Raw genomic sequence first — 55,426 nt, 5'->3', positions numbered from 1 at the left:
CCAATGCTTCGCTGCTCTACCTGCCGGAGCAAGGACTGACCCAGACCTACGTCAAGCGCCATCCGGTGCCGTTCGCGGAGTACATCCCCTACCGTTCGTTCTTCCGGTTCTTCAGCACGCAGGTGGACCTGGTGCGCGCGGATTTCGCGGCCGGCGACCAGGTCGGGCTCTTCCAGGTGCCCACCGCCCGCGGCACGGTTCGCGTCACGCCGATCATCTGTTTCGAGGTGGCCTACGACGATCTGGTGCGTTCCGGGGTCGACGCCGGCGCCCAGCTGATCGCCGTACAGACCAACAACGCCACGTTCGGCTACAGCGCCGAGTCCGCACAACAGCTGGCGATCTCCCGGGTGCGCGCGGTGGAGTTCGGGCGCTCGGTGATCCACGTCTCGACCGTTGGCATCAGCGCCCTGATCACCCCCGACGGCACAGCGCACCAGAGCACGTCGTTGTTCACCGCGGCCGTGCTGGACGGCACGGTGCCGTTGCGCACCGAGCAGACGCCGGCTGACCGCCTCGGAATGGCACCGATCTGGGTCGCGGTGACCGGCACGGTCGTCGCGGCGTTCCTGCGGCTACGGCGCCGTCGCGCGGACCTGCCCGGTATCGTTGAGGACCGACCCCGGACGGCAGACACGCAGTCAGCCCTCGACAAGCTTGATCGGAAGACATGACCCCGCACTCCCCGTCCGCCACTCTCGTTCTCCTGCCGACGTACAACGAGATCGACAACCTCGCCCGGGTGATGGATCGCATCCGTTCCGCCGTCCCGGACGCCGATGTGCTGGTCCTCGACGACGACTCCCCGGACGGCACCGGCAAGCTGGCCGATGAGCTGGCGGCCGAGGATGCGGCGATCAAGGTCCTGCACCGCACCAGCAAGGACGGTCTGGGCGCGGCGTACCTCGCCGGTTTCGAATGGGGCCTCGAGCACGGGTACGAATTCCTGGTCGAGATCGACGCGGACGGGTCCCACCCGCCGGAGGTACTTCCCAGCATGCTGGCGCAGGCGGCCGACGGCGCCGATCTGGTCATCGGCTCCCGGTACGTGCCCGGGGGAGCCGTGGTCAACTGGCCGGTCCACCGTCAGTTGCTCAGCCGGCTCGGCAATCAGTACGTGCGGTTGTTGCTCGGAATGCCGGTGCGCGACGCGACGGCCGGGTACCGGGTCTACCGGGCCGATGCACTGCGGACGCTGGGGCTGGACACCGTGCAGTCGCAGGGCTATTGCTTCCAGACCGATCTAACCTGGCGGGCCGCGCGGGCCGAACTGCAGATCCGCGAACTGCCGATCACCTTCACCGAGCGTGAGTACGGCGACTCGAAGATGAGCGGCGACGTCGTCCGCGAGTCCATGCGCTCCATCACCGGCTGGGGGTCAAACACCGGCTGGCGCAGTTGCGCGCCCTCGCGGGCCGCTGATCACACCGCAGCCCGAACGAAGAAACCCCGATGTGCCGTGGAGGCACATCGGGGATTCCCCGTACAGATGGGCTCAGGCGCTGCGCTGAGCCGATTTCTCGCCGCGCGAGGCGCGTAGCAGCGTGAGGCGCTCCTGCAGGAGTTCCTCCAGCTCGGGGATGGTCCGCCGCTCCAGCAACATGTCCCAGTGGGTGCGCGGGGCCTTGGTGGGCTTGCGGTCCGGCTCGGGACCATCGACCAGTTTGGCCTCGGCGCCGCAACGGCATTCCCAGATCGCCGGGACATCGGCTTCCACCGAGAAGGGCAACTCGCTGACGTGCCCCTCCGGGCAGACGTAACTCACCATCTGGCGCTCACTGAAGGTGATGCCGTCCTCGGTTTCGAAGGACAAGGTGCTCAAGTTGGTGCCGCGCAGGGAACGCTCTGCCATGTCGGTTCCTTCCGACTCGTTCTGATCACAAGGCTGCTCACCGCGATGGGGATCTGGCAGCCAGGCGGGAGGCCGGTCCGGCGCTCCGTGCTGTCAATGGGTGTAACGCCTCACCGGGCTGGGGTGTTCCATCGCGGTCCTGTGATTTTCCTGTGGGTGCGGCGACAGGTGGAATCCGCGGACCGTGTCGTTCGTTCTGCAGAGTATGAACACCGCACCGCCCGCCGGCCCACCGCGCCGTCGACCACGATGGCTGGCCATCGGAGTCGTCTTGTGGTTGGTGATCGAACTGGCCGTGCTGTACGGCGTGGCCCAGCTCATCGGGTGGGGACCGGCACTTCTGGTGCTGCTGGCTCTCAGCTTCGTGGGAATCAGCGTGACCAGGCACCAGTTCGCGCGTGCGCTGCGCACCTGGCGGCAAGGTGGTACGCGCTCGCAGTACGGCGCGGAGACCGTGCTGACCCCCGTGGACCCTGCCAGCGTGGGCGGGTCGGCGGTGGGTATCGGCGCGAGCGTGCTGATGACCGTCCCGGGCTTCCTCAGTGCCGTGATCGGTGCCCTGCTGCTCATCCCCTGGGTACGACGCACCGTGGGGCGCCTGCTGACGACGGTCGTCGCGACCCGGGCGGTATCCGCCGTCGCCGCGGCCCGACAGCCGACGGTTCCCGGCCAGAGCGGGCCAGCGGGCGAGGAATCACGCAACGGACTGCCCATCATCGAGGGCGAGATCGTCAAGGAGTGAGGAGGCGCGTCACCTCAGTGTGACGGGAACCTCATTGCCGACCGCGGCGATGCCGGAGCGCACGTCGACAGTCCGCAGGATCATGGCCCCCGCGGCGAAGAAAATGATCAGCGCCAGGATTGACCAGCGGTAATCGTGCACCCATTGGAAGATGAGGCCGAACAGCAGGGTCCCGAACCAGCTCGTTCCGCGTTCCATGGCTTGGTAGAAGCTGAAGTATTTGGTTTCCTCTCCACGCGGGATCAGGTGACTGAACAAGGACCGGCTCAGGGACTGGCTGCCGCCCAGGACCAGGCCGATACCCGTCGCCAGCAGCAGCCACAGCACGAAGGCCCCCGCGGCAGGAAGAACGCAATCGTGACGACCGCAGTCCACGCCACGAGGCTGTAGAGGATGCTGCGTTGTGAGCCGAACCGGGCCGCCAACCGGGCGAACGTCAGTGCACCCGCGAAGGCCACGATCTGCACCCACAGGATCGTGATCACCAACTGGTTGTCGCTGAAGCCGAGCTGACGATTGCCGTAGAGGCTCGCGGAGCTGATCACCGTCTGGATGCCGTCGTTGTAGAGCAGGAACGCCACCAGGAAGCGGAAGGTCTGCGGGTAGCTGCGGATCTCCCCGAACGTCGCGCGCAGTTGGCTGGCACCGGCCCGCAGGCTCTCGCCGAACGATCCGGCGGGCGCCTCGCCGCGGACACCGTCCAGTCCGATTGCGGAGTACCACGCGAAGGCGGCCCACCACAGACCGGAGATCAGGAAGATGAGACGTACGACGTCCGTGGTGCTCCAGCCGATCGCACCGTGCACGCCGAGCAGGACCAGGGCGACCACCAGCAGCACCGCGCCGCCGATGTAGCCGAAGGACCACCCGACGCTGGAGACCCGGTCCCGGTCCTGGGCAGGAGTGATCCGCACCATGATCGCGTTGTAGACACTGGTGCTCAGGGCGATACAGATCGTCGAGATCATGGCAAGAACGACGCCGAGCCCCCAGCGGGTGCCCGCCACGAGCGACAACCCCATCGCGGCCAGCGACCCGACACTCGCGAAGAATGCGAGGACCCGGGCCGGGCGGCGCGCTCGGTCTGCCACCGCACCACCGAGGATGAGCAAGACCGCGGCGACGATCGTGCCGGCGGTCAGGGTGTAGGGAACCACCGAGCCGGGCGCGATCGGGATCCCCAGCACGTGCAGGTCGGTACGACAGGTCTGGTCCGTCGGCTGATCGGGGCAGGCAGCGGCGTTCGCGACCGTCGTGAGGTAGGGCCCGAGCAGGACGGTGATCGTGACCGTGAGGTAGCCGGTCACCCCTAGATCGTTCCAGTACCAGCGCCGCTGGAGCTGGCGCTGCTGCGCAGTGGAGACGCTCACCGCCGCAGGGTGGTCTGGTGGTCCAGGAACCAGTCGTACGTCGATGCCAGGCCGCTGGCCAGGTCGATCTGTGACTTCCAGCCCATCGACTCCAGGAAACCGACGTCCAGCACCTTCTGGGGTGTGCCGTCGGGTTTGCTGCTGTCCCAATGGGTTTCGCCGGTGAACCCGGTGACGTGGGCGACTCGTTCAGCGATTCCCGCGATCGACTCATCGCGCCCGACGCCGACGTTGACCTGCGTCGGCCCGTCGTAGTTCTCCAGCAGGAAGAGCACCGCGTCGGCGAGGTCATCGACGTGCAGGAACTCGCGTCGAGGGGTTCCCGTGCCCCAGTTCGTCACCGACCCTGCACCGGCCTGCACTGCTTCGTGGTAGCGGCGGATCAGGGCGGGCAGCACGTGCGACCCGGTGGGGGAGAAGTTGTCTCCAGGTCCGTAGAGGTTGGTTGGCATGGCACTGATCCAGGGCAGGCCGTCCTGGCGGCGCACCGCCTGTACGTGCAGGATGCCGGCGATCTTCGCGATCGCGTACGCGTCGTTCGTAGGCTCCAGATGTCCGGTCAGCAGCGACTCCTCCCGGATCGGCTGCGGCGCCAGTTTGGGGTAGATACAGGACGATCCCAGGAAGATCAGCCGTTCGACACCGTAGGTGCGCGCGGCATCCAGGACGTTGACCTGGATCTGCAGGTTCTCCGACAGGAAGTCGACCGGATAGGTGTTGTTGGCCATGATGCCGCCGACTTTCGCCGCAGCCAGGGCGAGGTACGCCGGCCGGTGGGCCTCGAGGTACCGGAAGACCGCGTCGCGATCACGCAGATCCAGCTCGCCGGACGAGGCACCGATGATGTCGGTGAATCCGGCCCGCTGCAAACGACGGACGATTGCCGAGCCCACCAGACCGCGGTGGCCGGCGACGTAGAACCGGCGGGAGCGGTCCAGCGGTCCCGGTGCGAAACCAGTCACGCGACCCAGCTTGGTAGCTCGACGCGGTCGACCCACGGAGTGCCGGCACATTTCAGCGCCGCGATGTCCGCGTCCACCATCAGCCGGGCCAGGGCGTAGCCGTCCACGGACGCCTTCCAACCCAGATCCTGTTCGGCCCGCTTGGGGTTGCCGACCAGGGCGTCGACCTCGGTCGGTCGCAGGTACCGCTCGTCGAATCGCACGTGATCGGCCCAGTTCAGTCCGGCATGCTCGAACGCGGTCTTCAGGAAGTCGCGCACGGTGATCCCCACACCGGTGGCCAGGACGTAGTCATCCGGAGTATCGGTCTGCAGCATCCGCCACATACCCTCCACGTACTCCGGGGCGTAGCCCCAGTCGCGGACCGAATCCAGATTGCCCATGAAGAGTTCCTGTTGTTGGCCCGCTTTGATGGCGGCGACGGCGCGGGTGATCTTGCGCGTCACGAAGGTCTCGCCGCGGCGGGGCGACTCGTGGTTGAACAGGATCCCGTTGACGGCGAACAGGTCGTAGGCCTCGCGGTAGTTCTTCGTGATCCAGTAGCTGTACAGCTTGGCTGCGGCGTACGGCGAGCGCGGGTAGAACGGGGAGGTTTCATCCTGCGGCGGGGGAGTGGCGCCGTACAACTCCGAAGAGGAGGCCTGGTAGAAGCGCGTGCTGATCCCGGCCAACCGGACGGCTTCCAGGAGCCGGACCGCACCGGTTCCGGTGACGTCGGCCGTGTGCTCCGGCTCGTCGAACGACACGCGCACATGCGATTGGGCGGCCAGGTTGTAGACCTCGTCAGGCCGGATCTCGCTGAGCAGCGTGACCAGCCGCGCACCGTCACCCAGGTCGGCGTAGTGCAGGAACAACCGGGCATCGGGGTCGTGCGGGTCCTGGTACAGATGGTCGATGCGTTGGGTGTTGAAGGTCGAGGCACGCCGGATCAGCCCGTGAACCTCATACCCTTTCGTCAACAACAGTTCCGCCAGGTAGGAACCGTCCTGACCGGTGATTCCGGTGATCAGAGCGCGTTTGGGAGCCATCGGGGTGGTCGTCTCAGTTCTCTTGGGCGCGGGGTCGGCGGCGGGTGGGTCGATCGGGTCCGCCCGATCCTATGGTCAGCGCGGGTGGCGGGTGCGCAGCCCGGGCATTCTCATCCGGTTCGCCCGTGAACCGTGCCTCGAGCGTGTGCGGCGCGTAGGACAGCAGACGCACGCACACCCCCGTGAGGAGCATCCACAGGCTGCCGGCACCGTCCCAGGCGTCCAGCGCTACGAACGTGCCGCACCCGGTGAACACGAACAGTGCGACGCCGTAATCCAGTCGCCGGCGCAAGGCCAGCACGGCGATGGCAGCCAGCAGGAAGACGGCCAACACTCCGATCCAACCCAGGCGCATCGCCGAGAGGACCCACTGGGAGTCGACGGTCATCGTGAGGTCCTGGATCTGGTTGGGGGAGCGGATCAACCAGGTGTTCTGCGGCAGGTCGCCCAGTCCGTAGCCGAACGGCTGGGACAGCAGGATCCGCGGCAGCAACGAATAGATGGCAGCGCGGTATTCCATGCTGTTGGCCAGGGTGTCGGTGCTGGTCGTGACCGGCTGCCACACCCGGCTGGCGAAGTACCACAACACGCCCAGCCCCACCATCACCACGAAGATCAGCGTCCCGAAGTGGCGGGCGATGAACCGCGCGAAGCCGGGCACGGCCAGCACCAGCAACACCCCGATGCTCACCCCCAGCGGCCCCCGGCTACCGGTGACGTAGACCCCGGCCACGAGCAGGACGACGCAGGCCCAGCGAAGCCACCAGCGTCGGATCCCCCGGTACGCGAAGGGCACGGCTACGCAGAACAACACCCCGAGGATCAGCGGGTGCTCGGCGCCGACGACAGCCCGGGCTGCATCACCGCGAACGTACGTCTCGAACTCGGCATCGCGCCCCAGCAACGACCGGCCGCTGACGAACTCGACGATCGCGGGCACCGCCGTGAGGGTGCCGACCGCCGCGATGGTGCGCGCCAGGTAGGCCAGACCGGCGCGGGAACACGCCAGAACCCAGCCCGCCGCGATGGCGATCGGAAACGTCACGAGGAAGCGCTGGCTGTTCGCGGACGCAACGGGACTACCGGATACCAGTGAGCTGAGGGCATACCCGCAGGCCACCAGCACCAGCGCGATCAGATAGCCGACGCCCGGAACCGTCACCATCGGCCCGTGCGGGCCCACTCCGGTGATCAGGATCGTGATCAGCAGCGCAGTGATCACCAACCGGGGAGGTAGTCCCGCGATCCGCAGGACGTCGAGGTAGTAGACGCAGATGACCAGGGCCGGAATGACGACGCGCATCGTCCAGGTGAGCCGTTCGGCGCCGCTCGGGTCCGGTGCATTCGCCGTGCTCGAGCGCGTTCGCCCCGCCAGCCCGGTGGCGATGCTCATGCCGCCACCGCCGTACGGTCGGTGACCGCTGCGAGCGCGGCACACAACGAAGCGAGGTCGTCGTACCAGAAGGTGACGGCGGTCCCGTCCGGTGCCAACTGGTGCACCACATCGCGCAACTCCTCGTGGACGATCACCGGACGCCCCGCCGCGATGGCCTCGCACAGCTTGTTCGGCACGCCGCTGCCTGCCCGGTTGGAGATGAAGGCCACGCAGTCACCTGCCAGCAGTTGGTCGGTGGTAGCTGCCCACCCGCGGTAGACGACCTGCTTGGGCAGCTTCCGCGCCGGAGCCGACGGTCCGAAGAGCTCGATCGGTACGCCGATGGGACCCGTGCTCACTGCAGCGCACAAGAGGTCCAGGCCCGCCGCGTTGTGGAACGAGCTGAAGTCGCCACTGCATACGACGCGTCGGGCCGGCCAGCTGAACGCGGGCAGGTTGGTCAGCGCGGCCGGGGCGCTCGCGGGAATCACCTCGACCGGGCGCAACCGGTTCAGAACGCGATCGGCCCGGCGGTCGCGGTCGCTGATGTACGCCGCGGGCAGGAGAGGTGAGCTGACCTGAAGCGCGATCATCCAGGCCCCCACCGCCAGGAGTTTCGGGCTCGCCTCGGCGCGCCGTGCCCGCCACTGCAGCAGGACACTGTCGCACAGGTCCAGCCGCACCGGACGGCCGTGCCGGTGCGCCCGGCGGGCCAGGTGCATCATCGGCGGCGATCCGAGGGCGAGCACGATGATCTCGCCCGTGTCGCCGGGTGGGTCGAAGGTGCGCGCCGCGCGCAACCGCTGCGACAACGAAACACCGGATCGCGGGCCGTCGTGCACCCAACGCACCTGCGCGTCCGGATAGCGTGCCTGCACGTGACGTAGCCGCCCGGCCAGACCGGTGTGGAGGTGTTCGGGTGCGAATTCGCACACGATGGTGACCCTTCGTGGCGCCGCCGCGGGGTTGCCCATCACGCCCCGGCGAGCGGCGTCCACTCCCTGAAGAGCGGCGGCCAGGTCCCACCGAGGGCCCCGTCCGATCACCCGTTTCAACGCGTCGCGCAGGACCATCCGGCGCCAGGGGTAGGGACGCAGCGTCGCCGAGAACTTCTGGGTCAGATAGCGGCTGTTGCGGAACCGGAGGTAGGCCGGGTACCGACCCGGCTCCTGCCGCCCGATCGCGTTCGGGACCAGGAGAACCCGGTACCCGGCGTTGCGGAGGGAAAGCTGGAGGTCGATCTCCTCGACGTACAAGAAGTAGGAGGTGTCGAAGTCGTCGACTTCGGCGGTGGCGTCGAGATCCAACAGCAACACCGCTCCGTCGGCCCAGTCCACCGGGTAGGGCGTGGCGCCGATGTTGCAGGCCGATCGGGGTTGTCCTTGAGCGCGGTGGCGGGTCTGGGCATCACGCGTCAGTTCTCCGCCGGCGGAGAACACGACGCCGGGAGCGGATGCGTATTCCAGGACGGGTGCCGCCACCGCCGCCAGGGGATCGGCGAGCAGCGCTGCACCCAGCAGGCGGGACGCGTCGGCGGCGAGGCGGGCCTCCTGGGTCATGATCAGGGCGTAGCGAATACCCAGCTCACGTAGCCGGGCGATCCCGATGTTCGCCGCGGCGGCGTACCCGGGGTTGTCGGGGGCTGCAACGACCTCGCAGCCCGGTAGCGCATGAGCATCCAGACCAGCTGAGCCGGCGCTGTTGTCGACCACGATGGTGCGCGCCGGCGGACATTCCCAGCCATCGGATTGCTCCACGAGTTCCTGAACCGCGTCCGGTCGGCGGAAGTGAATCGTCACCAGACCGAAGTCCACACATACCTCCCGGACGGAACCGGCGCGTGGATGTCCGGCCGGTGAAGCTACGCAAGCGTAATCCGCATCATTGTATGAACCAAGTCACATCGCGCAGCACGGTGAATCGAAAATTAATGGCTACCGAAAGGTAAGGAACCATTGACCTACGGATTCGTAAGTGCTGGAATGTGACGCGTGTTACACCCTAGCCCTGGCTTTGTGAGCCTTCCGCCCGCGCCGGAGACAGTCTTTGCTTGGGGATACGCCCCGCGTACGGACCAGCACCGCGTCGGAGGAGTTGACTTCACCGTCGCCACGCTCGACTCGGCGGTCGACCGACTGTTGACGGACGCCGTCGACGAACAACGATCCGGCGGCTGGTCGGTTCGACTCGCCAACGCGTACTCCGTCGTCGTCGCCGACCAGGATCCGGACTACGCCCAGGTCCTCAATGGCCCCGGAGCCACCTATGCCGACGGTGCGCCGATCGAATGGATCATGAAGCGCCGGCGGGTGTCCGGAGCCGGCCGGGTACGCGGTCCGTCGTTCTTCAAGGAGACCCTGCGACGCGGTCAGACCCAGGGGTGCGCCACTTCTTCCTCGGAACGACCGAGGAGACTCTCGCCGCGTTGGTCGCCCAGGTGTCCCATGAATTCCCGGCCGCGAAGATCGCGGGTCAGTGGGCGCCCCCTTCGGGCCGGTGGACGACGACTTCGTCGCTGCGGCCCAGGCCCGGATCGGCGACACCGATCCGCACATCATCTGGGTTGCGCTCGGCACGCCGAAGCAGGACTTCGCCGCCCAGCGTCTGGCACAGGCGACCGGCGCGCTCTGCGTGGGCGTGGGTGCCGCATTCGACTTCGTCGCGCAGACCAAGGCGGAGGCGCCGGAGTGGGTCCAGCGGGCGGGCATGGAGTGGCTCTTCCGGCTGGCCAGCGAGCCGCGTCGCCTCGCGCACCGCTACGTGGTCGGCAACACCCAGTTCCTGCGCATCGCCGCGCGAGGCTGACAGATATCGCAAAGGCCCCCGGTCCGCGGACCGGGGGCCTTCTGCTGCCGCGATTACTTCTTGCTGCGCTGGCGGCGTGACGTACCCTCCCGCGAGGGCCGCTGCGGTGCGGGCAGCTCGCGGCCGTAGTACGTGCCGTACCCGCTGCCGTAGTAGGACTGCATGTCGCGCTGGCTGAGTTTGTTCATGACCACACCGAGGATGTCGGCGTGCACTTCGCGCAGGCTGCGAAGGGCGGTCTCCAGTTGGTGATCGAGGGTGGTTCCCGCACTGATGACGACCACGACGCCGTCGACCTGCGTGCCCAGGATGGCTGCGTCCGTCACCGGCAGCAGCGGGGGAGCGTCGATGACGACGAAGTACTCCTGCGACAGGTCCTCCAGCAGCGACTTCATCGCCTTCGAGCCGAGCATCTCGCTGGGATTGGGCGGGGTGAGTCCGGCGGCCAGGACGGACAGATTCGGCGTCTCGGGAGCATCCTGGAGCACATCGGCCAGGTCGACCCGGTGCGCGAGAACCTCCGCCAGTCCGGCACCGTCCAGCAGCCCGAACCCGGCAGCGACCGAGGGACGGCGCAGGTCGGCGTCCACCAACAGCGTCTTCTCGCCGGAGAGCGCGACCGAGGCGGCGATGTTTGCGGCCACCGTGGACTTACCGTCGTCCGGGCTGGGGCTGGACACGACGATGACCCGCAGCGTGCGGTCGACGTTCATGTACTGCAGGCTGGTCCGCATTTTCAGGAAGGCTTCCGCGGTCACCAGGCCCTCGGTGTCGGTGCGCACCCCCTCACCCACCACGATCGGGATGGCTCGTTCGGACTTGCTCAGCTGGGAGTTCTGCGGCACCGAACCCAGGACCGGCACGCCGAACTGCTCGCGGACCTTGTTCGGATCGCGCAACCGGCCGTCCATCTGACTGCGCAGGATCGCCAGGGCGATGCCACCGAGCAGACCGACGATGCCGGCGATGATCAGATCGAGTTTGGTGTTGGGCGATACGGGGGAGGACGGCAGCTGGGCCGGCTCCAGGACGTCGACGCGCAGCGAGTTCGACCCCGACCCTTCCAGCTGCGCCACCTGCGCCGCGAGGGCCTTCACCCAGGCGTTGGCGATCGCCTGGGCCTGCTCGGGGCTGCTGGAGTTGGCGGAAATCCGTAGGAGAACGGTGTCGGTGGGCTGATCCACGCTGATCTGGTTGATCAGAGCGGCCGGGGTGGTGTCCAGGTCCAGATCCTCGATGACGCGTTGGGCGACGGCCCGGCTCTGCGCGACATCGACGTACGACGTGGCGCGCGACTTGGCGAGTTGGTCACCGAACGATGCTTCGGACAGGTTCTGCGATTTGCCGGCGGTCACGAAGCCGGATGACGAAGCCTGGTAGACCTTGGGCTGGAACAGGTCCCAGACGAACATCACAGCGATGGCCGCCAGGGTGGCAGCGACGATGACTTTCCAGTGCCGACGCAGGATCCGGTAGTACTCATCGATGCGCATGGGGAACCTCCCGAGGTCGCGGCGAGCGCGAGGACAGACGACCGGAGACGATACGAGAGCAGCCGACGGAAGCCGGAACAGTCTGCTAACTTACCGAACCGGAAAGTGGCGTCCGTCACTTTACCCCAGGGATCTCGCACAACCTAAGTTCCGTTCGGCGGCCGATGTGCAGCAAGATGCCATGGTGGACATCCGGTTCGTCGGCGAAGTCATCGAATGGCGCGGCCCCGCGCCGTACCTGTTCGTGCCGGTGGCGGACGAGGTCGCCGACGACGTCGCCGAGTGGACCCGGTTCAGTTACGGCTGGGGCTGCATTCCGGTCACGGCGACCCTCGGGGGGACGACGTGGCCCACGTCGCTGATGCCCAAGGACGGCCGCTACCTGGTCCCCGTGCGGGTCAGCGCCCAACGAGCTGAGGGCGTCGGTGTCGGCGACACGGTGCGGATCGGGCTCGACCTACGGATCGACTCATGACGGTGGTGCTCGACGGCGGCCTGTCCAACGCGCTGGCCGATCGCGGTCACGACCTGGCCGACGATTTGTGGACCGCGCGGCTGCTCGCCGATGACCCCGCCGAGATCGTGGCGGTCCATCGGGAGTACTTCGCTGCCGGTGCACAGGTGGCGACGACGGCCAGTTACCAGGCCAGCGTCGCCGGGTTCACCGCCGCCGGCATGTCCGCGCGCACCGCCGAGGAACTGATCCGGCGCAGTGTCCGCCTGGCGAGGAGGCGACCGACGGCGTACCGGACCGGTTGGTCGCGGCGTCCGTCGGCCCGTACGGCGCCGTCCTCGGCGACGGCTCGGAGTATCGCGGCGACTACGGACTGACGGCTGCCCAGCTGCGCGACTTCCACGCTCCCCGCATCGAGTTGCTGCTCTCCGAGGGGCCGGACCTGCTCGCCGTGGAGACGATCCCCGACCTGAGCGAAGCGCACGTGCTGGTCGACCTGATCGCTCGGTTCGACGTACCAGCGTGGCTGTCCTTCACGATCGAGGGCGACCGCACCCGCGCCGGGCAACCGTTGAGCGAGGCGTTCGCACTCGCGACCGGCGCACCCGGCCTGGTGGCGGTCGGGGTGAACTGTTGTGTCCCCGCCGACGTGCTGCCCGCGGTCCAGCTCGCGCGAGCGGTCAGCGGCCTACCGGCGGTCGCCTACCCGAACGCGGGGAGAGTTGGGACGCCGACCACCACCGCTGGGTCGGTGAGCCGACGTACGACGTGCATCTCGTCCCCCACTGGCTGGACGCCGGCGCGGCGTACGTGGGCGGTTGTTGCCGGGTCGGTCCGGCGGGTATCGCGCAGGTGGCTCAGGTGGTGGCTGGGCGATCGGCTTGACTGGGCGACATGGACGATCACTACGAACTGATCGGTAGTCCGCCGCCGTTGGCGGCCTACCTGCGACTGCGCGCCGAGTCCGGTCTGTCACCCAAGCGGCCCGACCAGGCCCGCCCGGCCCTGGAGCACAGCTGGGCGTGGTGCCACGTCGTGGACACCGCAACCGGTGCCGTCGTCGGGATGGGGCGGGTCATCGGGGACGGCGGGTGGTACTTCCACCTGGCCGACATGGCCACCGATCCGCAGCACCAGCGCCGGGGGATCGGCCGGGCGGTCATCGACCACCTGCTGACCAGGATCGAGCAGCAGGCTCCGGAGGCGCCGTACGTCACGCTGATGGCCGACCGGCCGGGGGTGCGGCTGTACGAGTCGGTCGGGTTCGTCCCGTCCGCACCGGCCACGATCGGTATGGTGCGACCCCAGCCCGCGTGCCGGGGCGCCGATCAGCCGACCGAGAACTGAACCCGCGCGATGTCCTCGCACAAGGCACCGACGACGGCGCGGTGGCGGTTGTGCTCCGGGTCGGCGTCGTATCCCCGGTAGGCGGCCTCGTCGACCCAGTCGTTGACGATCGCGAAGCTCCACCCGCCCTCGCGCAAACCCAGGTCGTCGCCCACGCTCATCGACAACTGTCCGGGTAAATCCAGCGCTGCAATCCCGGCCAGCGCCTGGGCCAGTTGCTCGCGGTCGTCGGCCGAGACCGAACCGTCCGACCCGGTGCGCACCCGGCCCATGACGACATTCCTGATCATGGGACCGAACCTATCGCTGGTCGAGGCAGCTTCGGATCCGGGTGACCGCCTCGGTGAGCAATTCCGGGGTGGTCGCCAGGTTGAGCCGGGCGAATCCGGCGCCGGTCGGGCCGAAGTCCGGCCCACGGGCCAGGGCGACGCGACCCGCGGTGAGGAAGTGCTCGCCCGGGTCGTCGCCGAGGCCCAGGTCGCGGCAGTCCAGCCAGGCCAGGTAGGTGCCGACCCCACCGCCCCAACCCACTTGTGGCAGTTCGCGATTCAGCAGTTCACGCAGCAGTAGCCGGTTCTCGGCCAGATCCTCCTGTACCCCGTCGAGCCAGTCGCCACCGTCCCGCAGCGCCGCGGTGTGCGCGATGACGCCCAGGTGGCTGGGCAACGCGCCGACCATGTGCGAGATGTCGGCCAGAGCCGGCAGTGCGTGCGTTCCGGCGACGACCAGTGCAGCTTTGAGCCCGGCCAGGTTGAACGCCTTGGACGCCGACGTCACGGTGAGCGCCTGCTCGGTCCCGAGCACGTCCAGGTACGGCGTGAACCCTTCGGCGACCAGCGGCGCGTGGATCTCATCGGAGACCACTCGCACGCCGTACCGGTCGGCGAGGTCGGCCAGCGCGGCGAGTTCTTCGGCGGTATGGACCACCGACGTCGGGTTGTGCGGGTTGCACAACAGATAGGCCGCGCGGCGCCCATCGCGGGTGCCGGCGGCGAAAGCCGCCTCGAGGGCGGCGAGGTCCAGGCGGCCGTCAGTCGTCAGCGGGGTATCGACCAACGTGCGGCCGGTGCGCTGGATCACCATGAAGAACGGTCCGTAGACCGGTGAGCTCAGCACGACGGTGTCGCCACGGTCGGTGACGGCCTCGATGGCCAACGAGAGACCGGTGACGACGTCGATGATGGGAACGGCTCGCGCGGGATCCCAGCGCCAACCCCACCGCTGCTCGGAGAACGCGCCGAACTGCTCCGCGTAGCTACTGCCGGCGGGATATCCGGTGTCGCCGTCGCGCATCGCCCGGCTCACCGCCTCCACCACTGCCGGAACCGGGTGGGCGTCCATCTCGGCCACGAACGCCGGCAACACATCCGGGGGATAGGCCCGCCACTTGACGCTGGTCCGTCGCTGCAACTGCTCCAGCGTCAGCCCGCGCAGCGGATGCAGGCTCACCGCTGCATACCGCGTATGTACGCGGCCTGACCGAGGTGTTGCAGATCGTCGGCGGCGATGGAGACGAGCCGGGCCGCCAGGGTCACCGGCGGCTCCCAGTTCTCATCGACGATCTCATCGAGGTCGGCATCGGTGATGGTGGCCAGGTAGGTGTTACTTCGGTCCGCGACCGCCTCGAGATAGTCGCGCAGCAACCGCGCGCTCGCGGTGACCTGAGCTGTCTCCTGCAGGCTCTGGCCGTAACCTGTGGCGGAGTCGTCGAACGGCAACGCGAACCGCCGGGCCCACCCGTCCGCGGTCCACAGCTGCTCATGGCCGGCGACGTCGGCGATCTGCGCGTCCTGCACCCGGGCGGTGTGCCACAGCAGCCAGGCCACCGAATTGTTGCCGCCCGGCGCTGCCGCCAACTCGGCCTCGCTGATGCCGTCGAGGACGGTGGCCGCTTCCTGCCGGATTCGGTCGAAGAGATCCTGGAGCAGCTGCGCCGATGTGGTCATGACGCCACCGTACGACGCAGGCCTCACCCTGCGGATGGAGCCAGTTCGAAGTCGGCGAAATCGAAGCCCGGCGTCACCACGCAGGCCACAAGAACCGGTTCATCCCCGGCAGGGCGCGCCGCCTGCCAGTGGCCGCCGGGCACGAGGGACTGGAAGACGTGGCCCACCGACGGGTCGGAGCCGACGACCGTCCGATCGGCGTACTGCGGGCGCTCACCGGATCCGCCCAGGTCCAGCTCCAGCGGGCCGCCCTTCTGATGGATCCACAACTCATCGGATCGAACCCGGTGCCAGGCGGACTCCTCGCCCGGCATCAGCAGGAAGACGATTGCGGTGGCGCTCACCCGGTCACCGATGGGTACCTGCGAGCGGTAGGTCTCGGCGTACCAACCGCCTTCGGGATGCGGCCGCAGACCCAGATCGAGCGCCCAATCGGGAAGGGATGTCATGGCTTCATCGTGGCCTAGTACGTTCGGTGCCGTGGAGCAGATACGGATTCACGCCACCCAGATCGGCGACGACGGCGCCCGGATCGTCTTCCTGCACGGGCTCTTCGGGCAGGGCAAGAACTTCACCCGGATTGCGAAGTCGCTCACCCCGCAGTTCACCTCGCTGCTGGTCGACCTGCCCAACCACGGGCGCTCGGACTGGACCGAGCAGGTGGACTACGTCGACCTGGCCGACCGGGTCGGGCAGTTCCTGCGGGACGGGTTCGCCGCGGACGGCCCGGTGCACGTCGTGGGCCACTCGATGGGGGGCAAGGTGGCCATGGTCCTGGCGTTGCGGCATCCGGACCTGGTCGATCGGTTGGTCGTAGCGGACATCGCGCCTCGTCATTCGGAAAGCGCCGGCCAGTTCGAGCATCTCCTGGACTCGTTGAAGTCGTTGGACCTGAGCCGCATCCGTCGTCGTGGCGAGGCCGACGAGCAGTTGAAGCCGATGGTGCCGGACGACACGGTGCGTGGCTTCCTGCTGCAGAACCTGCGGTCGACGCCCGACGGCTTCCGGTGGCAGGCCAATCTGGAGCTGTTGCGCGACAGCCTGATTCCGATCGCCGGATTCCCTCACATCGACGCAACGTTCGATCACCCGGTCCTGTGGCTGGCGGGGGAGCGCTCGGACTACATCACCGACCAGGACCGACCCGAGATGGAGCGGCTGTTCCCCCGGATGACCTATGTGGTGATCAAGAACGCCGGGCATTGGCTGCACTCGGAGCAGCCCGAGGCGTTCACCTCCGCTCTGCGGGTCTTCTTGTCCACGGACCGGTGGAACTGATGGCTCTCAGCGACGCCGAGGTGGTTCGGTTGCGCGAGCGGTACGCCGCCGGTGCCCGACAGGTCGATCTGGCAACGGAATTCGGCATCGCTCAGACCGCAGTGTCGGCGATCGTCACCGGCCGAACGCGGGTGGCCGCCGGTGGGCCTCTTGCCGCACGGCCCGATCGTCACGCGCCGCGCCCGGCACCCGCCTCGTCGCGAAAGGTGCTGTCGCCCGGCCAGATCGAGCAGGTACGTCGCCGGGTGGCCGCGGGGGAGAAGCGCACCGAGATCGCGGCGGACCTGGGAATCTCGCGATACACGATCGATTCGATCATCAGCGGTCGGCGTGGGTCCGGCGCCCGAAAACCCTTCAGTGGCGACCAGATCCGGCAGATCCGCGCCGCCGCGGCCGCAGGCACGTCGCAGACGCAACTGGCCCGGGACTACGGCACATCACAGCAGGTGATCAGTCAGATCGTCCGCCGGGTGACCTACACCGATGTGACCTGAGGCGCGGTCTCCCTGGCCTGCACCCAGAAGGCGATCGCGACCAGCGCCACGACCCCGGACAGGGCAAAGGCCGGTCCGTATCCGACGCGGTCGGCGATGAACCCCGCGATGACCGGCCCGCACACGCCGCCGATGTCCCCGGCCATCGGGAAGGCCGCCAGTGCGGTCCCACCCGGGGCGCGCGCCGCCACCAGATCGCCCAGTGCCGCCTGGTGGGTCGGGGCGAACAATCCCGAGCCGGCTCCGGCGACGACGCTCAGCGCGCAGACCGCCACCAGTCCGTTGCTGTAGCCGAGCGGCAGCGTGCCGGCAGCCATCAGGGCCAGTCCGCCCAACATCAGAGGCCGACGGCCGATCTGGTCGGACAAGCGGCCGGCCAGGGCGATCGCGACGACGTTGCCACCGGCGTACACCGCCAGCACGACACCGGACCAGCCCGCACTCTTACCCAGTCCGGTCGCGTCGGTGACGAACAACGGCACGAGCGCTACGCGTACCCCCATGGACGCGAAGCCCTGGGTGAAGCTGGAAGTGATGATCGCCCGGTACGTCGGGTCGCGCAGGGTGGCCAGGAACGACAGCGCCGGGGCCAGCGTGCTGCCCGCGGTATCGGTCGTGCCCGGCCGCCCACCGACCCCGCGTAGCTGGGTCGCCACCACCAGTGATGCGACGACCAGCGCGACGGCGTAGACCACGAACGGCATCCGCAGCCCGTACCCGACCAGGGCCGCGCCGATCAGCGGCCCGGTGATGCTGCCGACCAGGAAGCCGGCGCTGAACAGACCGGAGGTCCGCCCGCGCAGGTCCGGCGGCGCCAACCGGAGCAGCAACGCCAGTGCGGACACACTGAACATTGCCGAGCCCAGACCGCCCGCCGCCCGGAGCACCAGTAGTTGCCAGTAGGTCCGGGCGAAAGCGCAGGCGAACGTGGAGACCGACACGATCGCCAACCCGGTCAGGTAGACCCGCCGCTCGCCGAGACGCGTCACCAACCGGCCGCTGATCGGTGCGGACACCAACCGCATGAGTGCGAAGGACGAGACCACAACCGTGGCGGCGGCTCGGGTGACATCGAAGCTGCGTGCGAAACCGGGCAACGCCGGCGCGACCAGCCCATAGCCGAGGGCGATGACCAGGTTGGCCACCAGGAGCACCCAGATCGCCCGGGGGATCGCGGTGACTTTCATCTCCCCTCACCCTACGGGTCACCGGCGGATCGTTACGGTGGTGGCGATGAGTCTCGACACGCGAAACCTCCGACGGGTCGCAGGCGTCTCGGCGCTAGCCGTGACCGCCATCCAAACCGTGACCGCCGCGGTCGGCATCCCGCGGCAACGCCGCGACTACGCCGACGGGGCATGGGGTCCCGGCCTGGCCGCCGTGGCCGTCACCGGCGCGGTCCTGGGCAACGGCGATCCCGTACGCCGATGGACCACTGCCGCTCTCACGACCGCCTGGGCGGCACGCCTGGAGCACCTCATGCTGGGCCGGCTGCGCGGCAAGGACACCGAGGACGAGCGCTACACCGAGTTCCTCGACGGGTCCTCGACCGCAGGTGTCGTGGGCAAAGTCTTTGTCACGCAGGCCGTTTCGCAGCTTCTGGTCTCCGCGCCGACCATGATGGCAGCGGCGTCGACCCTGCCGCGGGGCAAACGCCGGCTGCTGTACCCGCTCGGTGCCGCGATCATGGTCACCGGAGCGGTGGTCGAAGCAGTGGCGGACCGGCAGAAGGACGCCTACTCCACCCGCCCGCGCGACGAGCGACCATCCGTCCTCGACACCGGCCTGTGGGGTTGGTCGCGGCATCCGAACTACTTCGGCGACTCACTCTTCTGGGACGGCGCCTACGTGGCGGCGGCGGCCTCGTCCCCGGCGCAATGGACCTTCCCGTCGCCGATCGCGATGAACTACTTCCTGATCTACGCGACCGGCGCGAAGCGCACCGAGAAGAAGATGCAGGACCGGCCCGGTTATCGCGACTACCAACAGCGTGTCTCGTTCTTCTTCCCCAAGCCGGGCAAACATGTCTGACCCGTTGCGCGTCGTCTTCGTCTGCACGGGGAACATCTGCCGCTCTCCGATGGGGGAGAAGGTGTTGCAGCGGCACCTCGAGGATGCCGGGCTCGGCGATGGGGTGACCGTGACCAGCGCCGGGACCGGGCCGTGGCACGAAGGGGAGCCGGCCGATCCCCGGGCGGTGAACGTCCTTGAGAAGGCTGGCTATTCGACCTCGCACGTCGCACATCAGATCACCGATGATGACCTGTCGGCGGACCTGTTGGTGGCTCTGGACTCCGGGCACGCCCGGGATCTGCGCCGGTTGGGCGCCGATCCCGAGCGGGTGCGGCTGCTGCGTTCCTTCGATCCCGGCGCTGACAGTGACGACGTTCCCGATCCGTACTACGACGGCCCGGACCAGTTCCGCGACGTGCTGGCCATGGTCGAGGCGGCTACCCCCGGAGTGGTGCAGTGGGTGCGCGACCAATCACGCTGAGCGACGGCCGGCGCGGCTTCGCCAAGGACGCGCCCGAGTCGGCGATCGCCGCCGAGGCGGCTTCCCTGGAATGGTTGCGGGTGCCGGACGGTCCGCCCCTACCCGCGGTGCTGTCGCATGACCCGGCCCGGCTTGTCACGGCGTACGTCGAGTCGGCCAGGCCCGATCCTCAGGTCGCCGAGGAGTTCGGTCGGCGCTTGGCGACCATGCACCTGGCCGGCGCCGACGGTTTCGGCGCAGCGCCGCCCGGTGGTCCCCAGGTGGCTTGGTTCGGGGCGACGCGAATGCTGAACAAGCCTGTGCCTGAGGATGATTGGGCCACCTGGTATGCGCGCGACCCGGATCGAACCCTACGTGCGGCAGGCGGTCGATGAGCGCTCGCTGACTGCGGGGGAGTCGGCCGTCTTCGACGAGGTCTGCACCCGGCTGCCGCAGTTGGCCGGTCCGCCGGAACCGCCGGCCCGACTGCACGGCGACTTGTGGTCAGGCAACGTGCTGTGGTCCCGCGACGCGGCCTGGCTGATCGACCCGGCCGCCCACGGCGGTCACCGGGAGAGCGACCTGGCACTGTTGGCGCTCTTCGGGTGCCCGCACCTGGAACGCATCCGATCGGCGTACGACGAGGCGTCGCCGTTGGCGCCCGGGTGGCGCGATCGCATTCCCTTGCACCAGCTCTTCCCGCTGCTGGCCCACGTGGTGATCTTCGGCCGGGGATACGCCGATCAGGCGGTGGCTGCCGCCCACGCGGCCCTGCGGGCCGCCTGATCAGTCGGCGCTGCCGATGGTGCTGACGTCGATCACGGCGCGGTAGCGCACCTTGCCCTCGACGACCTTGTCGTAGTACTCGTCGACCTGGTCAGCGTCGATCAGTTCAATGGTGGCGGTGATGCCGTGCTCCGCGCAGAAGTCGAGCATCTCTTGGGTTTGGGGCAGTCCGCCGACCATGGACCCGACGTACTCGCGACGGTTGGTCAGCAGTGAGAACATCCCGAACTCCTGTGGCTCACCGGGTGCGCCGACGTTGACCATGCGTCCGCCGCGGCCGAGCAACCCCAGGTAGTCATCCAGGCCGACGCTGGCGCCGACGGTGTTGAGGATGAAGTCGAACGAACCGGCCAGCTCCTTGAAGACCGAACCATCCTGTGTCGCATGGTAGTTGGATGCCCCGAAGGACCGGCCGTCGTCCTGCTTGGCGTCGGTGCGGCTCAGCACGGTCACCTCGGCGCCCATGGCGGCGGCGATCTTGACGGCCACGTGGCCCAGCCCGCCCATGCCCACGACAGCAACCTTGGTGCCCGGGCCGATCCCGGCCCGCTGCATGGGCGCGAAGGTGGTGATGCCGGCGCACAACAGCGGCGTGGTGGCTGCCAGATCGACACCGTCGGGAATCTTCAGGACGAAGTGGTCGCGGACGACGATCTGGGTGCTGTAGCCGCCGTTGGTGCGCTCACCGTCCGGTTCGCGGGAGTTGTAGGTCTGCACGACGCCCATGCTGCAGAACTGCTCTTCGCCGTCCTTGCACGCTTCGCACTCCATACATGAGTCGACGAAGCAACCGACGCCGACGATGTCGCCCACCTGGTGCTGGCTGACCTCATCGCCGACCGCCGCGACGGTACCGATGATCTCGTGACCCGGGACCACTGGGTACCGGGTGCCTCCCCACTCGTTGCGGGCGGTGTGGATGTCGGAATGGCAGATGCCGACGTACTGGATGTCGATGCGGACGTCGTCGGGCCGCAGGTCTCGGCGCTCGATGGTGGTGTTTTCGAAGGACGCGTTCTTGTCGGCGACGGACAGGGCGGGGACCGTGGTGGTCACGGAGCGGACTCCTAGGATCGGGGTTTTTGACCTACCGATTGTCCGCCAGCCGCGATGTGCGGCCACCTGCGCGGGTGGCCTCAGACCGTCAGGTGATCCAGGTCGAGGTGGTCGAGGTCGACGACCGCACCGGCCTGCCGCCCCACCCAGACGGCGACGGCGCGCCGGGGGTCGGGCTCCCAGGGAATCCATTCCTCGACCCACGCCGACACGGCTGCCTCCAGTCCGGCGCGGCCCGGATCGACGCGGTGTATCGCAACCCGCGGCGGTGCGGTGAGGCAGTCGGTGGCGCCAGCAGGCGCCTCGATCAAGACCTGCCCGTATGCGTCCGGCGGCAGGAGAGCGAGCGTGATACCCACGTCGTCCAGGTCGTCGGCGCAGCCGACGATGAGCACGTGGTCAAGCGGGTGGCGACGACGATGGGACCTCACGAAGGGTAAGCATAGCCTTACCTTCGTGAGGGTGCCATCGTTGGGCGCAGTTACGCCGCGATGTGCGCCTGGAGCAGCCAACGGTCCTTGGTCAGGCCGCGCTCGATCTCGATAGCGACGTCCTGGCTGGACAGGTCGATGTCGTCCAGTCCGACGATGGCTGCGCGCACCGTGACCAGGGCGGCGTCGATCAGACCGACGACCTCGGCGACGGTGGTCTGCCACGGCTGGAAGCCGTCTGAAAGAGCCGGCAGGGTCGTCTTCGCAGCGACCGTCGCCAGCCGCGAGTCAAGCGGCAGGCCAAGGGCGACCACGCGCTCGGCGGCGGTGTCGGCGTAGTCCTGAGCGTGGGTCACGACGTCATCGAGCAGTTCGTGGATGCCGATGAAGCTGCCACCGCGCACGTGCCAGTGCGCCTGCTTGCCGTTGACGACCAGCGCCTCCATGTCCAGGACGACAGGAGTCAGGAACTGCGCGGCGCCGGCCGCAACCTCGTGCGAGGCAGCCAGCACGGGGGAACTTCGGTGGTGGTTTTCGTAGCCATGTCGATCTCCTGATGTCACTAAACCGAAACTTGAATGATTCCAGGATGGCCCGGATCGGCAGCGATGACAACGAAGAGCAGGCTGGCCTAACGGTGTTCTATCGCTCACACAAATTGTCCGATAATCTACATTATGTCAAGTAACACTCAGAATGACATGTCGGTGGCTCCACTCCCCGCCGGCAACGATCAGTGCGCGAGCTTGAGCCCGATGACGCACGCCACGATGCCCACCAGGCAGACCAGCTTCAGGACCGAGACCGACTCGGCGCCGGTGAGCATCGCGTAGATGACCGTGCCGGCCGCACCGATCGCCGTCCAGACCGCGTACGCCGTGCCGACCGGCAATGACCGCAACGCGTAACCCAGACCGACCATGCTGCCCACGGCCGCGACCGCGAAGATCGTCGACGGCAGCCACCGGGAGAACCCATCGGACTTGCTCAGCGCCGTAGCCCACACGGCTTCCAGCCCGCCGGAAACGATCAGGATCAACCACGCCATGACGGCCACGACCTCTCGCGGCCGTCTTGTCGCTGTCCGGGTACGGCTCCCTCGTCCGGTGCCACGGTCGTGGCGTGCCTATTGTCCAACGCCGGCGGTCGCATGTCGATTCCCTCGACCAAGCTCGGCGCGACGACTATGCGAGCGCGGACTGCAACGCCGCCACGAGGCGCTCGACCTCCTCGCGGCTGGTGTACGCCGCCAACGAGATCCGCAACCCCCGGACTCCCCAATCCCAACGCCAGCGCCGGCTCGTAGGCGTAGAACGTTCCCGACGGTGCGATCAAGCCCTGCGCGGCCAACGTGCCGGCGATGAGCGCCGGATCGGCCGCCGCGAAGGTGAGCAACGTGGTCGGCGTACGCCGCTGTGCCCGTGAGTGATTGACCACCCGACCGTCACCGATCAGGTCGGCCAAGCCGTCGTCGAGTACGCCGAGCAGCTCGGTTTCGTGCGCAGCGAACGCCGTGTGGGCTGACCGTAGGCGCTCGCGCCGCGACGGCCCCTCACCCCAGGAAGCGATGAAGTCGACCGCCGCGGTGGCACCGGCCAGTTGTTCGTAGGGCAGCGTCCCCAACTCGAAGCACTCGGGCGACTCGTTGGTCGACGGCAGCAACTTGTCCGGCGAAAGCTGCTGCAGTACTTGAGGATTCGCAATCAGAACGCCGCAGTGCGGACCGAAGAACTTGTACGGTGAGCACACGTAGAAGTCCGCGCCCAGCGCGGCGAGGTCCACGAAGGAATGCGCCGCGTGGTGCACGCCGTCCACCCAGACCAATGCGCCCACCTGATGTGCCGCGTCGGACAACGCCGCCACGTCCGGACGGGAACCGATCAGGTTGGATGCGCCGGCGAGGGCCAGCAACCGCGTCCGGGACGTGATCGCAGTCTCGACCGACTCCGGCGTGAACTGTCCGGTGGCCGGATCCAGTTCGAGCCAGCGCACGGCGACTCCCGAGCGCTGCGCGGCGATCACCCACGGTCGCACGTTGCAGTCGTGGTCCAGCTGCGACAGCACGATCTCATCGCCGCTCCCCCACGTGCGCGCCAGCGTCCGGGAGAAGTCGAAGGTCAGCGCGGTTGCTGACCGGCCGTGCACGATGCCCTCGGCGGGCACCGCGCCCAGGTCGCCGTACGCCGACCTGAAGTCCTCGACGTACCCCGCAGAGTTCCGCGCGGCCAGGCTGCCCGCCCCGCGGTTCGACAATGGCGCCCGCAGTGCGCCCGCGATCGCCTCGGCCACCGCCGCGGGTGTCTGCGTCCCGCCCGCGCCGTCGAAGTACGCCTCACCGGCCGCCAGGGCCGGGAACTGGGACCGGAACGCTTCGATGTCGAGGGTCATGCTTCGACCCTGCCACACCAGGACATCCAGCAAACACCCAGGTTGCTACGAGGTTGCATTCAGTCCAATATGCGTGTGGCGCAATAGCTTTCGGCTTCCCGATCTACTGCGGCTAATCCACCAAGAGCGGGCCTCTCAGCAGGTAACTTGCCGAAGGCGCGTTATATCGGCGCGCTATCCAACAGATCGAGGACGAACAGTATGGGACTGCGCAACAACCGGCGCCGAGCATCGCAACAGATGGCCGCCGTCACCGTCACCCTCGCCTTGAGCGTCGCCGGCGCGGCTGCCGCGAACGCGTCGGTGACCGCCGATGGGTCCGTCAGGTACTCGGGCTCAGTACCCACATGGGCCGTGAGTGCCCAGGACGCCGGGGCGGCACCGGCGGACGACACCGTCGAGGGCGAGATCTACCTGAACCTGCGGGACAAGCAGGGTGCTGAGGCCCTCGCGACCGCAGTGTCCACGCCGGGCAGTCCGCTCTACCGGCACCCGCTGTCGCCAAGCCAGTGGATCGGCCGCTTCTCCCCCTCGGCCGCCGACTACGCGATCGTGGTCGACAAACTGAAATCCGAGGGCCTGACCATCACCGGCACACCGGCCAGCCGGCTGTACGTGATCTTCCGCGGGACCGCCGACCAGGTCAACGCCGCCTTCTCGACCTCGATGCACCTCTACCACCACGCGGGTACCCGTCTGGCCGCCCCGGCCAAGGCCCCGTCCCTGCCGTCCGATGTCGCGAAACTGGTCAGCGCGGTCAGCCTCGACCAGTCGCGGCTGCAGACCCGGCCCGATCTGGTCTCGCCGGGACACGTGGACAAGGCATCGGGTTCTTCGACGCTGAACCGGGCCACGGCACAGGCTCGCAGCACGCAGCAGACGACCCCCTCGGCCACGGCCGCGTGTTCGCAGTACTGGGGCCAGTACACCGCCTCGGTGCCGGCCGCGTACAACGGGCAGACGTCGTACCCGACCAACATCTGCGGCTACGACGCCAAGCAGCTGCGCTCGGGTTACAACCTGAAGACGTGGAACGCGCTGGGCGTCAACGGTTCTGGCCAGACGGTCGCGATCACGGACGCCTACGCCTCACCCACCATCGTCTCCGACACCAATGCGCTGGCGGCGCAGAGCGGCGAGCCCGCGCTGGGCGCCGGGCAGTACCAGCAGATCGTGCCCGGCACCTTCTACGACGAGAAGGCGTGTGAGGGTCCGAGCGGTTGGCAAGGTGAGCAATCGCTCGACGTGCAGGCCGTTCATTCGATCGCCCCCAAGGCCAAGATCCTCTACGTCGGGGGTTTCAACTGCGGCGGCGGCCTGGATATGGCACTGTCGACGATCATCGACAAGAAGCTGGCCACGGTGGTGAGCAACAGCTGGGGCGATGTCGGTGAGGACGTCCCGGCCGAGGTGCTCGCAGGTGAGCAGAACATCTTCGTGCAGGCGGCCGGCGAAGGGATCGGGCTGTACTTCTCCAGCGGGGACAACGGTGACGAAGCGGCGGCGCTCGGCACCCCCGAGCCTGACTTCCCCGCCTCCGACCCGTTCGTCACCTCGGTGGGCGGCACCTCCATGGGAATCGACAACAAGGGCAAGCTGGCCGTCGAAACCGGTTGGGGCACGGCCTATCAGCGCATCGTGGACAACGCCGACGGCACCTCGACCTACGCCGGTGCGCTACCCGGAGCGTTCGGCGGCGGCGCCGGCGGCGGGGTGAGCACACTGTTCGCCGAGCCGGCGTACCAGAAGGGTGTCGTGCCGAACTCGCTGTCCGCAGGCAAGCGGGTCTCCCCGGACGTCGCTGCCCTGGCCGACCCCTACACCGGCTTCCAGATCGGGATCAGCCCGATCACCGATGACGGCACCCTGGCCACGGCGGACTACGAGAACGAGACGTACGGCGGAACCTCCTTGGCCTCGCCGCTCACCGCGGCGATGGTGGCGCTCTCCCAGCAGGTGACGCACGCCAAAATCGGGTTCGCCAACCCCACGTTGTACGCGCTGGACCGCGTGTTGCCCGGGTCGTTCCGGGACGTCAAGCCGTCGGCCACGCCGGTGGCGGTCGAGTACACCTCCGCCACGAGCGGACACCGGTTCCTCATCACCATGGACAAGGACACCTCGCTGAGCACGACCCCGGGGTACGACGACGTCACCGGTATGGGTGCCATGTCGTTCAGTCTCGCCCAGTTGCTGGGCCGGGGTCACTGACCGGAGCACATCGGAAGCTGTTGCGGGGTCGGGCGATCGCTCGGCCCCGCAACACGATCCGGGCGAATTCTCACCGCGTCACGCACGCAGGCGGCACACTGTTGCCACAGCACGAGCCCCCGCCGGCGTGGGCCCTTCGCCGACCGCGGAAGGAGCATCAGTCATGCCCGAAGGTTACGAACCCCTTGACGACGAAGCCCACCTGGCGAGCCTGGGGTACAAGCAGGAGTTGTCGCGCAACTGGTCGGGGTTCTCCAACTTCGCCATCTCCTTCTCCATCATCTCGATCTTGGCGGGCTGCTTCACCAGCTTCGGCCTCGGCTGGAACAACGGCGGCCCCGCGGCGATCGCGTGGGGCTGGCCGATCGTGGCCGCGTTCATCATGGTCATCGGTTTCTGCATGTCCGAGTTGGTGTCCGCGTATCCCACCTCGGGCGGAATCTACTGGTGGGCAAGTAAACTCGGCGGGCCCAAAGCCGGTTACTACACCGGCTGGCTGAATCTGATCGGCCTGCTGGCCATCGACGCCTCCGTCGCCTACGGCTGCGCGAGCTTCTTCGACACCTTCGTCGGGTACTACAGCGACTCGTGGGCCTCCAGCTACTCACTGACCCGGGTGTTCATCGAATTCATCGTCATCCTGGCCCTTGCTGCAGCGATCAACATCTTCTCCAGTCACCTGCTGGCGGTCCTGAACAACATCTCGGTGTGGTGGCACGTCATCGGCTCGATCGTCGTGGTCGCGATCTTGTGGTTCTTCCTGAAGTCCGGCGCTCACCACGCCTCGCTGTCGGACGTGTTCACCAAGACGATCAACAACACCGGCTTCTTCGGCGGGCACACCAGCGGGTGGGGATTCCTGCTCTACGTCCTACCGCTGTCGGCGATCCTGACGCAGTACACGATCACCGGCTACGACGCCTCGGTGCACTTGTCCGAGGAGACCAAGTCGGCCGCCAACTCCGCCGCGCGAGGCATCTGGCGGTCGATCTTCTACTCGGCCATCGGCGGTTGGATCCTCCTGCTGTCGTTCCTGTTCGCCGTGCAGGATTCGGACAAGGTCAGCGAGGGCGGCGGATCGGTGTTCGCCATCTTCGGCCAGGCGCTGGATCCCAAGGTGGCCGGTCTGGTCGTTCTGATCTCCACCGCCGGACAGTTCTTCTGCACGTGCGCCTGCATGACCTCGACCAGCCGGATGTTCTTCGCGTTCAGTCGTGACCGGGCCGTACCCGGCTCCCAGTACTGGTCGAGGCTGAACGCCAAGAAGGTGCCGGTCTACGCGGTCATCGCGGCGGCCGTGATCGCGCTGCTGCTGACACTGCCGGCGCTGGTCAAGGTGGACGTGAACGGTGCGCCGGTGCCGGTCGCCTTCTTCGCCGTCGTGTCGATCGGCGTCATCGGGCTGTACCTGTCCTTCGGTATCCCGATCTTCCTGCGCTGGAAGGCCGGGTCCGCCTTCAAGGCGGGATCGTGGAACAACGGCAGCAAATATCGCTGGATGAACCTGGTCGCGGCCATCGAGATCGGCGTGATGTCGATCGTCGGCCTCCTACCGACCCTGAACGTCGGCGTGCCCTGGGTCGACGGTTTCTCGATGAAGTACGTCAACTACGCGATCATCGTGGTTCCGGTTGCCCTCCTCCTGCTGTGGATCTACTGGCACGTCTCGGTCAAGCACTGGTTCACTGGACCGATCACGACCATCGATTCGGCCACCACGACGACCGATCCGGAACCGGAGCCGACCACCACGTGAAGTACCGCCAGACGATCAACCAGCGAAGCTACGCATTCGACGGGCTGGTCGACGTCCTCGCCAAGGCGACCCCCTGCGATCGGGTGACGTCCTGGCCGGCTGCGCCGCGCAGTCCGGAGCAGAACGCGCTGCGGCGCAATGGGTTCTGGCAGACCTGCCACTGTCACTCTTCCTCACCGAGTACGTCGTGCCTCCCGAGACCGACGATGTCACCCGGCTGATCCTGGCCGCTCACGATCGGGCCGCGTTCGCACCGGTTGCCGCCCTGACCGTCGGCGGACTGCGAGAGTGGTTGCTCGAAGCAGCAGGCCGCGGCGACCATTCCGCCCTGGCCGACGTCCGTGCGGGACTGACTCCGGAGATGGCGGCGGCGGTCAGCAAGATCATGCGCAACCAGGACCTGATCGCGGTGGCGGAGGCCTGCCAGGTGACGACGGCTTTTCGCGACACCATCGGGCTGCCGGGGCGGTTCTCCACCCGGCTGCAGCCCAACCATCCGACCGACGACCGCACCGGGATAGCGGCCAGTGTGCTCGACGGACTGCTTCTGGGCTCCGGTGACGCGGTCATCGGCATCAATCCCGCCTCGGACAATCCGCGCACCGTGAGCGACCTACTGCGCCTGCTCGATGAGATCATCATCCGCTACGAGATCCCCACCCAGTCGTGCGTGCTCACCCACGTCACCACGACCCTCGACCTGATCGGCGCCGGAGCACCGGTCGACCTGGTCTTCCAGTCCATCGCCGGAACCCAACGGGCCAACGAGGGTTTCGGTGTCGAACTGGCCACCCTCCACGAGGCCCTGGCCGCCGCCCGGTCTCTGGGCCGCGGCACCGTCGGCGACAACGTCATGTACTTCGAGACCGGCCAGGGCGCAGCGCTGTCGGCCGATGCCCATTGGGGCACCGACGGCCGCCCGGTCGACCAGCAGACGCTCGAAGCACGCGCCTACGGTGTCGCCCGGGCGTTCGAACCCCTCCTGGTCAACACCGTCGTGGGTTTCATCGGCCCTGAGTACCTCTACGACGGCAAGCAGATCATCCGGGCCGGGCTGGAGGATCACTTCTGCGGCAAGCTTCTCGGTCTGCCGATGGGCGTGGACGTCTGTTATACCAACCACGCCGAGGCGGATCAGGACGACATGGACACCCTGCTGACGCTACTGGGCGCGGCAGGCTGCACCTATGTGATGGGTGTCCCCGGCGCCGACGACGTCATGCTCGGGTATCAGTCGACCTCCTTCCACGACGCGCTCTACCTGCGCCGGGTGCTCGGCAAGCGACCGGCGCCGGAGTTCGAGTCCTGGCTGGACCGGCTCGGTCTCCTGGCCGGTGACGGGAGCATCCAGGCCATCGACGCCAGCACGAGCCCGCTGAAGGAACTGGCGTGAGCGACGACCTATGGGGACGCCTGCGTCGACACACGCCTGCCCGGATCGGTATCGGACGGGCCGGGACCGGAACGCCGACTGCTGCGGTACTTTCCGCTACCGCTGCCCATGCTGCGGCGCGTGACGCGGTCCATGCGCAGCTCGATGTGCCGACGTTGCGGCGGGAACTCGACGGACTGGGGCTCGGCCCCGCGCTCGTGGTGCCGTCGGCGGCCCCGGACCGGTCGACGTACCTCACCCGTCCGGACCTGGGCCGCGCCCCGGGCGGCCCGCTGCCTGACCCGGGCGACGCGGAGGTGGCGGTGGTACTCGCCGACGGACTGAGCGCGGTCGCAACCCAGACGCACGGCGTACCCCTCCTGCAGGCGTTGCTCCCGCTGTTGGACTCCCCCACCACCGTCGCTGCGCCGGTGATCGCCACCCAGGCCCGGGTCGCGCTCGGCGACCACATCGGTCAGGCGCTGGGTGCCCGGATGGTGTTGGTGCTCATCGGCGAACGTCCCGGCCTGTCCGCCAGTGATTCTCTCGGGGCCTACCTGACCTGGCGACCGCAGCCGGGGGTGCTGGACTCCGCCCGCAACTGCGTCTCCAATATCCGACCGCCGCACGGCCTGGACTACGGGACGGCTGCCCGCACCATCGCCGCATTGATCGTCGGCGCTCGACAACTGGGCGCGACAGGAGTCCGGTTGAAGGACGTATCGGATCAGCTACCGACGGGCTGAGCGGGCGCGCAGGCGGTCCTCGAACGGTCGGCTGACCGCCAGCCCGGCCAGTACGCCGAGGGAGATGGTCACCAGCGTGGTCGCCGTGGTGATCAGGGTCGCGACCGCGGTGCTGCCTCCGCCGACGGCTGTGGTGACACCGACCAGGCCCAGGGCACCGGGCACCAGCAACCAGAACGCGGGCAGGAAGCTGACCAACGGCGGTGGCCCGGTCGGCCGGGTAGAGACGATCATCGCCGCCGGTGTCATGAAGAACGCACCGACCATGGCTGAGACGGCGCTACCGAACAGCAGACCGCCCACCACCTGCCCGGCGTATGCGACCACCAGCACCAACAGGATCCACCGGCGTGCGCCGGGTCGGGCCGCCTTGTAGAAGACCAGACCGGTGCCGTAGATCAGCACCCCCGCCCACGGCGCCAGCGGCCCGAAGACCGACTGCGCGTTGCGCGTGAGACTAGCCGGCACACCGAGCAGCGACGCTGCGGCGGTGATCCCGACCGCCAGCAACGCCAACTGCATGAAACCGGACGCGAGGCGCGACGAACCGGACACGATCTGTTTGGTGACCAGGTCGATGGTGCCGTTGGTCAACTGGGCACCCGGCAGGAACGTGATCAGCGGCGGAATGAGGACCGCCAGCAGATTCAGATCCCACCCGGTCCTCGCCAGCAGGAAGGTGATGACGGCAACGACAAAAGCAGTCGCCAGCACGACCATCGCGGAGTACACCGGGTCGATGCGGGCCGTCCAGCGCAGGACCACCGCGGTCAACACCCCTAGCACCGCCGCGACACCCAGATCCAGCGGGTTGGCCCCGAGAAGCAACGCGATTCCGATGCTCATCCCGGTGTATCCGGCCACCTGTACCACCGCGGGGTAGGGGTAGTCGGCGTCCGCGATGGCGCTCAGCCGCGCGAGCCCGTCGCGTGGCGTGAGGCTTCCGTCACCGGCCTGTTCCGCCACTTCGGTGACGCCCTGCATCTGGCTCAGGTCGATGTCTCGTTCCCCGCCGCCGATCGCCGCTGTCGCCGAGTCTTCGACGCCCGGTACCGAGACCAGCAGCGCGGTCGGCAAGGTGATGATGGCCGCCTTCGGTTCGCCGCCCGCCGCGGCCACCTTGCGCAGCGTGTGATTGACCTGGATCAACGGCGCGCTGATGTCGAGCATGGCCTCGCCCAGCACCGTCAGGAACCTCAGGAGGTCTCGCCGGTCCGTGGGAGAGGCCGGCTGGGCAACCTGCGGGGCGGCAGTGGTGTGGGCTGGACGACCCGCCGCCCGCCGACCCGCAGCGCGGGTCTTGACGTACCAGGCAATTCCTGCGGCGATCGCGGCGAGCGTCACGACGACGCCGGTCAGTGCGAGCGGCCAGGGCACATTCCCGCTGGCGGCCGCCGGGGGACTGATCCATTCGACCTGGGTGCTGGTGCTCGTCGTGGTCGAAGTGGTGGTCGTCGTCACCGTGGGCGTGGTCGTGGTCGTGGTGGAGATCGATGACGAACCAGGTGTCGTCGTGGTCCGAGCGGTCTGCCCGCCCTCAGGTTCAGTGGACGTCGCGCTATCAGGTGGCGTCGTCGGTGCCGGTGTGGTTTGCGGAGTCGTCGACGTCTCGGTCGGGGTGTCCGTTGCGGTGCCACTTGCCGCCGCCGGATCGGACACCGTGGTGGTGTCGGTGGCGGCGGGCAGCGAAAGGAGCACAGACCTACCGAAGCAAACCAGCCTGGAAACAGCCAATCCGGATCAGCAGGCAACCCCTTCCAAGGAGTGCGTCAGGTAGCCCAGCATGGTGTCCAGAACGACGGCCCGGTCGAACTGCAGCGCGTAATCGACCGCTTTGCTGCTGTGCGCGACCCACTCCTGCTGGGTCATGGCGGTCACCGCTCGCAGCGCCTGCGCGATGGCCTCCGGATCGCTCACCGGCACGGTGATCGCGGTGTCGCCCACTGCCTCGGGAACCCCACCGGTCTCGGTGGTGATGACCGGTCCACCACCGGCGAGCATGTTCTCCACCAGAGCGATCCCGAAGGTCTCCACGAACTCCGGGCGCGGCAGGGTCGGCAGCACGAACGCGGTGCAGCCGCGCATCAGCGCCGGCTTCTCATCGTCGTCCACATCCGTGAGGACCGTGATCCGGTCGGCCAACGGCGAGGCGGCCGCCATTTCTCGCACCTGCTCCTCCTGAGGGCCCTGGCCCGCGATGATCAGCCGCACTTGATCGCTGACCCCGCTGCGTTCATAACCGGCGATCAGATCGGGTATGCCCTTGGCCTTGACCAGCCGGGACAGAAACAACACGTACCGCTCCCCGCCAGGCCGCGCCGGGCCATCACCGCGTTCGCCTCCGCTTGCGGAATCGAGCGATACGACGCCGTGTCCAGCGCCGGGTAGGAGATCTGGATCCGCCGCCGGCACTCGTGGGCGAACGAGGTGCCGTGCCGGGCATCGAGTTCGGCGGCTTCAGCGACGATCAGTTCCTTGGTGTACCGCGAGACCGCGAGCACACAATCGTTGGTCAGGTAGGCCGACAACAGGTGCACGGCCGCGCCGTACCGGTCCTTCTCGACGCAGTCACGGATGACGTTGGTGATGTCCGATCCGACCGCTTCGGCGATCGTGAGTACGTCGAGTGGTAGCCCCACGCGCTGGGCGACGGTGAGCGCGTCCGTGACGGCCGTGGTGTGCGGCGACAGATAGAGGCTCAGACAGATCGTCGGAGTGCCGTCAGTGAACAACTCGACCAATCGGCCGACCAGTCCGGCGTACCAGCGACCGTCCACGACACGGTAGTCACCGACCGGTTCAGGCCGCTCGACGGTGATGCCAGGGCTGTAGGGCTGGACACCGTCCAACGGCTTCAACGGCAGACCTGCCGCCTCCAACCGGTCCAACGGCCAGCTGAGGATCCGCACGTCGGTGAAGCCGCGTTGCAGAGCGGCCTCTGCGATGTTGCGCGCTTCGACCGAATGACCGCAGATGACCGGGTCCGCGCGGACCACGATGACCAAGCGGCGGTACCGCTCGAGAACGACTTCCGGTGCTGGCATCATTTCGTAACCCCCGTTGCGAGTGCGGTTGCCCCGACGCTGGGCCGGGACGGTGGCCGGAGCGAGGATCCCCAATCGGAGGGGGTGTCGCCCAGCGTGATGTGCAGCTCTCCGCCACGGTGCAGATCGCTCATGGTCAACCAGGTCTGCGGAACCTCGACACCGTCGAGGCGCACGGACTGGATGTACTGCGGTGCGGTGTCCCGGCTCGGCGCCCGGAAACCGCTGGTACGAATGAAGATTTCGGATTCGGCGGTGCGGATCTCGGCTTCCTCGAACGCCGGCGGATGCAACAGCACCACGTTCTGGCCGGCCACCGGGAACAGGCCCAGGCTCGCCCAGACGTACCACGACGAGATTGCGCCCGAGTCGTCGTTGCCGGCGAGCCCGCCCGGGCCGGTGCCGAACATCTGGTGCACCGCGGCGTGCACGACCTCCGCGGTGCGGTCGGGACGGCCGGCGTAGTGGTAGGCCCACGGCGCTTCCATGTCCGGTTCGTTGTTCATCCCCTCGAACCGGCCCAGCTCATAGCCCCGTTCGAGCTCGTCCCGGCCCGGTCGCAGCCCGGGTTGCACCACCGCAGGTGCTCCGTAACCGAAGAATCGGTCGAGCAACTCCACGAACCGGTCCTCACCCCCGGCCACCTTGATCCGGGCGGCCATGTCGTGCAGCAGCCGGAACGAGTAGTTCCACGGGCCGCCTTCGTAGAACGTCGACTTGGCCATCAGCCCGGTCTCCGGATTGAACGCTGCCGGCCAGCCGTCCGCCCAGGGCGCCAGATCGTCGACCAGAGCCTGGTCGTCGATGGCGTCGGCCACCACCGCCGCGCACCAATAGCCGAAGGCCAGGTCGAGAACGTGGCTGATCGGATGGGTGATGCCGTCGCGTAGGTACTCCTCGCCGTACGTGCGGCGCAGATCGGCGTGCATGTGCACGACGGCGCGGTCCCAGTCCACACCGGGCATCCGCAACTGGCACAGATCGGCGAACAGTGTGTGCGCCAAGGCACTTCCCTGCCGCGAGAAACGGTCCGCGCCGCGTGCCATGCGGTAGCCGATAGGGAAGTTTCCTCCTCCTCGCAAATCTTCAGCAGCGCGTTGGCCAGGTCGACGGCCCGCTTGGGTCGCAGCAGGGTCATCAACGGCAGCTGCGTCTTGTAGATGTCCCACATGGTGCACAGGTCGTAGACGAACGGACCGTTGGTCGGCCAGAACGGACTCTCGTCCTTGGCGAAGCACGGCTTCATCAGCGAGTGGTAGAGCGCGGTAGCCATCACGGTGCCCTGGTCGCGATCGGGAGTCGACACCGTGATCTGCGACAGATGATCGCGCCAGACGTCCTGGGTCTGCTGGCGCCGCGCATGGAAGCCGCCGACCAGGTTGCCGGTGTCCGCCGCCAGATTGGCTTTCGCCTGCTCGGTTCCCCTCAGCGAGAAGCCCATTCGCAGTTCCACCGTCTGACCCGCGACGGAGGGCCCGGCCCACATCAGGCCGAACGGGCGCAACGTGGTCGGTCGGATGTCGGCGAAATCCAACCGCGATCCCCCGGGCATGATGCGCCGGTCGTACCACAGGACCTGACGGAAGTCCGTGGCGTCGCATTCCAGGTGTACGGCGAGTGGGGCACCCTCCATGACCACCTCACCGCGCGCACTGCCCTGGCGCAGGAACTCCAGGTGCGCCCGCAACGGGACGGTCTCGCCGTACGGGATCGCCAACCCGCCGGTCGAGAAGTCGACGACCAGCCGGGCGTCGCGACTCTCGGGGAAGGTGTACCGGTGCACCGCGCTCTTGGGTCCGACGGTGATCTCGCAGACGATCCCGGTCTCGAGTTCGGCGCGGTAGTAACCCGGCTCCGCGTACTCGTCGCGCACCTGCCACGCCGTACCCAGATCGTCCAACGTGCTGAGCATCGGGGTGACCCGGAAGTAGTTGTAGTACTTGCGGATCGCGCCGGTGCCCGATTGCTGGAAGTGGGTGAAACCCGACACGCGCATCCGGTCGGTCATCGGCACCGGCAGACCCTCCGTGCCCAGCTCGTAGATGCCGTACCCCGTGGGATAGGCACCGGAGTAGGCACAGGCCGACACCATCCCGAACGGGTAGGTCGCACCGGGATGGGTGTTGCCGACCTGCGGCTTCGGCCACCACCAACTCGCCGCGATGCCGTGCGGCTGCGGCAGGTCGGTGGCGGCGGTGCCGATGAACGGATCGACCAGGTCGAACATTGGCGGCTCCCCTCGGGCGAGTGGCGCGGTCTGTTGTTCGACGGTAGGCGAGCTATGTGACGGTCGCGTTACGGGCAGGCGTCAGTCCGGACGCGGGTGGCTGGACCTGTCCCCGGCCGACGAGCGGGTCCGACCGCTTAGAGTCGACGGGTGCGCTGCGGCTACTTCGACTCCCACCGCTGCCGCAGTTGCGAGCTGATGGGTGTCCCGTACGCCGAGCAGCTGGCCGACCTCGACCGTCACCTGCGCGAGACCTTGCCGACCGTCCCTACTGAGGCGTGGTCCGCGCCGGCGGCCGGGCCGGAGTCGCACTTCCGGAACAAGGCCAAACTGGTCGTCGGCGGCCGGCGCGGAGCACCCACCCTCGGGATCCTGGACACCGCCGGCCGCGGCGTGGACCTGCGCGACTGCGGCCTCTACGAGCCGGGATTGCACGCAGCCCTGCCGCCCCTGGCGGATTTCGTCGCGCGCACCGGTCTCACGCCGTACGACGTGCCTCAGCGCAGCGGGGAGCTCAAGCACCTGCTGGTGACCCACTCCCCCGATGACGAACTGATGATCCGGTTCGTGCTGCGATCGACCGGTCAGCTGGCCAAACTGGAGCGCGCGTTACCCGATCTGTCCGAGCACCTTCCGCAGACCCGGGTGGTGTCGGTCAACCTCCTGCCGGAGCACCGGGCGGCCACCGAGGGCGCAGAGGAGCATCTGCTCACCCAACAGGCCGAACTGCCGATGCGGCTGCCGGAGCTGACTCTCTACCTCGGCCCGCAGGCGTTCTTCCAAACCGACACCGCGGTTGCAGCAATGTTGTATCAACAAGCGCAGCAATGGGTTTCGGATTTACGACCCAAGCTGGTGTGGGATCTGTTCTGCGGGGTCGGCGGCTTCGGCCTGCACGTCGCCCAGGTCTGCCAACCGCAGGTCCTGCGCGGGATCGAGATCTCTGCGGCCGCGGTGGCCTCGGCCCAGCGTGCGGCGGCCGCGCTCGATCAGACCGGCACCCGGTGCATCTTCGAAGCGGCCGACGCGGAGCAGGAGCTGGGCACCGACGCACCCGAGCTGCTCATCGTCAATCCGCCGCGGCGCGGTATCGGTGCCCTCGCCGGGCGGATCGAGCAATCCGGTGTCGAATATCTCCTGTACTCCAGTTGCAACGCGGGTTCGCTCGCCCGCGACCTGGCGGCCATGCCGTCGCTGCATCCGGTCGCTGCACGAGCCTTCGCGATGTTTCCGCAAACGCGGCATCATGAAGTGCTGGTGTTGCTCCGTCGCATCGATCACCCGGCTGGATAGGGTTTCGCCCATGCGCCGTCTCCTGCCCGCTGCCGCGTGTCTGAGCGCTGTCGTCACGCTCGGCGCATGCTCCAACGACTCGGGCAGGCCCCCTCAGCGGTCGCTTCGTCCGGCGTCGCATCGTCCGGGGTAGTTTCGTCAGCGCCGTCGCCGGCGACCGCGCCGGGCTCGAGTATCCCCACCGGGACGACCGTGACCGTCGCGGGATCCGGCGACATCCTGATCCACGGTCCGGTCCGCCGCAACGCGGCTGCCTTCGCCAAGCAGAACGGCGAGACCGGCTACGACTTCGATCCGATGTTCGCTCCCGTGAAGGCGGCGCTCAGCAAGGCGGACGTGACGATCTGCCAGCAGGAGACTCCGATCTCGGCCAACGACACCAACCTCGAGCACACCGGCCTGGTCTACAACGCGCCCAAGGAGATCGCGACCGCCGAGAAGAAGGCCGGCTTCGACGGGTGCTCCTTCGCCAGCAACCACACCTGGGACATGCAACTGGCCGGTATCCAGCAGACCCCGGCCACGTTGGAGAAGGCCGGTTTGAAGGTCGCCGGCGCGACTGCGACTGCAAGCGGTGCGGGTGCACCCGCCGTCTACCAGGTGGGCACGGTGAAAGTCGCTCAGTTCGCCTATGCCTACAGCGTGATCAACAAGGCCGGCCCGAGTCCCGAAGTGCCCTCGAGCGCCCCGTGGCTGGCCGATGCTTCATGGCCGGCGGAAGGTGTCGACGGCATCCTCGCCGAAGCCAAGAAGGCCAAGGAGGCCGGTGCCGACATCGTGGTCATCAGCATGCACTGGGGCAAGGAGTACCAGCAGCAGCCCACCGCCGATCAGACGACGTACGCGCAGAAGCTGCTCGCCTCGCCGTACGTCGATGCCATCTACGGCGCGCACGCGCACGTCATCCAGCCCTGCTCGACCCTCTCCGGCAAGTACGTCTTCTACGGAATGGGCAACTTCCTGTCCAACCAGGGCCAGGGCCAGGCCTCGATCCTCACCGACGCCAACGCCGACGGTGTGATCCCGACCGTCACGTTCACCAAGACCGCCGGCGGGTGGTCGCAGACCGCGACCTACCAGCCGACGCACGTGGACATCCCGGCGCACCACATCATCCGCACCACGTCGCCGACCCAGAACCCCACGGCCTACGCACGGGTGGTCAAGGCCATGGACAGCCTCGGCGACTGCCAGGCCAAACCAGTCGGTTAGCCGCGCTCGACCAGAACCCCGTCCGGGTCGGCCCAGACCGTGGCTCCCGGGCTGAAGGTGGCGCCCCCGAAGGTGACGGGTACGTCGACCTGCCCAGCTCCGTCCTTGGCGGACTTGCGCGGATTGGACCCCAGGGCGACGACCCCGATGTCCAGCGTCGACAGCACCTGGGTGTCGCGGACGGCTCCGTTGATCACGATGCCCGCCCAGCCGTTGTCGGTGGCGGCCTTGGCGATCAGGTCCCCGCACAGTGCGCTCTCGATCGAGCCGCCGCCGTCGACGACCAGGACGCGACCCTGCCCGGGGGTGTTGAGCAGTTCCTTCACGAGCGCGTTGTCGCGGAAGCAGCGGACCGTCGTTGCCGGCCCGCTGAAAGCCGGCCGACCGCCGTACGTGCGCCACGGCAACGAGCTGGAGTCCAGCGCTTCACCCAACCGGTCGTATACGTCGGCTGTCGCCTCGGAAGTCACGCTGCGTAGGCTAGCCGACCGTGGGGTGGCTCAAGAAGATCGGTATCGACGGTTTCGTCCTGTCCATTCTGCTCACCGTCGTCGTCGCCTCGATCTTCCCGGCCTCCGGCTCGTTCGCCCCGACCTTGGACAAGATCGTGGCCATCGCGATCGGCTTGTTGTTCTTCCTGTACGGCGCGCGGTTGCATCCGCGCGAAGCCCTCGAGGGTCTGGCGCACTGGCGGCTGCACCTGCTCATCCTGTGCTTCACGTTCGTCGTCTTCCCACTGGTCGGTGTGGCGATGCGAGCCCTGTCGCCCTGGTTGCTGTCGGCGCCGCTCTACACCGGAGTGCTCTATCTGACGCTGGTCCCCTCCACGGTGCAGTCCTCGATCGCGTTCACCTCGATTGCCCGGGGAAATGTGGCCGGCGCCATCGTCAGCGCGTCCGCATCCAACCTGCTCGGGGTGTTCCTGACCCCGCTGTTGGTCGTGGTGATGGTGGCCGCGGGACTTATGGGTGTCGACGGTGACATCTCGATCACCGGCAGCGCAGTCCTCGACATCGTCGTGCAGTTGTTGTTGCCGTTCGTCCTGGGCATGCTGGCGCGCCCGCTGATCGGCGGCTGGGTGAAGAAGAACGCATCCTGGCTCAAGTACGTCGACCGCTGCTCGATCCTGCTGGTGGTCTACTCAGCCTTCAGCGAGGGCGTCCGGGAGGGCATCTGGAGCAAGGTCGCCGTCTGGCAGATCATCGTGCTGGTGGTGTTGTCGGTGCTGCTGGTGCTGTTCATGCTGTGGCTGACGCGCTGGTCGGCGCTGCGGCTCGGGTTCAACCGTGCGGACATGATCGCCATCCAGTTCTGTGGGACCAAGAAGTCGTTGGCCAGCGGGCTGCCGATGGCAGCGGTGCTCTTCTCCGCGGGGACGGTCGGGTTGATCGTGCTGCCGCTGATGATCTTCCATCAGGTCCAGCTGATGATGTGTTCCTGGCTGGCGGGACGTTACGCCAGCGAACCGGTGGCTACGCCTTCCGCTCGATGATGCCGGGCATCTCCTGCTCCATCTGAGCGGCGATCTTCGCGAAGGCGATCTTCAGCAGCGGGCTGGCCACCTTGGCGATGCCGTTGAAGGTGACCTCCGAGCGGTAGCGCAGGTCGAGGGCACCATCGCCGACCTCGGTGAGGGTGATGTCGTCGATCGAGGTGGCGGTCTTGTTGGTCCCCTTGAAGATGATCCGCGTCGGATCGTCCCGGGTCAGTTCGTAGGTCAGCTCGGTCTTGCGGCCGAAGACCTCGGACACGTTGTCCCACCTGGTGCCCTGTGCGATCGGACCGTCATCCTGCTGGACGCACGACACCGTGCCCGGGTCCCAGTCGATGGCGTTGGCGAAGTCGCGCAGGTAGGCGCGCGCCCGCTCGACCGGGACGTTGACGCGGAAGGTGCGTTCCGTGGTGACCATGGCCCAACCCTGACATGCGCGACCGGGCTACAGCACACCCGGGACGGTGGACTCCTCCACCGACCCGTAGTCGACCGGGTACGCCGATCGATCGGCCGCCACCTCGAATCGTGCGATCTCCTGCAACAGCTCGAGTAAGCCTATGGGCCAGACGATTTCGGCGGTCTGCCGCAACTCCTGCTCACTCCACCAGGACCACGACACCATCGTGATCCGCTCCTCCTGCGTGTGCCCGGCCGTGGAGATCTCGAACTGCGGAACCCGCGCGAAGAAGAAGGTGTCGTGCTGGTCGATGACCACGTCGGTGTAACCGTGGACGACGTGGCGCACCATCAGCGGGCCGAAGAGCTGATCGTCGCGCAGTTGTAGCCCGGTCTCCTCCGCGACCTCCCGGACCGCAGCGACCTGCTCGGACTCACCATCCTCAATCCCGCCGCCGGGGGTGATCCACCAGCGCGAGTCGGCCATCCCGGGGTCGGTGTCGGTGAACAACAGCACCCGGTCCTGCTCGTCGAGCAGCAGGACGCGCGCGGTCCGACGGGTGCGGCGCGGGCGCTCATTCGCCGGGACCGGGATGAGGGTGCGGACGGGCTCTTCACTCGCGTCGTTCACACTTCACAGTGTGACAGCACCGACTTATCAGCGCTGGCGTCCGGCACTACGTCTCCTCCGGCCGCTCGCGGCCAGGCACCGGCACACCCTGCCCGGCTTCGCCGAGAAACAAGCCCGGCTTTTCATCACCCGCGACGTGGACATCCCCGGCGGTGAACCGCCGTTCGCCGTCGACATCTATCGCCCGGCGCGACGGCCCGAAAGGCTGCCGGTGCTCATCTGGTGGCATGGCGGCGGCTTCGTGGCGGGTAGCAGGACCGCCGCCTGCTGTCTGGCCACCGGGCTCGCGGAGGCGACCGGGTGGGTTGTGATCTCGGCGGACTACGCGCTGAGTCCGGAATCGGCGTACCCGACGGCGGTGCTGCAGGGCCACACCCTCCTGCAGTACGTCGCCGCGAACGCAGCTGCCCTCGGCATCGATTCCGGGCGGGTCGTTCTCGGCGGAGATTCGGCCGGGAGCGGTCTGGCCGCGCAACTGGTCGGAATGCAGACCAACCCGGAGTTGGCCCGGAGGATGGGCACGACGCCGGCAGATCTGACGGTGCGAGGCGCAACGCTCTACTGCGGTCCGTCCAACATGGACACCCTTGCTCAGACGGGGTTTCCCTTCCTCAAGGTCTTCCTGCCGGCCTACACCGGTCGCAAGGACTGGCATGCGCTTGCCCGCCTCGACGAACTATCAGCGGTCCGCTGGGTGACGCCGTCCTGGCCGGCCACGCTGCTCACCGGTGGCGACGCGGACCCGATGACCGGCCAAGTGATCGAGTTGCGAGATGCCCTGCAGCGCAACGGCGTCCCCATGGTGACCGACATCCATCAGGGCACTGGCGAAGGCCTGGACCACGAGTACGAAGTGCGCTACGACACTGTTGCCGGCCGGCACGTGCTGGATCTGACCGCCGACTTCCTGCGCGAGCTCACATCGTGAGGATCAACTTCCCGGTTGTGGCCCGGCCCTCCAGCGCCGCGTAGGCATCCGCCGCGTCGGCCAGGGGGTACCGGCCGCCGATGTCGAGTTTCAAGGAGCCGTCGGCCAGTCCGCCGAGGATGTCCTCGGCCCGCCACAGCAGCTCCTCGCGGGTCTGCAGGTAGGCACCCAGCGACGGCCTGGTGACGAAGAGCGAGCCGAGCTGGTTCAGCCGCTGCAGGTCGAACGGCGGGACCTGTCCGCTCGCACCGCCGAAGAGCACGCCCATCCCCCGGGGACGCAAGGACTTCAGCGATGCGTCGAATGTTGCTTTGCCGACACCGTCGTAGGCGACGTCGACGCCCCGTCCTGCCGCCTCGCGTACCGCGTCAGCCAGATCGTCGGTGGACAACCCGGTGTAGTCGATCGCGTGGTGGGCACCGAGCCTCCGGGCGATTTCGAGCTTTTCCGGCGTGCCGGCGGTCGCCACGACCGTGGCGCCTTTCGCGGTGATCAGCTGGACCAGCAACTGGCCGACCCCGCCGGCCGCGGCATGCACCAGGGCGATCTCGCCCGCCTTGACCGGCCACGTCGAGTTGACCAGATAGTGCGCGGTCATCCCCTGCAGCATCGCGGCGGCAGCGACCTCCAGATCGAGATCATCGGGCACCGGAACCGTCAGCGCTGCAGGAAGATTCACCAGTTCCGCAGCACTGCCGGCGGCTTGCCCCCAGGCCACCCGATCCCCGACGGAGACGTCGGTGACCCCGGAGCCGACCTGTTCGACGACGCCGGCTCCTTCCTCACCGAGGGTGAAGGGTGTGTCCTGCGGATAGACACCCTGGCGTTTGTACACGTCGATGAAATTCACGCCCGCGGCAGCAACGCGCACCTGCACCTGCTCAGGGCCGGGCGCCGGAACTTCGATGTCGCGGACCGCCAGGACGAAGCGGTCGCCGTGTTCGGTGACGAGGAGTGCTTTGGTCATGCTCAAACACTAGGCCGGTACAGCTGCACGGCACCCACCGGAAAGTATCCGGCCGCCAATGCTGCGCGGGTGCTCGCGACGTTCCCCGGCGAGACCGCCACGAGCACCGGCTCGTCCGAGAGCCGTCGGGCCTCCAGCAGCAGCTCGCGCCCCAGCCCCTGACCGCGCAGGGCGGGATCGACTTCGAAGGCTGCTTCCAGGTAGCCGGCGATGCCGCGGCCCAGCACGAGGACGCTGCGTGCATCGCCGAAAACCTTCACCTGCGAGCGCAACTCCCGCGCTCGACGTACCCGCGGGTGATCATCCAGATCGTGACGCTCGACGAGCGTCGCAGACTCGTCCAACGGCTGGGCGATCAGGATCTGGTCCAGTACGTCGATCCACCCGTCCGGGCCCGCCAGAGCGACCAGCACGCGCGGGTCGTGCGCTCCCCGAAGCCGTCGACCCCTAGTGCGGTCAGCGCATCGTCGCTCCAGGAGGAGGGCGCACTGACGAACGCGTGCCCGGTCAACGCGATCACGGCGTACAAACCCGGCCACCAGGGTTCGATGCGGGTCCAGCCGCCGTCGACCGGCGGCCGCTGCGACAGATTCCACGGCGACCGGTTCACTCGAAACGCGAGGGGTCACCGGCGCCGACGCGGATGATCTCGGGGTAGCCGGCGGAGAAGTCCACGACGGTGGTCGGTTCGGTGCCGCACTCGCCGGAGTCGATGACCGCATCGATCTGGTGGTCCAGTTCCTCTTTGATCGCCCAGCCGTCCACCATGGGTTCCTCCTGCCCGGGCAGCAGCAGCGTGCTCGAGAGCATCGGCTCGCCCAGCTCCTGCAGGACGGCACACGCCACCGGATGGTCGACGATGCGGACTCCGACGGTGCGCTTCTTGGGATGCAGCAGGCGGCGCGGCACCTCGGAGGTGGCCGGAACGATGAAGGTGTAGCTGCCTGGCGTCGCCGCTTTGATGGCCCGGAAAGTCGCGTTGTCCAGTTGCACCAACTGCCCGAGCTGGCTGAAGTCGTGGCAGACGATCGTGAAGTGGTGCTTGTCGTCCAGGTGCCGGATCCGCACGATCCGGTCCTTGGCGTCGGCGTTGCCGAGCATGGCGCCGAGCGCGAAACACGAGTCGGTGGGGTAGGCGATCAGCCCCCGTCGCGCAGGATGTCAACGACCTGCCGGACGCTGCGGGGCTGGGGATCCTGCGGGTGGACGTCGAAGTAGCGGGCCATCACCCCACGGTATTGGCTGGCAGGTCCTTTGCGTAGGCCGCGAAGACCCGCCGTGCGCGGAAGCCGAGCCCCTCGTAGAGTCCGAGGGCCCCGGTGGGGTTCTCGGAGTCGACGTGCAGGTCGGCGACGGCGTAGTGCGCTTGCTTCGCCGCCACCAGGGTCGCGAGCAACGCCAGCCGGGCCAGCCCCCGGCCCCGGGCGGCTCGGCGGGTGCCGACGCTACCGATGTACAGCTCGCCGGCCACCCAGCTCTCGCTGATCACATAGGCGTTGACGGTGCCGTCGTGGGCGACCACCAGCGAGGATTGCTCCGGGCGCAGCGACCGGGAACCCATCCGGTCTGCCCATTGCTGTGCCGTGGGCGGCGCCGAGCCCCAGTGGTCGGCGAAGGCCTCGCAATGCGCGAGCCGGACCTGCTCGACCAGCCCGGCGTCAGTGAGGTCCAGCGGCCGGGTGATCCCGCCGGGAGCCGGGAGATCCTGGTCCTGAAGATCGGTGATTTGCATCTGGGTGAAGTAACGCACCGGCCGGTAGCCACGGTGCTCCAGCAGCGGGCGGACGCTCGCGCCGTCGGTCAGACCTTCTGCTTTGAGCCGGATGTCCACACCGGGGAACCGGCTGCGGGCCAGATGGACTGCGCGCTCCTCCTCGCGTGCGATGAGTTCCCGTCCGATGCCGCGACCGCGATGCGACGGCCGCACCCCGCCGCTGAGGGTGGCACCCACGAAACCTTGGCTGTCGATGCCGCGGACGCGGACCTGCCCGTAGGCGACCAGCTGATCGCCGTCCCACACGGCCATGAGGTCCCTGGCCGGGTCGACGCCGTCCTCGGTCAGTTCCTCGGCCAGGTCTTCCTCGTCGTAGAACTCATCGGTGTCATCGAACCGGGCGAGCTCGTTGGTGAGTTCGGTCCAGGCGGCGACGTCGTCGAGGGATGTCCAGCGCATGAGGACTATGGTGCCCAGCGATCGACGAGAGTGCGAACGACTTTCAGGTCCCGCGTCGTCGCGACGTGACCGCCGCGCTCCAGCCGGGCGTTGCTGAGCTTCGCCTCGTGTGCCGACTTCGCCAACCACCAGACGGCCTCGCCGGCCCGGGCGTGCACCCGCTCGCCGTCGATGTCCCAATGGTCCAGTTCGAGCACCTTCTCGTGCGGGATCGGCTCAGCGAAGAATGTCACGTATTGCCGGGTCGCGTCCGGTAGCGGACTGGCCAGAGCATCCACCCACGCCAAGATCTCGCGCAGCTGGGCGGGCGTGCGGACAATGCACGGCACGGCGAAGCCGAACTCTTCCGCGATGACCCGCTCCAGGGACGACCGCACTGCGGCCACGCTCCGCTTGCGGGTCCCGATGAGCAGGTTGCCGCTCTGGATGTAGGTCTCTACCTCGAATCCGTTGTCCTGCAGAACTTCTCGCAGTCGAGCCATCTTTACCCAGCGGGGCGCGACGTTCACGGCCCGCAGCAGGACGACGTACTCCATCTCAGTCGATGTGCATCGACACGTCGGTCGGCAACAACACGGTCCGGCTCACGGTGCACAGGCGCTCGTGCGATCGGCGTACGGCGTCCGGCAGCTCCGCGCGCGCCGCGTCCCCCGCCTCACCCTCGGGGAACCGCACCGTGAAGGTGACGTCGATCGGGCCCATGTGGTTGCCCTCCTCATCGCGCAGCTTGTCGCCCTCGGCGACGACGTCGAAGGCGGTCGGCTCGGCGCGCCGAGTGGTGAAGATGTCGACGTCGATGGCGCTGCAGCCGGCGATCGCGGTCAGCAGTAGTTCGACGGGACTGAACAGATCGTCGCTGGCGTCACCGAAGTCCAAGGTGCCGCCACGGGCGTTGGTCGCGGTGAAGTGGCCGGCGGCGGTACGGGTGATGCTCACACTGCGGTGGTTGGTCATTCCACTAGCGTAGAGAGCGTGACCCAGCAGACCGACCGCAAGCACTTCCCGGACAACTACATCGTGCTGATCCGGCACGGGGAGACCAAGTGGTCGCTCACCGGTCAGCACACCGGCGTCACCGATCTGCCGTTGCTTCCCGAAGGCGAGCAAGGTGCCCGGCGCGCCGGCGAGCTGGTCAAACACCTCGACATCAAGCATGTGCTGGTCTCCCCGCTGCTGCGCGCCCGGCAGACCGCCGAACTGGCCGGCTTCACCGACTACGAGATCGATCAGGACCTGCGCGAGTGGGATTACGGCGGCTACGAGGGCCTGACGACCGACCAGATCCGCGAGCAGATCGGCAATCCGGACTGGGAGATCTTCACCAACGGTGTCGTGCCCGGGGAGACTCCCGGTGAGACGGTCGAGGACGTGTCCGCCCGGGTCAGCCACGTGGTCAACCGGGTCCTCCCCTGCTGGAGGACTCCAACGTCGCACTGGTCGCCCACGGTCACTCGTTACGTATCTTCGCCGCGACCTTCCTGCAGAAGAACCCGCGCTTCGCCGGTCAGCTGCGCCTGGACGCGGGCGCGGTTTCGATCCTGGGCTACTACCACCAGTACCCGAGCATCGAGGTGTGGAACCGGCGCGAGCGGCATTAGCTCACCACGTGTGGACGGGCGCGTTGTCCCCCATGTGCTCGAGGTAACGCTCGAGCATTCCGGCCAGCGCCGTACGCCGATCAGCACCCTTGCGCTCCAGCTCCTCGACGCAGGCGATCTGCCACGAGGCACCGTTCACCTCACGGCGGCAGCGTTCCTCGATGATGCCCAGGTAGCGCGCGGCCACGTCGTGCGCCACGCCCCGGTGCGCCAGGCCGTCGTACGCCAGGGGCACCAGGTGACGCTGCACCAACTCGACGGCGGTCACCGTTCCGTAACCGGGCCAGTAGACCTCGGCCTCGATCCCACGGCGCGCGCACTCGGTGAAGTTGGCGTACGCCGCGGCGAAGCTCATCCGCGTCCATACCGGCCGCTCGTCGGCAGTCAAGCGGTCCATCAAGCCGAAGTAGAAGGCTGAATTAGCCAGCGTGTCAACGATACTCGGACCTGCTGGCAGGACCCGGTTCTCGACGCGCAAGTGCGGCTGGCCGTCCACCACGTCGTAGATCGGCCGGTTCCAGCGGTAGATGGTGCCGTTGTGCAGCCGCAGCTCCTGCAGGGCGGGCGCGCCGCCCTCATCGAGGACGGCGACCGGATCCTCCTCGGAGCACTCCGGCAGCAGCGCCGGGAAATAGCGCACGTTCTCCTCGAAGAGGTCGAAGATGCTGGTGATCCACCGCTCCCCGAACCACACGCGCGGCCTGACCCCTTGGTTCTTCAACTCGACCGCACGCGTGTCGGTTGCCTGGGCGAACAACTCGACCCGCGTCTCGGCCCACAGCCGCCGACCGTAGAAGTACGGCGAGTTCGCCCCCATGGCCAGTTGCAGCCCGGCAACGGCCTGCGCGGCGTTCCAGTAGTCGGCGAATTGCATCGGCTCGACTTGCAAGTGCAATTGCACTGAGGTGCAGGCAGATTCGGGAGCGATCGTATCGGCGTACGTCGCCAAGCGCTCCCCCGTCATGCCCTGGATATCGATGAAGATGTCCTCGCCACGGGCGTTGACGATGGACTCGTTCAACGCCAGGTAGCGGTTATTGGCGCTCATCCAGTCGGCGTCGAAGTGCTCCGGCATCAGCGTCGGCAGGATTCCGATGGCGCAGATCCGCACGTCGTGCTCGCGCGCACGGCGTTCGGCCTCGTTGAGACTGGCCCGCAGGTCTTCCTCCAACTGCCGTGGCGCGTCGCCGGGCAGGGCGCGGGGTGGGACGTTGAGTTCGATGTTGTACTGACCCAGCTCGGTCTGATAGTCCGGATCGGCAATCGCCTCCAGGATGCTGGCGTTCTTCATCGCTGGTTGCATCTGCGCGTCGACCAGGTTGAGTTCGATCTCCATGCCGGTCAGGCGCTTCTCGGCGGGGAAGGCGTGCGTACGCAGCATCCGTTCGAAGACATCGAGATTCTGACGCACCTTTTCGCGGTACCGCTGGCGGTCCTCGCGCGTGAATCCGGTGCCTGCAACCTCGTCACCCATAGGGTCAGCCTAGGCGCGCCTGGCCAAGGCTGTCGGAGGTCGCGCTTATGGTGCAGCCATGCGCTTCTTGCACACCTCCGACTGGCACCTGGGACGCTCGTTCCACGGGGCCGGACTACGGGCTGCGCACGAGTCGTACCTCGATCATCTGATCGAGGTTGCTCGCCGCGAAGCGGTGGACGCGGTGCTGGTCTCCGGCGACATCTACGACCGGGCCATTCCCTCCCCGGAGACCGTTGCGCTGCTCGACGACGCGCTGAGCCGTCTGCTGGACACCGGTGCCCAGGTCATCGTGACCAGCGGCAACCACGATTCGGCGGTCCGACTGGGCTTCGGCGCCCGGATGCTCGAGTCCGCCGGGCTGCATATCCGCTCGCACGTGTCATCGGTCGGACGGCCGATCCCGGTCGGTGACGGTTTCGTGGTCCCCGTCCCCTACCTGGAGCCCGCCAGTGTCGCGGACGCACTGGGGGCGACCGAACGCACCCACGCCGGAGTGCTCCGGGCCGCGCTGGCCGACCTTCCCGCCTGCGCCGGACCCACGGTCGCGATGGCGCACACGTTCGTCACCGGGGCGACCTCGTCGGACTCCGAGCGCGACATCAGCGTCGGGGGCCTGGCGGCGGTGCCTGCGGCGGTCTTCGAGCAGTTCGACTATGCGGCCCTGGGGCACCTGCACCGCCCGCAAGCGGTGACCGAATCCGTGGTCTACTGCGGATCGCCCGTGGCCATGTCCTTCAGCGAAGCCGACCACGTCAAGGGCACCGAGCTGGTGTCGATCGTCGGCGGCGTGCTGTCGCGGGAGACGATCGCGGCGCCCGTCGAGCGGCCCGTGGTCCGATTGCGCGGCGCATTGTCGGAGCTGTTGTCGTCGTCGGCCTTCTCGTACGCCGAGGGCGCCTGGTGCGAGGTGACGCTCACCGACCCGACGCGACCGCTGGGGGCGATGGACCGGGTACGCCGGCGCTTCCCGCATACGCTCAGCCTGCAGTTCGCATCGGAGACGACAGACCTGGCTGCACGTCGCGGGTATGCCGAGAAGGTCCGCGGCCGAGGTGAATTGGACGTGTGCTGTGGTTTCCTCTCGCACGTGCGCGGGGGCACGGGCGCCTCCGACGACGAGTCCGAACTGCTGCGCGCCGCCCTGGCCGTCGCCGACCGTGCCGACCGGGAGGAATTGTCCGACGACGCGGTGCGTAGCGCATGAAGATCCATCGGCTCTCGCTGACCGCATTCGGCCCGTTCGCCCAATCGCAGGACATTGACTTCGATGCCGTCGGCGCAGCGGGTCTCTTCCTGATCCACGGCCGCACCGGCGCGGGCAAATCGAGCCTCCTGGACGCGATGTGCTTCGCCCTGTTCGGCAGCATTCCGCGGCAGCGGGTTTCGACCGGCGCGGTGACGGTTGCCAGTGACCATGCTCCGGGCGTGCAGCCCACCGTCAGCATGGAGTTCTCGGTGGCCGGTCGGCGCTTGCGGATCGCTCGCACGGCCAGTTACGAGGTGGTCAGCAAGAAAGGTCAGCCCACGACCCGCCGCTCGACGGTGCGTCTGGAAGAACTGCGCGACGGTCGGTGGCAGGAGCAGGCGGTCAAGGAGCAGGAGACCGGTGAGTTCATCAAACGCACCCTGGGCCTGGACCTGCAGCAGTTCGTCCAGCTGATCCTGCTGCCTCAGGGTGAATTCGCGGCCTTCCTGCGCGCCAAACCCGATGACCGGGGTGTGCTGCTCGAGCGGTTGTTCTCCGTCGACCGCTACCGCGGTGTGGAGAAGTGGTTGACCGAGCGCCGATCGATCGCCCGTACCCGGCGCGACGAGGCCGCCACCGCTGTCGCCCGGTGCCGGGACCGGATCGATGAGGTGCTGGTGGCCAGTGGCCGCGAGGAGCCGCTTCCGGACACCGACCTTCCGTCTGCGGTATCCGGATTTCTGGCCCGGTTGGAGGAGGAGGCCACCGAGGCCATGGCCCGGGCGCACACCGCGGCCGATGCTTCCGCGACCGCCCGCCAGACGTTCGTGGCCGCACAGCAGCGTTCAGTTCGCCGGGCGGAAGCCGCAGCCGCGATCCAGCAGCGAGACGAGTTGCTGGCCGCGGCACCGCTGCAGTCGGCGCGAAGGCGCCGGCTGGCCGCGGCCCGCCGCGCCCTGCAGGTCGATCCGCTGGCGGAAATGCACCGGCTACGTACCGGCCGCCGGGATGTGTCGCGGGCCGCGTTCGAGACCGCCGTTGCGTCGCTCCCCGCCGTCCTCCGAGGCAACGGCGCCGATGAATGGTGGGCGGAACTCACGGCGTCACTGCTCACCGGTGGCCGCGCGCTGGACGGTCTCTCCCAGAAGCACAGCTCACTGCACCGGCTTCACGAACGGCGAGAGTCACTGAACCGCAGCGAAATTGCTGCTGCGGGCCGGGTCGAGAACCTGCGTGCACAACAAGTGGAAACGGAAGCTGCGCAGACGGCGTTGCGCGCTGTGACAGCCGGTTCCGAGGCAGCCACCGCTCGCTGGACTACGGTCAACGCGGCGATCGATGCCCTCGGCAAGTTGGCGGCGGCGTCCGCAGCGGTCACGCACGCTCGGGCTGCCTGCGAGTCGGCGGTGCGGACGGCGGCCCTCGCCCAAGCAGCCAGCGGCGAGGCCCGCGCCGAAGTCGACCGGCTGCGGGCGGCACGCCTCGCCGGGATCGCTGCTGAACTCGGTGCCGATCTGGAGAACGGCGTCCCGTGCCCGGTCTGCGGATCCGCGGCCCACCCTCCCCCGCGACACCGACCGACGACGCCGTGACCGCCGACGATGTCGCAGCGGCGTCGGCCACGGCGGACCGCACCGTCGCCGAGGCAGCCGCGGCTGACCAAGCGTTCGCCGCCTCACAGGCACGGCTGACGGTTGCGCAAACCCATTGGGAAGCAACTCATTCGGACCTGCCGGACTGGTCACAGGTCGAGCAATGGCTTCCGGCAACCCTCGTCTCGACCGCGAGTGCGGTCTGGTCCGCCACAGCACCGTTGACCGCGGACGTCATCGAGACGTGCACCGCTGGGCTGGCACAGGTGCAGCGGTCGGCCTCCGACGAGGTCGAGCGGGTGAGACGGGCGATGCGAGACCTCGATGAACTCGCGGAGAGCGCCGATGTCGTGTCCACCGAACTGGCCGCTGCCACCGCCGATCTCGTGACGGCGCGTGCCCGGCTCGCGGACACCGACGCCGAGATCGACGACCTGTCCAGCGCCATTGCGGCAGCGGAGAAGCAACATACCGAGACGTGCGCCTGCGCCGGTGACGCGGACGGTCACGCCGAGGCGGTCGCAGCAATCGATGAGATCGTCCGACTACTGGCGGGGGTCACGACCGATCGGGCGCTCGCCGAGGAAGCCGCCGGCGACCTCGCAACAGCGTTGCAGAAACACGGCTTCGCCGATATCGGGGATTACAACGAGTCACGCTGCACCGCCGAAGAATGTGCCGTTCTCGAGGCCGACATCGCCGACTACGACGCCCGGCTGCAGGCCACGACCGCCGTTCTCGAACTCCCGGCGGTCGTCGCCGCCTGCGCGGCCGCGCCGGACGACCTCGATGCACTGCAAGCCGCCGCCGCCGTGGCCGAAGAGCGGGCCGCCGACGAGCGGGCGGCGGCGACCGGGCTGGAGGCAACCGTCACCCGGCTGCGCGCTCTGACCGGTGACCTCGGCGCGGTGCACTCGGCGTACGTTGCGGCGGAGCGAGCCTTCACTACGGTGGCGACCCTCGCCGATACGGTCAACGGCACGGGCGAGGACAACGCGTTGCGGATGCGGCTGTCCGCATACGTCCTCGCCGCGCGGCTGGAGTCCGTGACCAGGTTCGCGAACGAACGGCTGACGGCGATGAGCGACGGGCGATTCACCCTCGAGCACAGCGACGCCCGCGCCAAGCACGGGGCCCGCAGCGGCCTGGGGCTGGTGGTGCGGGATGCCTGGACCGGGCAGACGCGAGACACCGCGACGCTGTCCGGTGGCGAGTCCTTCATGGCATCGCTGGCCCTCGCGCTGGGGTTGGGTGACGCCGTCCTCGCCGAGACCGGCGGACGACCGCTGGAGACCCTGCTGGTCGATGAGGGTTTCGGCTCGCTGGATCAGGACACGCTGGACCGGGTGTTGCAGGTGCTGGACGAATTGCGCACCGGTGACCGCGTCGTCGGGATCGTCAGCCATGTTCCTGACCTGCGGCAGCGCATCCCTTCGCAACTGGAGGTGCGGCGCTCCGAAGCGGGGTCCACCGTCCGGATCCGGGACGGAGCCAGCGCGGCCTAGCCGCAGCGGTGCGATAATTCGGCCGTGGCCCGCGATATCCGACAGTCCAAGAAGCTCCAGCACGTGCGGTACGACGTGCGCGGTCCGATCCTGGTCGAGGCCGAGCGTCTGGAGGCCGAGGGCCATCGGATCCTCAAGCTGAACATCGGCAACCCGGCACCTTTCGGGTTCGAAGCACCCGAGACGATCCTGCAGGACATGGTGCACCACCTGCCCAATGCCCAGGGGTACAGCGACTCGCGCGGCATCTACTCGGCCCGCACGGCGGTTGCGAACTTTTATCAGGCCGAGGGGCTGACCGATGTCCGGGTCGAAGACGTGTTCATCGGCAACGGCGTCAGCGAGATGATCTCGCTGGTGCTGCAGGCGTTCGTCGACGACGGCAACGAGATCCTGGTTCCCGCACCGGACTACCCGCTGTGGACCGGCGCGGTTTCCCTTGCCGGGGGCACACCGGTTCATTACCGCTGCGACGAGGCCGATGGTTGGAATCCCGACCTCGCCGACATCGAAGCCAAAATCACCGAGAACACGCATGCGTTGGTCGTCATCAATCCGAACAATCCGACCGGCGCGGTCTACTCCCCCGAGATCCTGCAAGGCCTGGCCGACATTGCCCGTCGCCACGATCTGGTGCTCTTCGCCGACGAGATCTACGAGAAGATCCTCTTCGACGGTGCGGTCCACCATCACCTGGCCGGGTTCGCCGGTGAGGACGTGCTCTGTCTGACGTTCAGCGGCCTGTCCAAGGCATACCGGGTTGCCGGGTTCCGCAGCGGGTGGGTCACTATCACCGGTCCCCGCCACCGGGCCACGGACTTCCTCGAAGGCCTCACCCTGCTGGCGAATATGCGGATGTGCGCGAATGTCCCTGCCCAACACGCGATTCAAACCGCGCTCGGCGGTTACCAGTCGATCAACGACCTGTTGCTGCCGGGCGGCCGGCTGCTGGAGCAGCGCAACGTGGCCTACGAAATGCTCAACGACATCCCGGGGGTCTCCTGCGTCAAGCCGATGGGTGCGCTGTACTGCTTCCCGCGGCTGGACCCGCAGGTCTATCCGATCGCGGACGACGAGAAGTTCGTGATCGATCTGCTGCGCGAGACCAAGATCCTGGTCACCCACGGCACCGGCTTCAACTGGCCGGATCCCGATCACTTCCGCCTGGTGACCCTGCCGTCGGTCGAGGACCTCACTGAGGCCTTGACCCGGATCGGAGACTACCTGGCCACCATCCGGGTCTGATCCGCCAACCCCTCGATGAGCACGGCTGACCTCCTCGTTGAGGACATCCGGCGCGAATTGCGCTCGATAGCTGATCCGCTGCTCGCTCCGGGACAGCAGCAGTACATGAAGTCAGCCATGCCCTACCTGGGTGTACGCGTGCCGACTGCGCGACGGATCGCCCGCACAGCCGCGCGAGCTGTGACCGACCCGGACACATCTCGCGCTGCAGCGCTGCGGCTGTGGGACGAGGCGACCCACCGGGAAGAGCGCTACGCGGCCCTTGCTCTGTTGGCCACGAAAAACGTTGCTGGGCGGGCTGATTCACTGGCACCGCTGGAGCACTTCATCCGGGACGGGCAGTGGTGGGATTACGTCGACGAGGCGGCTCACCGCTTACGGGAGCTGCTCGACGCGGACGTTGTCGGGATGCCCGACCTGCTGCGGCGCTGGAGCCGGGACGAGAATCTCTGGATCCGGCGGGCATCCATCATCGCTCAATTGGGTCGCGGCGAAGACACCGATCTGACATTGCTCGCCGAGGTGATCGAGCCCAACCGTCAGGACCGCGAGTTCTTCATCCGCAAGGCGATCGGGTGGGCACTGCGCGATGCTGCTCGTGCTCATCCGGAGTGGGTGCGCAGCTATCTGGCTACCCACGAGCTGTCGCCGTTGAGCAGCAGGGAAGCCGCGAAGCACCTGTGAGGCCATCAGGAGGCGAAGGTGGTCCGCAATCGTAGTTTCGACTCCTGGTCAGCACCCATCTCGTCCAGACCCAGCAAACCCGCGCCCAACACCGGGGCCGCGCGCACCACGCGGGTTCGCGCGTGCGGCTGGCTCTCGGTGAGCAGACGGTCGATCTCTGTCATGAGGTCGCGGTGTCCGGCCGTGAGAACTCCGCCACCCAGAACCACGTCGATCGGCGTTCCCGCGCGGCCCAGCCTCCGGATGGCGGCTACGGCAAGCCGGACGACTTCCTCAGCCTGGCGAAGGACTATCCCTCGCGCGACCTGGTCCCCCGATGCGGAGACCTCGAACAACAAGGGCGTCATCTGCAGGCAGGAGGTCTCCGGTAGATCGCCGAGGTGCACCGCCGCGATCAGCTCGGCCATCGAGTCCAACCCGACACTTCGCGGTAGGGCCTCGCGCAACGCCGTTTCCGGACCTCGACCATCCTCGGCTCTGGCCGCCCACCACATCGCCTCCTGCCATAGGCCCCCGCCACCGCCCCAATCCCCGGAGATGTGACCGACCGCGGCAAAGCGCGCGGTCGTCCCGTCCGCGCAGATCCCGGCGCAGTTGATCCCCGCCCCGCAGACCACGGCCACACCATCCGGCGCATCGAGACCGGCCCGCAGGAGCCCGAACGTGTCGTTGCGGACCGTAGTGGTCTGCGACCACCCCCGACCAGCGATCTGATCATGCAGCGCCGTGACCTCGCGGTCCAGGTCCGCATTGGCCAGACACGCCGAAACGTGTTGCGCCACAGGAACACCGGCCCGAGCACCGACCGCCGAGCGCAACTGCTCCACCAGCGCAGCCAGGCTGTCGACCGCAGCACCAACGCCCACCTGATGCGGGCGGAACGGGCCACTGCGCGCGCTGGCGACCACCTGGCCGTCGGCGGCTATCAACAACCCATCGGTCTTGCTGTTCCCGGCATCGATGGCGATGACGGCGTACCGGCACCTGGCTGAAACCGTCGGCACGTCAGGCCCACGTCAGGTATTCGCGGTTATGGGCGATCAGCCGATCGGTCAATCCGTTGGCGCGGTCAACCTGCCCGACCAGGGGTGTGCCAACAAGGCCTTGAACACGCGAGCCCGGCCGCCGTGCAGCGCCGCGTCGAGCGCCAGGTGTTCGTACGCCGTGACGGCCGAGACCAATCCCGCGAACACCGGGTCCACCTCCGCGATCGGGGTGGGGCGCACGCCGTCGTGGCCGACGAGCGCCGGGACTTCGATGACAGCGTGATCGGGCAGGAACGGAAGCGTTCCGTCGTTGCGCAGGTTGACCACTTGCCTCGAGGATTGCGTCTGCTGGCCCAGTAGCGCCGCGATGAGGTCGACCGCCGCCTCCGAGTAGTAGGCGCCCCCGCGCTCCATGAGCAAGG

General features: G+C 67.9%; 59 protein-coding genes, 5 pseudogenes and 1 riboswitch (2 of these 65 only partly in view). Of the genes and pseudogenes, 28 read left to right on the top strand and 36 right to left on the bottom strand.

What is annotated here, in order from left to right; all coding sequences use genetic code 11:
* Together lnt and ACFQBT_RS08100 are read left to right on the top strand one after the other, a co-directional pair.
* Positions 1–674, top strand: partial view of an apolipoprotein N-acyltransferase gene (lnt, locus tag ACFQBT_RS08105; RefSeq protein ID WP_377821812.1) — the 3' end only. It extends 898 nt beyond the left edge of the window; only the last 674 of its 1,572 coding nucleotides appear in the window; the start codon falls outside the window, past its left edge; the stop codon is at positions 672–674.
* Positions 671–1,540 carry a polyprenol monophosphomannose synthase gene (locus ACFQBT_RS08100; protein WP_377821811.1) on the top strand — a complete coding sequence of 290 codons (870 nt, stop codon included), beginning with the start codon at positions 671–673 and terminating at the stop codon, positions 1,538–1,540. Before lnt ends, ACFQBT_RS08100 begins: the two co-directional genes overlap by 4 nt.
* On the opposite strand, the gene ACFQBT_RS08095 is transcribed toward ACFQBT_RS08100, so the two are convergent.
* Complete coding sequence (locus ACFQBT_RS08095; protein ID WP_377821810.1) at positions 1,496–1,852, bottom strand: RNA polymerase-binding protein RbpA; 357 nt, start codon at positions 1,850–1,852, stop codon at positions 1,496–1,498. The two genes, ACFQBT_RS08100 and ACFQBT_RS08095, sit on opposite strands and share 45 nt — an antisense overlap.
* A gap of 205 nt (positions 1,853–2,057) precedes the next feature.
* Here ACFQBT_RS08095 and ACFQBT_RS08090 point away from each other — a divergent pair, with 205 nt between their 5' ends.
* On the top strand, positions 2,058–2,594 hold the full coding sequence (locus tag ACFQBT_RS08090) for an FxsA family protein (RefSeq protein WP_377821809.1): 537 nt from the start codon (positions 2,058–2,060) through the stop codon (positions 2,592–2,594).
* Positions 2,595–2,603: 9 nt separating this feature from the next.
* Here ACFQBT_RS08090 and ACFQBT_RS08085 read toward each other — a convergent pair whose 3' ends face one another.
* Genes ACFQBT_RS08085 through ACFQBT_RS08060 form a run of 6 tightly spaced genes read right to left on the bottom strand, consistent with a single transcriptional unit; the run spans position 2,604 to position 9,143 of the window.
* Positions 2,604–2,921 carry an MFS transporter gene (locus ACFQBT_RS08085; RefSeq protein WP_377821808.1) on the bottom strand — a complete coding sequence of 106 codons (318 nt, stop codon included), beginning with the start codon at positions 2,919–2,921 and terminating at the stop codon, positions 2,604–2,606.
* A complete protein-coding gene (locus ACFQBT_RS08080) occupies positions 2,861–3,964 on the bottom strand; it encodes an MFS transporter (protein WP_377821806.1) in 1,104 nt (367 codons plus the stop codon). The genes ACFQBT_RS08085 and ACFQBT_RS08080 overlap by 61 nt, the downstream gene beginning before the upstream one ends.
* Positions 3,961–4,977: a GDP-L-fucose synthase family protein gene (locus ACFQBT_RS08075; RefSeq protein WP_377821804.1), complete on the bottom strand. Its 1,017-nt coding sequence runs from the start codon at positions 4,975–4,977 to the stop codon at positions 3,961–3,963. The genes ACFQBT_RS08080 and ACFQBT_RS08075 overlap by 4 nt, the downstream gene beginning before the upstream one ends.
* On the bottom strand, positions 4,923–5,954 hold the full coding sequence (gene gmd / locus ACFQBT_RS08070) for a GDP-mannose 4,6-dehydratase (protein WP_377821802.1): 1,032 nt from the start codon (positions 5,952–5,954) through the stop codon (positions 4,923–4,925). Before gmd ends, ACFQBT_RS08075 begins: the two co-directional genes overlap by 55 nt.
* A 13-nt stretch (positions 5,955–5,967) precedes the next feature.
* Positions 5,968–7,347 (bottom strand): O-antigen ligase family protein, encoded by a 1,380-nt coding sequence (locus ACFQBT_RS08065; protein WP_377821800.1) that lies wholly within the window; start codon positions 7,345–7,347, stop codon positions 5,968–5,970.
* Entirely contained in the window at positions 7,344–9,143 is a 1,800-nt protein-coding gene (locus ACFQBT_RS08060; protein WP_377821798.1) for a hypothetical protein, read from the bottom strand. The genes ACFQBT_RS08065 and ACFQBT_RS08060 overlap by 4 nt, the downstream gene beginning before the upstream one ends.
* A gap of 661 nt (positions 9,144–9,804) precedes the next feature.
* Here ACFQBT_RS08060 and ACFQBT_RS08055 point away from each other — a divergent pair.
* Positions 9,805–10,134 carry a WecB/TagA/CpsF family glycosyltransferase gene (locus tag ACFQBT_RS08055; protein ID WP_377821797.1) on the top strand — a complete coding sequence of 110 codons (330 nt, stop codon included), beginning with the start codon at positions 9,805–9,807 and terminating at the stop codon, positions 10,132–10,134.
* Positions 10,135–10,187: 53 nt separating this feature from the next.
* On the opposite strand, the gene ACFQBT_RS08050 is transcribed toward ACFQBT_RS08055, so the two are convergent.
* Complete coding sequence (locus ACFQBT_RS08050) at positions 10,188–11,627, bottom strand: tyrosine-protein kinase domain-containing protein (RefSeq protein WP_377821795.1); 1,440 nt, start codon at positions 11,625–11,627, stop codon at positions 10,188–10,190.
* A 184-nt stretch (positions 11,628–11,811) separates the two neighbouring features.
* On the opposite strand from ACFQBT_RS08050, the gene ACFQBT_RS08045 reads away from it, so the two are divergent.
* From ACFQBT_RS08045 to ACFQBT_RS08035, 3 genes and pseudogenes are all read left to right on the top strand, one after another.
* Positions 11,812–12,102, top strand: coding sequence for a DUF1905 domain-containing protein (locus tag ACFQBT_RS08045; protein ID WP_377821793.1), 291 nt, complete (start codon positions 11,812–11,814; stop codon positions 12,100–12,102).
* Positions 12,099–12,997 (top strand): annotated as a pseudogene (mmuM, locus tag ACFQBT_RS08040) (homocysteine S-methyltransferase). The gene ACFQBT_RS08045 and the pseudogene mmuM overlap by 4 nt, the downstream one beginning before the upstream one ends.
* Positions 12,976–13,428, top strand: a complete 453-nt coding sequence (locus ACFQBT_RS08035) for a GNAT family N-acetyltransferase (protein WP_377821792.1) — start codon at positions 12,976–12,978, stop codon at positions 13,426–13,428. The pseudogene mmuM and the gene ACFQBT_RS08035 overlap by 22 nt, the downstream one beginning before the upstream one ends.
* Here ACFQBT_RS08035 and ACFQBT_RS08030 read toward each other — a convergent pair.
* From ACFQBT_RS08030 to ACFQBT_RS08015, 4 genes are read right to left on the bottom strand one after another with little or no spacing between them, the layout of a single operon-like run.
* On the bottom strand, positions 13,410–13,718 hold the full coding sequence (locus ACFQBT_RS08030) for a Dabb family protein (RefSeq protein ID WP_377821790.1): 309 nt from the start codon (positions 13,716–13,718) through the stop codon (positions 13,410–13,412). The two genes, ACFQBT_RS08035 and ACFQBT_RS08030, sit on opposite strands and share 19 nt — an antisense overlap.
* A 10-nt stretch (positions 13,719–13,728) precedes the next feature.
* Positions 13,729–14,877 (bottom strand): MalY/PatB family protein, encoded by a 1,149-nt coding sequence (locus tag ACFQBT_RS08025; protein ID WP_377821789.1) that lies wholly within the window; start codon positions 14,875–14,877, stop codon positions 13,729–13,731.
* The gene (locus ACFQBT_RS08020) at positions 14,874–15,374 is read right to left on the bottom strand and encodes a mycothiol transferase (RefSeq protein WP_377821787.1); all 501 of its coding nucleotides are present in this window, start codon (positions 15,372–15,374) and stop codon (positions 14,874–14,876) included. The genes ACFQBT_RS08025 and ACFQBT_RS08020 overlap by 4 nt, the downstream gene beginning before the upstream one ends.
* A 23-nt stretch (positions 15,375–15,397) precedes the next feature.
* On the bottom strand, positions 15,398–15,823 hold the full coding sequence (locus tag ACFQBT_RS08015; protein ID WP_377821786.1) for a cupin domain-containing protein: 426 nt from the start codon (positions 15,821–15,823) through the stop codon (positions 15,398–15,400).
* Here ACFQBT_RS08015 and ACFQBT_RS08010 point away from each other — a divergent pair.
* Positions 15,822–16,652: an alpha/beta fold hydrolase gene (locus tag ACFQBT_RS08010; protein ID WP_377821784.1), complete on the top strand. Its 831-nt coding sequence runs from the start codon at positions 15,822–15,824 to the stop codon at positions 16,650–16,652. The genes ACFQBT_RS08015 and ACFQBT_RS08010 overlap by 2 nt on opposite strands.
* The gene (locus ACFQBT_RS08005) at positions 16,652–17,146 is read left to right on the top strand and encodes a hypothetical protein (protein WP_377821782.1); all 495 of its coding nucleotides are present in this window, start codon (positions 16,652–16,654) and stop codon (positions 17,144–17,146) included. Before ACFQBT_RS08010 ends, ACFQBT_RS08005 begins: the two co-directional genes overlap by 1 nt.
* Here ACFQBT_RS08005 and ACFQBT_RS08000 read toward each other — a convergent pair.
* The gene (locus ACFQBT_RS08000; protein WP_377821781.1) at positions 17,128–18,333 is read right to left on the bottom strand and encodes an MFS transporter; all 1,206 of its coding nucleotides are present in this window, start codon (positions 18,331–18,333) and stop codon (positions 17,128–17,130) included. The genes ACFQBT_RS08005 and ACFQBT_RS08000 overlap by 19 nt on opposite strands.
* Positions 18,334–18,379: 46 nt before the next feature.
* On the opposite strand from ACFQBT_RS08000, the gene ACFQBT_RS07995 reads away from it, so the two are divergent.
* From ACFQBT_RS07995 to ACFQBT_RS07980, 4 genes are read left to right on the top strand one after another with little or no spacing between them, the layout of a single operon-like run.
* On the top strand, positions 18,380–19,177 hold the full coding sequence (locus ACFQBT_RS07995; RefSeq protein WP_377821779.1) for a DUF1295 domain-containing protein: 798 nt from the start codon (positions 18,380–18,382) through the stop codon (positions 19,175–19,177).
* Entirely contained in the window at positions 19,170–19,640 is a 471-nt protein-coding gene (locus tag ACFQBT_RS07990) for a low molecular weight protein-tyrosine-phosphatase (protein ID WP_377821778.1), read from the top strand. Before ACFQBT_RS07995 ends, ACFQBT_RS07990 begins: the two co-directional genes overlap by 8 nt.
* A complete protein-coding gene (locus tag ACFQBT_RS07985; RefSeq protein WP_377821777.1) occupies positions 19,616–20,014 on the top strand; it encodes a hypothetical protein in 399 nt (132 codons plus the stop codon). The genes ACFQBT_RS07990 and ACFQBT_RS07985 overlap by 25 nt, the downstream gene beginning before the upstream one ends.
* Positions 19,995–20,405, top strand: a complete 411-nt coding sequence (locus ACFQBT_RS07980; RefSeq protein ID WP_377821776.1) for a fructosamine kinase family protein — start codon at positions 19,995–19,997, stop codon at positions 20,403–20,405. Before ACFQBT_RS07985 ends, ACFQBT_RS07980 begins: the two co-directional genes overlap by 20 nt.
* On the opposite strand, the gene ACFQBT_RS07975 is transcribed toward ACFQBT_RS07980, so the two are convergent.
* The 5 genes and pseudogenes from ACFQBT_RS07975 to ACFQBT_RS07955 form a co-directional block, all read right to left on the bottom strand.
* Complete coding sequence (locus tag ACFQBT_RS07975; RefSeq protein WP_377821775.1) at positions 20,406–21,461, bottom strand: NAD(P)-dependent alcohol dehydrogenase; 1,056 nt, start codon at positions 21,459–21,461, stop codon at positions 20,406–20,408. It lies immediately after the preceding gene.
* Positions 21,462–21,541: 80 nt separating this feature from the next.
* Positions 21,542–21,892 carry a hypothetical protein gene (locus ACFQBT_RS07970; RefSeq protein WP_377821773.1) on the bottom strand — a complete coding sequence of 117 codons (351 nt, stop codon included), beginning with the start codon at positions 21,890–21,892 and terminating at the stop codon, positions 21,542–21,544.
* A gap of 50 nt (positions 21,893–21,942) precedes the next feature.
* Complete coding sequence (locus ACFQBT_RS07965) at positions 21,943–22,404, bottom strand: Dps family protein (RefSeq protein ID WP_377821772.1); 462 nt, start codon at positions 22,402–22,404, stop codon at positions 21,943–21,945.
* 221 nt (positions 22,405–22,625) lie between these two features.
* Complete coding sequence (locus ACFQBT_RS07960) at positions 22,626–22,940, bottom strand: DMT family transporter (protein ID WP_377821770.1); 315 nt, start codon at positions 22,938–22,940, stop codon at positions 22,626–22,628.
* A gap of 16 nt (positions 22,941–22,956) precedes the next feature.
* Positions 22,957–23,019, bottom strand: a riboswitch (guanidine-III (ykkC-III) riboswitch).
* A 196-nt stretch (positions 23,020–23,215) separates the two neighbouring features.
* Positions 23,216–24,280: pseudogene (locus ACFQBT_RS07955) on the bottom strand (aminotransferase class V-fold PLP-dependent enzyme); the annotation flags it as partial.
* 240 nt (positions 24,281–24,520) lie between these two features.
* Here ACFQBT_RS07955 and ACFQBT_RS07950 point away from each other — a divergent pair.
* From ACFQBT_RS07950 to eutC, 4 genes are all read left to right on the top strand, one after another.
* Entirely contained in the window at positions 24,521–26,491 is a 1,971-nt protein-coding gene (locus ACFQBT_RS07950) for a S53 family peptidase (protein WP_377821768.1), read from the top strand.
* A gap of 163 nt (positions 26,492–26,654) precedes the next feature.
* Positions 26,655–28,247, top strand: a complete 1,593-nt coding sequence (locus ACFQBT_RS07945; RefSeq protein ID WP_377821766.1) for an amino acid permease — start codon at positions 26,655–26,657, stop codon at positions 28,245–28,247.
* Positions 28,177–29,640, top strand: coding sequence for an ethanolamine ammonia-lyase subunit EutB (locus ACFQBT_RS07940; protein ID WP_377825408.1), 1,464 nt, complete (start codon positions 28,177–28,179; stop codon positions 29,638–29,640). Before ACFQBT_RS07945 ends, ACFQBT_RS07940 begins: the two co-directional genes overlap by 71 nt.
* Positions 29,637–30,365 carry an ethanolamine ammonia-lyase subunit EutC gene (gene eutC, locus ACFQBT_RS07935; RefSeq protein ID WP_377821764.1) on the top strand — a complete coding sequence of 243 codons (729 nt, stop codon included), beginning with the start codon at positions 29,637–29,639 and terminating at the stop codon, positions 30,363–30,365. Before ACFQBT_RS07940 ends, eutC begins: the two co-directional genes overlap by 4 nt.
* Here eutC and ACFQBT_RS07930 read toward each other — a convergent pair.
* From ACFQBT_RS07930 to ACFQBT_RS07910, 5 genes and pseudogenes are all read right to left on the bottom strand, one after another.
* A complete protein-coding gene (locus ACFQBT_RS07930; protein WP_377821762.1) occupies positions 30,351–32,063 on the bottom strand; it encodes a threonine/serine exporter family protein in 1,713 nt (570 codons plus the stop codon). The genes eutC and ACFQBT_RS07930 overlap by 15 nt on opposite strands.
* Positions 32,064–32,105: 42 nt before the next feature.
* Positions 32,106–32,660, bottom strand: coding sequence for a glycosyltransferase (locus ACFQBT_RS07925; protein ID WP_377821760.1), 555 nt, complete (start codon positions 32,658–32,660; stop codon positions 32,106–32,108).
* A complete protein-coding gene (locus ACFQBT_RS07920; RefSeq protein ID WP_377821758.1) occupies positions 32,612–33,412 on the bottom strand; it encodes a hypothetical protein in 801 nt (266 codons plus the stop codon). The genes ACFQBT_RS07925 and ACFQBT_RS07920 overlap by 49 nt, the downstream gene beginning before the upstream one ends.
* The gene (locus ACFQBT_RS07915) at positions 33,409–34,338 is read right to left on the bottom strand and encodes a glycoside hydrolase domain-containing protein (RefSeq protein ID WP_377821756.1); all 930 of its coding nucleotides are present in this window, start codon (positions 34,336–34,338) and stop codon (positions 33,409–33,411) included. Before ACFQBT_RS07915 ends, ACFQBT_RS07920 begins: the two co-directional genes overlap by 4 nt.
* Before the next feature lie 197 nt (positions 34,339–34,535).
* Positions 34,536–35,636 (bottom strand): annotated as a pseudogene (locus tag ACFQBT_RS07910) (glycoside hydrolase domain-containing protein); the annotation flags it as partial.
* A gap of 150 nt (positions 35,637–35,786) precedes the next feature.
* On the opposite strand from ACFQBT_RS07910, the gene ACFQBT_RS07905 reads away from it, so the two are divergent.
* Both ACFQBT_RS07905 and ACFQBT_RS07900 read left to right on the top strand, forming a co-directional pair.
* Positions 35,787–36,929, top strand: a complete 1,143-nt coding sequence (locus ACFQBT_RS07905; RefSeq protein ID WP_377821754.1) for a methyltransferase domain-containing protein — start codon at positions 35,787–35,789, stop codon at positions 36,927–36,929.
* Positions 36,930–36,995: 66 nt separating this feature from the next.
* Positions 36,996–38,141, top strand: coding sequence for a CapA family protein (locus ACFQBT_RS07900; protein WP_377821752.1), 1,146 nt, complete (start codon positions 36,996–36,998; stop codon positions 38,139–38,141).
* On the opposite strand, the gene rraA is transcribed toward ACFQBT_RS07900, so the two are convergent.
* On the bottom strand, positions 38,138–38,611 hold the full coding sequence (rraA, locus tag ACFQBT_RS07895) for a ribonuclease E activity regulator RraA (protein WP_377821750.1): 474 nt from the start codon (positions 38,609–38,611) through the stop codon (positions 38,138–38,140). The two genes, ACFQBT_RS07900 and rraA, sit on opposite strands and share 4 nt — an antisense overlap.
* 20 nt (positions 38,612–38,631) lie before the next feature.
* On the opposite strand from rraA, the gene ACFQBT_RS07890 reads away from it, so the two are divergent.
* Positions 38,632–39,633 (top strand): bile acid:sodium symporter family protein, encoded by a 1,002-nt coding sequence (locus ACFQBT_RS07890; protein WP_377821748.1) that lies wholly within the window; start codon positions 38,632–38,634, stop codon positions 39,631–39,633.
* On the opposite strand, the gene ACFQBT_RS07885 is transcribed toward ACFQBT_RS07890, so the two are convergent.
* The gene (locus ACFQBT_RS07885) at positions 39,614–40,051 is read right to left on the bottom strand and encodes an SRPBCC family protein (RefSeq protein WP_377821746.1); all 438 of its coding nucleotides are present in this window, start codon (positions 40,049–40,051) and stop codon (positions 39,614–39,616) included. The genes ACFQBT_RS07890 and ACFQBT_RS07885 overlap by 20 nt on opposite strands.
* Before the next feature lie 27 nt (positions 40,052–40,078).
* Positions 40,079–40,663 carry an NUDIX hydrolase gene (locus ACFQBT_RS07880; protein ID WP_377821745.1) on the bottom strand — a complete coding sequence of 195 codons (585 nt, stop codon included), beginning with the start codon at positions 40,661–40,663 and terminating at the stop codon, positions 40,079–40,081.
* 10 nt (positions 40,664–40,673) lie between these two features.
* On the opposite strand from ACFQBT_RS07880, the gene ACFQBT_RS07875 reads away from it, so the two are divergent.
* Positions 40,674–41,591 carry an alpha/beta hydrolase gene (locus tag ACFQBT_RS07875; RefSeq protein ID WP_377821743.1) on the top strand — a complete coding sequence of 306 codons (918 nt, stop codon included), beginning with the start codon at positions 40,674–40,676 and terminating at the stop codon, positions 41,589–41,591.
* Here the strand turns inward: ACFQBT_RS07875 and ACFQBT_RS07870 are convergent.
* The 7 genes and pseudogenes from ACFQBT_RS07870 to ACFQBT_RS07840 form a co-directional block, all read right to left on the bottom strand.
* Complete coding sequence (locus ACFQBT_RS07870) at positions 41,581–42,558, bottom strand: quinone oxidoreductase family protein (protein WP_377821742.1); 978 nt, start codon at positions 42,556–42,558, stop codon at positions 41,581–41,583. The genes ACFQBT_RS07875 and ACFQBT_RS07870 overlap by 11 nt on opposite strands.
* Positions 42,559–42,560: 2 nt before the next feature.
* Positions 42,561–42,971, bottom strand: a complete 411-nt coding sequence (locus tag ACFQBT_RS07865) for a hypothetical protein (RefSeq protein ID WP_377821741.1) — start codon at positions 42,969–42,971, stop codon at positions 42,561–42,563.
* Positions 42,914–43,168, bottom strand: a complete 255-nt coding sequence (locus ACFQBT_RS07860) for a hypothetical protein (RefSeq protein WP_377821740.1) — start codon at positions 43,166–43,168, stop codon at positions 42,914–42,916. The genes ACFQBT_RS07865 and ACFQBT_RS07860 overlap by 58 nt, the downstream gene beginning before the upstream one ends.
* Positions 43,165–43,784, bottom strand: a pseudogene (locus tag ACFQBT_RS07855) (L-threonylcarbamoyladenylate synthase). Before ACFQBT_RS07855 ends, ACFQBT_RS07860 begins: the two are co-directional and overlap by 4 nt.
* A complete protein-coding gene (locus ACFQBT_RS07850) occupies positions 43,784–44,731 on the bottom strand; it encodes a GNAT family N-acetyltransferase (protein ID WP_377821738.1) in 948 nt (315 codons plus the stop codon). The pseudogene ACFQBT_RS07855 and the gene ACFQBT_RS07850 overlap by 1 nt, the downstream one beginning before the upstream one ends.
* A gap of 5 nt (positions 44,732–44,736) precedes the next feature.
* The gene (locus tag ACFQBT_RS07845) at positions 44,737–45,267 is read right to left on the bottom strand and encodes a DUF1697 domain-containing protein (RefSeq protein ID WP_377821736.1); all 531 of its coding nucleotides are present in this window, start codon (positions 45,265–45,267) and stop codon (positions 44,737–44,739) included.
* Position 45,268: 1 nt separating this feature from the next.
* On the bottom strand, positions 45,269–45,685 hold the full coding sequence (locus ACFQBT_RS07840) for an OsmC family protein (RefSeq protein ID WP_377825406.1): 417 nt from the start codon (positions 45,683–45,685) through the stop codon (positions 45,269–45,271).
* On the opposite strand from ACFQBT_RS07840, the pseudogene ACFQBT_RS07835 reads away from it, so the two are divergent.
* Positions 45,638–46,075, top strand: a pseudogene (locus tag ACFQBT_RS07835) (histidine phosphatase family protein); the annotation flags it as partial. The gene ACFQBT_RS07840 and the pseudogene ACFQBT_RS07835 overlap by 48 nt on opposite strands.
* Before the next feature lie 65 nt (positions 46,076–46,140).
* Complete coding sequence (locus tag ACFQBT_RS07830) at positions 46,141–46,329, top strand: histidine phosphatase family protein (protein WP_377825404.1); 189 nt, start codon at positions 46,141–46,143, stop codon at positions 46,327–46,329.
* A 1-nt stretch (position 46,330) separates the two neighbouring features.
* On the opposite strand, the gene ACFQBT_RS07825 is transcribed toward ACFQBT_RS07830, so the two are convergent.
* Positions 46,331–47,803, bottom strand: a complete 1,473-nt coding sequence (locus ACFQBT_RS07825) for a glutamate-cysteine ligase family protein (RefSeq protein ID WP_377821734.1) — start codon at positions 47,801–47,803, stop codon at positions 46,331–46,333.
* Between the two features lie 58 nt (positions 47,804–47,861).
* On the opposite strand from ACFQBT_RS07825, the gene ACFQBT_RS07820 reads away from it, so the two are divergent.
* Genes ACFQBT_RS07820 through ACFQBT_RS07800 form a run of 5 tightly spaced genes read left to right on the top strand, consistent with a single transcriptional unit; the run spans position 47,862 to position 54,018 of the window.
* On the top strand, positions 47,862–49,010 hold the full coding sequence (locus ACFQBT_RS07820; RefSeq protein WP_377821732.1) for an exonuclease SbcCD subunit D: 1,149 nt from the start codon (positions 47,862–47,864) through the stop codon (positions 49,008–49,010).
* A complete protein-coding gene (locus ACFQBT_RS07815; protein ID WP_377821731.1) occupies positions 49,007–50,584 on the top strand; it encodes an AAA family ATPase in 1,578 nt (525 codons plus the stop codon). Before ACFQBT_RS07820 ends, ACFQBT_RS07815 begins: the two co-directional genes overlap by 4 nt.
* Complete coding sequence (locus ACFQBT_RS07810; protein ID WP_377821729.1) at positions 50,581–52,089, top strand: SbcC/MukB-like Walker B domain-containing protein; 1,509 nt, start codon at positions 50,581–50,583, stop codon at positions 52,087–52,089. Before ACFQBT_RS07815 ends, ACFQBT_RS07810 begins: the two co-directional genes overlap by 4 nt.
* Positions 52,090–52,113: 24 nt before the next feature.
* Positions 52,114–53,334, top strand: coding sequence for a pyridoxal phosphate-dependent aminotransferase (locus tag ACFQBT_RS07805; RefSeq protein WP_377821727.1), 1,221 nt, complete (start codon positions 52,114–52,116; stop codon positions 53,332–53,334).
* Positions 53,335–53,349: 15 nt separating this feature from the next.
* The gene (locus ACFQBT_RS07800; protein WP_377821726.1) at positions 53,350–54,018 is read left to right on the top strand and encodes a DNA alkylation repair protein; all 669 of its coding nucleotides are present in this window, start codon (positions 53,350–53,352) and stop codon (positions 54,016–54,018) included.
* Positions 54,019–54,023: 5 nt separating this feature from the next.
* Here ACFQBT_RS07800 and ACFQBT_RS07795 read toward each other — a convergent pair whose 3' ends face one another.
* Positions 54,024–55,022, bottom strand: coding sequence for an N-acetylglucosamine kinase (locus tag ACFQBT_RS07795; RefSeq protein WP_377821724.1), 999 nt, complete (start codon positions 55,020–55,022; stop codon positions 54,024–54,026).
* 48 nt (positions 55,023–55,070) lie between these two features.
* Positions 55,071–55,426 carry the final stretch of a 6-phospho-beta-glucosidase gene (locus ACFQBT_RS07790; RefSeq protein ID WP_377821722.1) on the bottom strand. Its footprint extends 856 nt past the window's final position, so only the last 356 of its 1,212 coding nucleotides appear in the window; its start codon lies beyond the right edge, outside the window — the gene reads right to left on this strand; the stop codon is at positions 55,071–55,073.

Source organism: Branchiibius cervicis, assembly GCF_042661605.1.
In the GTDB taxonomy this organism is placed as follows: Bacteria; Actinomycetota; Actinomycetes; order Actinomycetales; family Dermatophilaceae; genus Branchiibius; species Branchiibius cervicis.
The sequence above is the reverse complement of the archived record's forward strand: the minus strand, read 5'-3'. Positions and strand labels throughout refer to the sequence as shown.

Coding starts and splice junctions, on each gene's coding strand:
- ACFQBT_RS08100 (WP_377821811.1), top strand. CDS start 671: ATGACCCCGCACTCCCCGTCCGCCACTCTCGTTCTCCTGCCGACGTAC.
- ACFQBT_RS08095 (WP_377821810.1), bottom strand. CDS start 1,852: ATGGCAGAGCGTTCCCTGCGCGGCACCAACTTGAGCACCTTGTCCTTC.
- ACFQBT_RS08090 (WP_377821809.1), top strand. CDS start 2,058: ATGAACACCGCACCGCCCGCCGGCCCACCGCGCCGTCGACCACGATGG.
- ACFQBT_RS08075 (WP_377821804.1), bottom strand. CDS start 4,977: ATGTGCCGGCACTCCGTGGGTCGACCGCGTCGAGCTACCAAGCTGGGT.
- gmd (WP_377821802.1), bottom strand. CDS start 5,954: ATGGCTCCCAAACGCGCTCTGATCACCGGAATCACCGGTCAGGACGGT.
- ACFQBT_RS08065 (WP_377821800.1), bottom strand. CDS start 7,347: ATGAGCATCGCCACCGGGCTGGCGGGGCGAACGCGCTCGAGCACGGCG.
- ACFQBT_RS08050 (WP_377821795.1), bottom strand. CDS start 11,627: ATGCGCATCGATGAGTACTACCGGATCCTGCGTCGGCACTGGAAAGTC.
- ACFQBT_RS08035 (WP_377821792.1), top strand. CDS start 12,976: ATGGACGATCACTACGAACTGATCGGTAGTCCGCCGCCGTTGGCGGCC.
- ACFQBT_RS08030 (WP_377821790.1), bottom strand. CDS start 13,718: ATGATCAGGAATGTCGTCATGGGCCGGGTGCGCACCGGGTCGGACGGT.
- ACFQBT_RS08020 (WP_377821787.1), bottom strand. CDS start 15,374: ATGACCACATCGGCGCAGCTGCTCCAGGATCTCTTCGACCGAATCCGG.
- ACFQBT_RS08010 (WP_377821784.1), top strand. CDS start 15,822: ATGGCTTCATCGTGGCCTAGTACGTTCGGTGCCGTGGAGCAGATACGG.
- ACFQBT_RS08015 (WP_377821786.1), bottom strand. CDS start 15,823: ATGACATCCCTTCCCGATTGGGCGCTCGATCTGGGTCTGCGGCCGCAT.
- ACFQBT_RS08005 (WP_377821782.1), top strand. CDS start 16,652: ATGGCTCTCAGCGACGCCGAGGTGGTTCGGTTGCGCGAGCGGTACGCC.
- ACFQBT_RS08000 (WP_377821781.1), bottom strand. CDS start 18,333: ATGAAAGTCACCGCGATCCCCCGGGCGATCTGGGTGCTCCTGGTGGCC.
- ACFQBT_RS07995 (WP_377821779.1), top strand. CDS start 18,380: ATGAGTCTCGACACGCGAAACCTCCGACGGGTCGCAGGCGTCTCGGCG.
- ACFQBT_RS07990 (WP_377821778.1), top strand. CDS start 19,170: ATGTCTGACCCGTTGCGCGTCGTCTTCGTCTGCACGGGGAACATCTGC.
- ACFQBT_RS07960 (WP_377821770.1), bottom strand. CDS start 22,940: ATGGCGTGGTTGATCCTGATCGTTTCCGGCGGGCTGGAAGCCGTGTGG.
- ACFQBT_RS07950 (WP_377821768.1), top strand. CDS start 24,521: ATGGCCGCCGTCACCGTCACCCTCGCCTTGAGCGTCGCCGGCGCGGCT.
- ACFQBT_RS07945 (WP_377821766.1), top strand. CDS start 26,655: ATGCCCGAAGGTTACGAACCCCTTGACGACGAAGCCCACCTGGCGAGC.
- ACFQBT_RS07920 (WP_377821758.1), bottom strand. CDS start 33,412: ATGATGCCAGCACCGGAAGTCGTTCTCGAGCGGTACCGCCGCTTGGTC.
- ACFQBT_RS07915 (WP_377821756.1), bottom strand. CDS start 34,338: ATGCACGCCGATCTGCGCCGCACGTACGGCGAGGAGTACCTACGCGAC.
- ACFQBT_RS07900 (WP_377821752.1), top strand. CDS start 36,996: ATGCTCCAACGACTCGGGCAGGCCCCCTCAGCGGTCGCTTCGTCCGGC.
- ACFQBT_RS07885 (WP_377821746.1), bottom strand. CDS start 40,051: ATGGTCACCACGGAACGCACCTTCCGCGTCAACGTCCCGGTCGAGCGG.
- ACFQBT_RS07870 (WP_377821742.1), bottom strand. CDS start 42,558: ATGACCAAAGCACTCCTCGTCACCGAACACGGCGACCGCTTCGTCCTG.
- ACFQBT_RS07850 (WP_377821738.1), bottom strand. CDS start 44,731: ATGCGCTGGACATCCCTCGACGACGTCGCCGCCTGGACCGAACTCACC.
- ACFQBT_RS07845 (WP_377821736.1), bottom strand. CDS start 45,267: ATGGAGTACGTCGTCCTGCTGCGGGCCGTGAACGTCGCGCCCCGCTGG.
- ACFQBT_RS07840 (WP_377825406.1), bottom strand. CDS start 45,685: ATGACCAACCACCGCAGTGTGAGCATCACCCGTACCGCCGCCGGCCAC.
- ACFQBT_RS07825 (WP_377821734.1), bottom strand. CDS start 47,803: ATGGGTGACGAGGTTGCAGGCACCGGATTCACGCGCGAGGACCGCCAG.
- ACFQBT_RS07820 (WP_377821732.1), top strand. CDS start 47,862: ATGCGCTTCTTGCACACCTCCGACTGGCACCTGGGACGCTCGTTCCAC.
- ACFQBT_RS07815 (WP_377821731.1), top strand. CDS start 49,007: ATGAAGATCCATCGGCTCTCGCTGACCGCATTCGGCCCGTTCGCCCAA.
- ACFQBT_RS07800 (WP_377821726.1), top strand. CDS start 53,350: ATGAGCACGGCTGACCTCCTCGTTGAGGACATCCGGCGCGAATTGCGC.